53 protein-coding genes and 1 other annotated feature (2 of these 54 only partly in view) are annotated in these 57671 nt (G+C 40.7%); of the genes, 3 read left to right on the top strand and 50 right to left on the bottom strand.

Annotated elements, in window-relative coordinates; all coding sequences use genetic code 11:
- From smc to V514_RS0102865, 12 genes are all read right to left on the bottom strand, one after another.
- On the bottom strand, nt 1-898 hold the beginning of the coding sequence (smc, locus tag V514_RS0102920; RefSeq protein ID WP_029498206.1) for a chromosome segregation protein SMC. 2657 nt of this gene lie to the left of the window's left edge; 898 of the gene's 3555 nt are visible here — the first part of the coding sequence; the start codon lies at nt 896-898; its stop codon lies off the left edge, out of view.
- Nucleotides 899-965: 67 nt separating this feature from the next.
- On the bottom strand, nt 966-1739 hold the full coding sequence (gene rnc / locus V514_RS0102915; protein WP_029498205.1) for a ribonuclease III: 774 nt from the start codon (nt 1737-1739) through the stop codon (nt 966-968).
- Between the two features lie 162 nt (nt 1740-1901).
- Complete coding sequence (locus V514_RS0102910; RefSeq protein ID WP_029498204.1) at nt 1902-2138, bottom strand: acyl carrier protein; 237 nt, start codon at nt 2136-2138, stop codon at nt 1902-1904.
- Nucleotides 2139-2234: 96 nt separating this feature from the next.
- Nucleotides 2235-2969 carry a 3-oxoacyl-[acyl-carrier-protein] reductase gene (gene fabG, locus V514_RS0102905; RefSeq protein WP_029498203.1) on the bottom strand — a complete coding sequence of 245 codons (735 nt, stop codon included), beginning with the start codon at nt 2967-2969 and terminating at the stop codon, nt 2235-2237.
- Nucleotides 2962-3909 (bottom strand): ACP S-malonyltransferase, encoded by a 948-nt coding sequence (gene fabD / locus V514_RS0102900; RefSeq protein WP_029498202.1) that lies wholly within the window; start codon nt 3907-3909, stop codon nt 2962-2964. The genes fabG and fabD overlap by 8 nt, the downstream gene beginning before the upstream one ends.
- Nucleotide 3910: 1 nt before the next feature.
- The gene (gene plsX / locus V514_RS0102895) at nt 3911-4897 is read right to left on the bottom strand and encodes a phosphate acyltransferase PlsX (protein WP_029498200.1); all 987 of its coding nucleotides are present in this window, start codon (nt 4895-4897) and stop codon (nt 3911-3913) included.
- A gap of 1 nt (nt 4898) precedes the next feature.
- Nucleotides 4899-5468 (bottom strand): transcription factor FapR, encoded by a 570-nt coding sequence (gene fapR, locus V514_RS0102890; RefSeq protein ID WP_029498199.1) that lies wholly within the window; start codon nt 5466-5468, stop codon nt 4899-4901.
- 98 nt (nt 5469-5566) lie between these two features.
- Nucleotides 5567-7615 (bottom strand): ATP-dependent DNA helicase RecG, encoded by a 2049-nt coding sequence (gene recG / locus V514_RS0102885; protein ID WP_029498198.1) that lies wholly within the window; start codon nt 7613-7615, stop codon nt 5567-5569.
- Nucleotides 7605-8504 (bottom strand): L-serine ammonia-lyase, iron-sulfur-dependent, subunit alpha, encoded by a 900-nt coding sequence (gene sdaAA, locus V514_RS0102880; RefSeq protein WP_029498197.1) that lies wholly within the window; start codon nt 8502-8504, stop codon nt 7605-7607. Before sdaAA ends, recG begins: the two co-directional genes overlap by 11 nt.
- 11 nt (nt 8505-8515) lie before the next feature.
- Entirely contained in the window at nt 8516-9184 is a 669-nt protein-coding gene (gene sdaAB, locus V514_RS0102875) for an L-serine ammonia-lyase, iron-sulfur-dependent subunit beta (protein WP_029498196.1), read from the bottom strand.
- 253 nt (nt 9185-9437) lie between these two features.
- The gene (locus tag V514_RS0102870) at nt 9438-11081 is read right to left on the bottom strand and encodes a DAK2 domain-containing protein (protein WP_029498195.1); all 1644 of its coding nucleotides are present in this window, start codon (nt 11079-11081) and stop codon (nt 9438-9440) included.
- Nucleotides 11082-11098: 17 nt separating this feature from the next.
- Entirely contained in the window at nt 11099-11473 is a 375-nt protein-coding gene (locus V514_RS0102865) for an Asp23/Gls24 family envelope stress response protein (RefSeq protein WP_029498194.1), read from the bottom strand.
- Nucleotides 11474-11708: 235 nt separating this feature from the next.
- Between V514_RS0102865 and rpmB the strand changes: the two genes are divergently transcribed.
- On the top strand, nt 11709-11897 hold the full coding sequence (gene rpmB / locus V514_RS0102860) for a 50S ribosomal protein L28 (RefSeq protein WP_029498193.1): 189 nt from the start codon (nt 11709-11711) through the stop codon (nt 11895-11897).
- A gap of 97 nt (nt 11898-11994) precedes the next feature.
- Here the strand turns inward: rpmB and V514_RS0102855 are convergent, their stop codons facing one another.
- The 14 genes from V514_RS0102855 to V514_RS0102790 form a co-directional block, all read right to left on the bottom strand.
- Nucleotides 11995-12645 (bottom strand): thiamine diphosphokinase, encoded by a 651-nt coding sequence (locus V514_RS0102855; protein ID WP_029498192.1) that lies wholly within the window; start codon nt 12643-12645, stop codon nt 11995-11997.
- Nucleotides 12645-13307 carry a ribulose-phosphate 3-epimerase gene (rpe, locus tag V514_RS0102850; RefSeq protein ID WP_029498191.1) on the bottom strand — a complete coding sequence of 221 codons (663 nt, stop codon included), beginning with the start codon at nt 13305-13307 and terminating at the stop codon, nt 12645-12647. Before rpe ends, V514_RS0102855 begins: the two co-directional genes overlap by 1 nt.
- Nucleotides 13308-13311: 4 nt before the next feature.
- Nucleotides 13312-14193, bottom strand: coding sequence for a ribosome small subunit-dependent GTPase A (gene rsgA, locus V514_RS0102845; RefSeq protein WP_029498189.1), 882 nt, complete (start codon nt 14191-14193; stop codon nt 13312-13314).
- Between the two features lie 10 nt (nt 14194-14203).
- On the bottom strand, nt 14204-16201 hold the full coding sequence (gene pknB / locus V514_RS0102840; protein ID WP_029498188.1) for a Stk1 family PASTA domain-containing Ser/Thr kinase: 1998 nt from the start codon (nt 16199-16201) through the stop codon (nt 14204-14206).
- Nucleotides 16202-16204: 3 nt separating this feature from the next.
- Entirely contained in the window at nt 16205-16942 is a 738-nt protein-coding gene (locus V514_RS0102835) for a Stp1/IreP family PP2C-type Ser/Thr phosphatase (RefSeq protein WP_029498187.1), read from the bottom strand.
- A gap of 21 nt (nt 16943-16963) precedes the next feature.
- On the bottom strand, nt 16964-18076 hold the full coding sequence (rlmN, locus tag V514_RS0102830) for a 23S rRNA (adenine(2503)-C(2))-methyltransferase RlmN (RefSeq protein ID WP_029498185.1): 1113 nt from the start codon (nt 18074-18076) through the stop codon (nt 16964-16966).
- A 59-nt stretch (nt 18077-18135) separates the two neighbouring features.
- Nucleotides 18136-19494, bottom strand: coding sequence for a 16S rRNA (cytosine(967)-C(5))-methyltransferase RsmB (gene rsmB, locus V514_RS0102825; protein ID WP_029498184.1), 1359 nt, complete (start codon nt 19492-19494; stop codon nt 18136-18138).
- The gene (gene fmt / locus V514_RS0102820; RefSeq protein ID WP_029498182.1) at nt 19491-20432 is read right to left on the bottom strand and encodes a methionyl-tRNA formyltransferase; all 942 of its coding nucleotides are present in this window, start codon (nt 20430-20432) and stop codon (nt 19491-19493) included. The genes rsmB and fmt overlap by 4 nt, the downstream gene beginning before the upstream one ends.
- Nucleotides 20432-20941, bottom strand: a complete 510-nt coding sequence (gene def / locus V514_RS0102815) for a peptide deformylase (protein WP_029498181.1) — start codon at nt 20939-20941, stop codon at nt 20432-20434. Before def ends, fmt begins: the two co-directional genes overlap by 1 nt.
- A gap of 13 nt (nt 20942-20954) precedes the next feature.
- Nucleotides 20955-23363: a primosomal protein N' gene (priA, locus tag V514_RS0102810; protein ID WP_029498180.1), complete on the bottom strand. Its 2409-nt coding sequence runs from the start codon at nt 23361-23363 to the stop codon at nt 20955-20957.
- Nucleotides 23360-24562: a bifunctional phosphopantothenoylcysteine decarboxylase/phosphopantothenate--cysteine ligase CoaBC gene (gene coaBC / locus V514_RS0102805; RefSeq protein ID WP_029498179.1), complete on the bottom strand. Its 1203-nt coding sequence runs from the start codon at nt 24560-24562 to the stop codon at nt 23360-23362. The genes priA and coaBC overlap by 4 nt, the downstream gene beginning before the upstream one ends.
- Nucleotides 24563-24654: 92 nt before the next feature.
- Nucleotides 24655-24879, bottom strand: coding sequence for a DNA-directed RNA polymerase subunit omega (gene rpoZ / locus V514_RS0102800; RefSeq protein ID WP_029498178.1), 225 nt, complete (start codon nt 24877-24879; stop codon nt 24655-24657).
- 3 nt (nt 24880-24882) lie between these two features.
- A complete protein-coding gene (gene gmk, locus V514_RS0102795) occupies nt 24883-25503 on the bottom strand; it encodes a guanylate kinase (protein ID WP_029498177.1) in 621 nt (206 codons plus the stop codon).
- Nucleotides 25504-25553: 50 nt separating this feature from the next.
- Complete coding sequence (locus tag V514_RS0102790) at nt 25554-26429, bottom strand: YicC/YloC family endoribonuclease (protein ID WP_029498176.1); 876 nt, start codon at nt 26427-26429, stop codon at nt 25554-25556.
- 159 nt (nt 26430-26588) lie between these two features.
- Here V514_RS0102790 and V514_RS0102785 point away from each other — a divergent pair, with 159 nt between their 5' ends.
- Together V514_RS0102785 and V514_RS0102775 are read left to right on the top strand one after the other, a co-directional pair.
- Nucleotides 26589-28274 carry an Rqc2 family fibronectin-binding protein gene (locus tag V514_RS0102785; RefSeq protein WP_029498174.1) on the top strand — a complete coding sequence of 562 codons (1686 nt, stop codon included), beginning with the start codon at nt 26589-26591 and terminating at the stop codon, nt 28272-28274.
- 336 nt (nt 28275-28610) lie between these two features.
- Nucleotides 28611-30611, top strand: coding sequence for a methyl-accepting chemotaxis protein (locus tag V514_RS0102775; protein ID WP_029498173.1), 2001 nt, complete (start codon nt 28611-28613; stop codon nt 30609-30611).
- 309 nt (nt 30612-30920) lie between these two features.
- Here V514_RS0102775 and pyrE read toward each other — a convergent pair whose 3' ends face one another.
- From pyrE to V514_RS0102655, 24 genes are all read right to left on the bottom strand, one after another.
- Entirely contained in the window at nt 30921-31553 is a 633-nt protein-coding gene (gene pyrE / locus V514_RS0102770) for an orotate phosphoribosyltransferase (RefSeq protein ID WP_029498172.1), read from the bottom strand.
- Nucleotides 31554-31555: 2 nt separating this feature from the next.
- Complete coding sequence (gene pyrF, locus V514_RS0102765) at nt 31556-32263, bottom strand: orotidine-5'-phosphate decarboxylase (protein ID WP_029498171.1); 708 nt, start codon at nt 32261-32263, stop codon at nt 31556-31558.
- Nucleotides 32264-32265: 2 nt separating this feature from the next.
- On the bottom strand, nt 32266-33174 hold the full coding sequence (locus V514_RS0102760) for a dihydroorotate dehydrogenase (protein WP_029498170.1): 909 nt from the start codon (nt 33172-33174) through the stop codon (nt 32266-32268).
- A complete protein-coding gene (locus V514_RS0102755; protein ID WP_029498169.1) occupies nt 33171-33938 on the bottom strand; it encodes a dihydroorotate dehydrogenase electron transfer subunit in 768 nt (255 codons plus the stop codon). The genes V514_RS0102760 and V514_RS0102755 overlap by 4 nt, the downstream gene beginning before the upstream one ends.
- Complete coding sequence (carB, locus tag V514_RS0102750; RefSeq protein ID WP_029498168.1) at nt 33938-37141, bottom strand: carbamoyl-phosphate synthase large subunit; 3204 nt, start codon at nt 37139-37141, stop codon at nt 33938-33940. The genes V514_RS0102755 and carB overlap by 1 nt, the downstream gene beginning before the upstream one ends.
- A complete protein-coding gene (locus V514_RS0102745) occupies nt 37134-38237 on the bottom strand; it encodes a carbamoyl phosphate synthase small subunit (protein ID WP_029498167.1) in 1104 nt (367 codons plus the stop codon). The genes carB and V514_RS0102745 overlap by 8 nt, the downstream gene beginning before the upstream one ends.
- Entirely contained in the window at nt 38237-39514 is a 1278-nt protein-coding gene (locus V514_RS0102740) for a dihydroorotase (protein ID WP_029498166.1), read from the bottom strand. Before V514_RS0102740 ends, V514_RS0102745 begins: the two co-directional genes overlap by 1 nt.
- Nucleotides 39514-40395 (bottom strand): aspartate carbamoyltransferase catalytic subunit, encoded by an 882-nt coding sequence (locus V514_RS0102735; RefSeq protein ID WP_029498165.1) that lies wholly within the window; start codon nt 40393-40395, stop codon nt 39514-39516. The genes V514_RS0102740 and V514_RS0102735 overlap by 1 nt, the downstream gene beginning before the upstream one ends.
- Nucleotides 40396-40571: 176 nt before the next feature.
- Nucleotides 40572-41936: a uracil-xanthine permease family protein gene (locus V514_RS0102730; protein WP_029498164.1), complete on the bottom strand. Its 1365-nt coding sequence runs from the start codon at nt 41934-41936 to the stop codon at nt 40572-40574.
- A gap of 28 nt (nt 41937-41964) precedes the next feature.
- The gene (gene pyrR, locus V514_RS0102725) at nt 41965-42504 is read right to left on the bottom strand and encodes a bifunctional pyr operon transcriptional regulator/uracil phosphoribosyltransferase PyrR (RefSeq protein ID WP_029498163.1); all 540 of its coding nucleotides are present in this window, start codon (nt 42502-42504) and stop codon (nt 41965-41967) included.
- Between the two features lie 226 nt (nt 42505-42730).
- Nucleotides 42731-43648 carry an RluA family pseudouridine synthase gene (locus tag V514_RS0102720; protein WP_029498162.1) on the bottom strand — a complete coding sequence of 306 codons (918 nt, stop codon included), beginning with the start codon at nt 43646-43648 and terminating at the stop codon, nt 42731-42733.
- Between the two features lie 4 nt (nt 43649-43652).
- Nucleotides 43653-44129, bottom strand: coding sequence for a signal peptidase II (gene lspA, locus V514_RS0102715; RefSeq protein ID WP_029498161.1), 477 nt, complete (start codon nt 44127-44129; stop codon nt 43653-43655).
- A gap of 139 nt (nt 44130-44268) precedes the next feature.
- A complete protein-coding gene (gene ileS, locus V514_RS0102710) occupies nt 44269-47049 on the bottom strand; it encodes an isoleucine--tRNA ligase (protein WP_029498160.1) in 2781 nt (926 codons plus the stop codon).
- Nucleotides 47050-47097: 48 nt separating this feature from the next.
- Nucleotides 47098-47317, bottom strand: a binding site (T-box leader).
- 46 nt (nt 47318-47363) lie between these two features.
- A complete protein-coding gene (locus V514_RS0102705; RefSeq protein ID WP_029498159.1) occupies nt 47364-47885 on the bottom strand; it encodes a DivIVA domain-containing protein in 522 nt (173 codons plus the stop codon).
- An 89-nt stretch (nt 47886-47974) separates the two neighbouring features.
- The gene (locus V514_RS0102700) at nt 47975-48766 is read right to left on the bottom strand and encodes a YlmH family RNA-binding protein (protein ID WP_029498158.1); all 792 of its coding nucleotides are present in this window, start codon (nt 48764-48766) and stop codon (nt 47975-47977) included.
- A 90-nt stretch (nt 48767-48856) separates the two neighbouring features.
- On the bottom strand, nt 48857-49108 hold the full coding sequence (locus V514_RS0102695; RefSeq protein WP_035944190.1) for a YggT family protein: 252 nt from the start codon (nt 49106-49108) through the stop codon (nt 48857-48859).
- Between the two features lie 28 nt (nt 49109-49136).
- Nucleotides 49137-49697, bottom strand: a complete 561-nt coding sequence (locus V514_RS0102690) for a cell division protein SepF (RefSeq protein ID WP_029498156.1) — start codon at nt 49695-49697, stop codon at nt 49137-49139.
- Between the two features lie 16 nt (nt 49698-49713).
- Nucleotides 49714-50391 carry a YggS family pyridoxal phosphate-dependent enzyme gene (locus tag V514_RS0102685; protein WP_029498155.1) on the bottom strand — a complete coding sequence of 226 codons (678 nt, stop codon included), beginning with the start codon at nt 50389-50391 and terminating at the stop codon, nt 49714-49716.
- Between the two features lie 233 nt (nt 50392-50624).
- Complete coding sequence (gene ftsZ / locus V514_RS0102680) at nt 50625-51803, bottom strand: cell division protein FtsZ (RefSeq protein WP_029498154.1); 1179 nt, start codon at nt 51801-51803, stop codon at nt 50625-50627.
- Nucleotides 51804-51852: 49 nt separating this feature from the next.
- Complete coding sequence (gene ftsA / locus V514_RS0102675) at nt 51853-53178, bottom strand: cell division protein FtsA (protein ID WP_029498153.1); 1326 nt, start codon at nt 53176-53178, stop codon at nt 51853-51855.
- A 207-nt stretch (nt 53179-53385) separates the two neighbouring features.
- The gene (locus tag V514_RS0102670) at nt 53386-54180 is read right to left on the bottom strand and encodes a cell division protein FtsQ/DivIB (protein ID WP_029498152.1); all 795 of its coding nucleotides are present in this window, start codon (nt 54178-54180) and stop codon (nt 53386-53388) included.
- Between the two features lie 23 nt (nt 54181-54203).
- Complete coding sequence (gene murD / locus V514_RS0102665; RefSeq protein ID WP_029498151.1) at nt 54204-55559, bottom strand: UDP-N-acetylmuramoyl-L-alanine--D-glutamate ligase; 1356 nt, start codon at nt 55557-55559, stop codon at nt 54204-54206.
- Between the two features lies 1 nt (nt 55560).
- Nucleotides 55561-56535, bottom strand: a complete 975-nt coding sequence (gene mraY / locus V514_RS0102660) for a phospho-N-acetylmuramoyl-pentapeptide-transferase (RefSeq protein ID WP_029498150.1) — start codon at nt 56533-56535, stop codon at nt 55561-55563.
- 219 nt (nt 56536-56754) lie between these two features.
- Nucleotides 56755-57671: the 3' end of a penicillin-binding protein gene (locus V514_RS0102655; RefSeq protein ID WP_029498149.1), read on the bottom strand. 1288 nt of this gene lie beyond the right edge of the window; only the last 917 of its 2205 coding nucleotides appear in the window; its start codon lies beyond the right edge, outside the window; it ends in the stop codon at nt 56755-56757.

Below are 57671 nucleotides of genomic sequence, written 5' to 3'. Positions count from 1 at the left end.
AACGTTCTACATCTGTACTAACATCTACAAGTTCTGCTTGTTCTAAATCTAATGTCGTATCGATTATTTGAAGTACTTCACGATGCTTTAATTGCTCCTTTTGAAGCGCATCAATTTGCTGTTGCTGTGCATTTTCTTGTTCAGAAAGAGTACTTTTTTGCACAGCTAGTTGCTTAAACGAAGCTTCTAATGTTTCGATATCATGAATTAAAACGGCAATATCAATACCACGCAATTCTCTTGTCATCTCTACATAATCCTCTGCAGTAGACGCTTGGATACGCAGTGGCTCAATACGTTCATCTAATTCATGTAAAATGTCGAGCACACGATTTAAATTATCATCTGTTTCAAATAGTTTATGCTCGGCTTTTTTACGACGCTTTTTATATTTTAAAACGCCAGCTGCTTCTTCAAAAATGGCACGGCGGTCGTCTGGCTTACTATTTAAGATTTCATCGACACGACCTTGCGAAATAATCGAAAAAGCTTCTTTCCCTAATCCTGAATCTAAAAATAAATCCGTAATATCTTTCAAGCGACAGCTTTGTTTATTTAATAAATACTCGCTTTCGCCCGAACGATAGACACGACGAGAAACGCTCACCTCATTATAAGAAAGTGGCAAGCGTTCATCTTCGTTATCTAGGATGAGCGTTACTTCTGCAAAGTTAAGCGGTTTGCGTGAGTCACTACCCGCAAAAATGACATCTTCCATTTTTGCACCGCGCAATGATTTCGCTGATTGTTCGCCAAGAACCCATCGAATGGCGTCAATGACGTTACTTTTACCACTACCATTTGGTCCGACCACTGCCGTTACACCTGGCACAAAATCGATCCCGATACGATCAGCAAAAGATTTGAAACCAATCACTTCAAGCCGTTTAAGAAACAAAATAATACCCCCTACTAATCTTTTGCCTCATTAGTTCATGCTGCACTACTGTGCGATACGTTGTTTGCTATTCGGCTTCAATATTGTTATTTTTTTGCATTTGTTGCTTTTTAAACGCAACCATCGCAGTTTGAGCAGCTCTTTGTTCAGCTTCTTTTTTCGATTTACCATTTCCAATACCTAGTTCAGTGCCATTTAACATGACTTGTGAAATGAAAGTTCGGTTATGGGCTGGACCATTTTCTTTAATAATAGTGTATTGAAGCGCACCTGAGTTTGCTTGTTGCACCATTTCTTGTAATTGACTTTTAAAGTCCATTACATGTGAAAACATACCGAGCTCTACTTTTGGAAAGACTACTTTTTCCAAGAAGCCAACAACTGTTTCTAAACCTTGGTCTAAATATAAAGCACCTACAAATGCTTCGAAGCAATCCGCAAGTAACGCTGGACGTTCACGACCGCCTGTAATTTCTTCCCCTTTACCTAGTAACACGAATTGTCCAAAATTCAGTTCGTTTGCAAAAATAACAAGTGATGGCTCGCAAACGATTGCTGCACGAAGTTTTGTCAACTCGCCCTCTGTCATTTTAGGGAATTTCAGGAATAAAAACTTAGAAACAGTTAGCTCTAACACTGCATCGCCCAAAAATTCAAGACGTTCATTGTCTTCATATTGCTTACGGCGATGTTCGTTTACGTAAGATGAGTGTGTAAACGCATTGTATAATAAATTCTTATTACCAAAGTGTAAGCCTAAAATATTTTGTAATTTTTCAAATTTGGTACGAGCCTGTTCAGGAATTGCACCATTTTTTTGTGATAGTTCTTCGATTTTCATCGTTCATCAACCTTCTTAGTTTACTAAATTAGTACTCTTTGATAGTGTACCTTTTTCTTTCGCAATGTGCAAAACATTAAAAAATATTGTCACAAAAACATAACTTCCCTTGTAGCAAGCTACAAGGGAAGTTTAAGTATTTATTCAAAACAGCTTATGTGATTAAGCTTGTGCTTTCTCGATGAATGTCACTGCATCACCAACTGTTTGGATTTTTTCAGCGTCTTCATCTTCGATTTGCATATCGAATTCTTCTTCAAACTCCATTACTAATTCAACAACATCTAATGAATCAGCACCTAAATCTTCACGGAATGAAGCTTCTGGTTTTACTTCGCTTTCATCAACACCTAAACGGTCAACGACAACTTTGCTTACACGTTCTAAAACTGTAGCCACAAAAATACACCTCCTCTCAACGACTAACTGGTAGGACCAGTTTATGATTTCTAGCATAGTATATCATTTTTTATCCATGAATAAAAACAATATTTATTACATGACCATACCGCCATCTACATGAAGAACTTGTCCTGTCATGTAGCGACTCGCATCACTCGCTAAGAACGATACAACATCGGCAATATCTTCTGGCTGTCCTAGTTTTGCTAACGGAATTTGTGCTTCCATACCTGCTTTCGCTTCTTCTGGCATCGCATCTGTCATTTCTGTTTCAATAAATCCTGGTGCTACTGCATTAACTAAAATATTACGTGCTGCTAATTCTTTCGCAGATGTTTTTGTTAAACCAATAACACCTGCTTTAGAAGCCGTATAATTTGCCTGGCCTGCGTTGCCGACAATACCAACCACAGAAGCTAAGTTAATAATACGACCGGCGCGTTGCTTCATCATTGGGCGCGCAACAGCTTTCGTACATAAGAACACCGATTTTAAATTTGTGTCAATAACAGCATCCCAATCATCTTCCTTTAGACGCATCAACAAATTATCACGCGTAATTCCAGCGTTGTTAACTAGTACATCAATTGTGCCAAAGGTTTCGAGTGTCGTGTCAATCAATTTTTTTACATCATCAGCATCTGCAACGTTTGCTTGCACAACAAATGCTTCAACATTTAAAGCTTTTATTTCTGCTGCGACAGATTCTGCACGCTCTTGAGAACCACTATAATTTACAACGATGTTATAACCATCTTGTGCTAATTTCAACGCAATGGCGCGGCCAATCCCACGTGAAGCACCTGTAACAATTGCTGTTTTAGTCATGTGACCACTCCTTTGCTTGTTCTAAAATATCTTGTAAGGATGCTTCATCATAAATACAGTAAGTTGTTGCTTTACGATCTACTTTTTTCACTAAGCCACTTAATACTTTTCCTGGACCACATTCAATAAATGTATCCACACCATGTGCTAATAGCTCACGAATTGACTCTTCAAAACGAACTGGTGAATACAGTTGCTCTACTAACAACGTTTCGATTTCTGAAGGTTGTATCACAGGTTTTGCTGTTACATTCGCAATAACCGGAATATTTGCTTCATGTAATTCAATCTCATCTAACTCTGCTTTCAAGCGCTCAGCAGCTGGCTTCATTAATGCAGAGTGGAATGGTCCACTAACATTTAACGGTAATGCACGGCGAGCACCTGCTTCTTTTGCACGTTCACATGCAACTTCTACAGCATGTTTTGTACCAGAAATAACAATTTGACCAGGACAATTTAAGTTTGCCATTTGGACAACTTCGCCAAGCTCGGTAGAAACTTCTTCCGTTACCGCACCTAATTGTTCAGAATCCAACGCTAAAATAGCTGCCATCGTTCCTTCACCAGCTGGCACTGCTTCATTCATTAACACACCACGTTTATGAACGATTTGCACAGCATCTTCAAAACGTAGCACACCTGAAGCGACTAATGCGGCATATTCACCTAGGCTATGCCCGATTGTGAAATCTGCTTTGATACCTGCATCTGTTAAGTGTTTCGCCACTAATACACCTGTTGTTAATAAAGCAGGTTGTGCGTTGTATGTAAGTGTTAATTGATCTTCCGGTCCTTCTAACATTAATGTCGATAAATCGTAGTGTACAAGTTCATCTGCATCTTTATAAAAAGATGCGTAATCTCCTGTTAATAATTCTGCACCCATCCCTACTTTTTGAGAACCTTGTCCCGGGAAAAGAAAAGCGATTTTTGTCATGTTAATTCTCCTTTGAAATCGTAGAATCAATCGTTGCACAAACATCATGTTTCGCCATTTTTCGTGCTTGGCGAATTGCACTATAAAACCCCTGTGCATCCGATGAACCATGTGCTTTAATAACCGGCGCTTTTAAACCGAATAAGACCGCACCACCATACTCTTTATAATCCATTTTATTTTTAATGGTTTTTAAGCTTGGCTTCATCAATACTGCGGCTACTTTCGTTTTTGTTGATGACATAAAGCCCTCTTTTAATAACGAGAACAATGACCCAACAGCCCCCTCGATTGTTTTTAATACCATGTTACCTGTAAAACCATCTGTTACGACTACATCTGCTGCATGATTTAATAATTCGCGCGCTTCAACATTACCGATGAAATTAATTGGTGCTTCTTTTAATAAATCAAATGCGTGCTTTGTTAAGTCGTTCCCTTTTTTATCTTCTGTACCAATATTTAACAAACCTACAGTAGGGTTTTTCACTCCACGAACTTGTTGTGCATAAATACTGCCCATAATCGCATATTGTACAAGGTTCTCTGGCTTCGCCTCTGAATTTGCTCCCAAATCTAACATATCAAAACCAGCATCATCCAATGTCGGTAATGTTGTCGATAATGCGGGACGGTCAATGCCATCAATACGACGGACGATAAATAAACCGGCTGCCATTAATGCACCTGTATTACCAGCTGAGACACAAGCATCTACTTCGCAATCTGCTACAGCCTGCGCTGCGCGAACCATTGATGCATCTTTTTTACGGCGAACCGAACGAACCGGTTCATCTGTTCCTTCAATAACCTCTGTACAATGGACAACTTCTAAACGATTATGTTCGTTTAAAAAAGGAGCCATTTTTGCTTCATCGCCATATAACACGATTTCTAAGTCTGAAAAATCTTCAAGTGCTTTATAAACACCTTCGATAATTTCTTTTGGCGCGTTGTCGCCACCCATACCATCAATTGCAAATTTCATTTTATTCACCTTTACCTTTCGTACGGTACATTTCAAAGTCGCCCGTAAACACTGTCGTACCATTTACCGTTGATGTAACATTTACAAATGTGCGATTTTTATCATCGCGGCTTGTTACAGTTGCTTTTGCAATAACACGATCTCCTGCGTATACAGGACGCGTAAATGATAAGTCCGATTTAACAGTTAACGCCAAATCATCATCAATCACCGCAACGGCCAATGAATTTGCTTGTGCAAACAAATGGTGTCCCCGTGCGATGCCATTGCGTTGGAAAACATGGTCCTCCGTCACATCAAAAATAGACAATGCTCGTTCATCTAGCTCAATATCAATAATTTCACCGATGATTTCATCAAGAGGTAAGGTTTTTACTTCATTTTCAAAGTTATGTGCTGCTACGTCTTTAATGCGTTCGCGTAACTCCGGGATAGATAATTCCATACGATCTAATCGAATCGTTTGTACGCTGACATTAAACTTCGTTGCCAGTTGATCATCCGTAATAAAAGGATTATCTTCTATTGTTTGCTTTAACAATTTTTGTCGTTCTTTTTTCGAATACTTCATTGTTTCAATATGCCGCTCCCTTTGTATTAGCACTTGGTACTAATATCAGTATATAAATATAAAAAGGAGAATGCAAGTATAATTTGCACTCTCCGCGTCTAATCGATGCGTTCACCTGTCATAACACCAGATTTTTCAAGCGCGTCACGCAATGGCTTATATGATGCATGTTGCCAAAATTTATCGCTATACACAAGTTTATTCGCATCGCGCCGTGCTGTTTCTAACGCGCGGTAATCATGGACTAAATCGGCCATCTTAAATTGTGGTACACCACTTTGCTTACGACCAAAGAAATCACCTGGACCACGTAATTCTAAATCTTTTTCAGCTAATCTAAATCCATCATTTGTTTCGGTCATCGAGATCATGCGCTCTTTCCCTTCATCACTTTTAGGATCAGCTACTAGCATGCAGTAAGATTGATGCTCTCCACGCCCAACACGCCCGCGCAATTGATGTAACTGCGCCAAACCAAATCGTTCAGCATCATAAATCACCATAAACGTTGCATTTGGTACGTTGACACCTACCTCGACGACAGTCGTTGACACGAGCACATTGAGCGCACCATCGCTAAATGAACGCATAACTGCATCTTTTTCATCGGCTACTAAACGACCATGCATAAGCCCAACTGTAAATTTATCAGCAAAAATCATCTGTAGCTGCGCATGTAATTCAACCGCATTTTGAACATCTATTTTATCGGATTCTTCGATTAATGGGCAAATAACATATGCTTGACGTCCTGCTACTAATTCTTGTTCCATTTGTTGCAACACAGCATTAAATTGCTCAGCTTTGATCCAATGCGTTTCAATTACTTTTCGCCCTGCTGGCATTTCATCAATAATTGAAACATCCATTTCACCGAATGCTGTAATCGACAATGTTCGTGGAATTGGTGTTGCCGTCATAAATAATTGGTCGGGATTTTCACCTTTATCACGTAGCACTCGGCGCTGATTGACACCAAAGCGATGCTGTTCATCCGTAATGACTAGCCCTAATTTATGAAATTCCACATCTGGCTGAATCAGTGCATGTGTACCAATTAATACATCAATTTCCCCAGAAGCTAAATCTGCTAATAGTTCACGGCGCGCTTTAGTTTTTGTAGAGCCTGATAACAATTCTACGCGCACATCAAATGGCTCTAGCCAACTACGTAAATTTTCTAAATGTTGCTCAGCTAAAATTTCTGTCGGCGCCATTAACGCCCCCTGGAAACCGGCTGTTACAACTGCATAAAGTCCACTTGCTGCAACGACTGTTTTTCCCGAACCAACATCGCCTTGTAACAAACGATTCATGCGCTGCTTTGTTAGCAAGTCCTTACAAATTTCATTAACTACGCGTTTTTGCGCCCCGGTTAAATCATATGGTAGGGCCGCAAAAAAGGTGCGTAATTTTTCAACATCATAATGAATGGCAAGTCCGGCCTCGTCTTCACGGCGAACTTTGCGTAACGCTTGCATTTTCAGTTGAAAGACGAGTAGCTCTTCATAAACAAAACGTCTGCGTGCCTGCTTTGCATGTATCGCATTTTGTGGGAAATGAACGCCTTCTAACGCTTCATAAATCCCTAATAGCTTATATTGAATACGCAGTTCTTCTGGTAAAATTTCAGGAATCTCTCGTGCTACTTCATCCAAAGCTTGCCGCATAAAGCTACGATATTTCTTTTGTGTTAATTTACCTTTTAAACTGTAGACAGGTTCAAAATCTGCCTGGGCTTCTTTCGGCCCAAAATGGACTTGTGAGCCGCTAATTTGCTGGCGACCTTGGTCCCATTTACCGGTTACTGTAATAACAGCGCCCGGTTCTAATTTATTTTTTAAATATGCTTGATTGAAAAAAGATACGCGAATTAAATGATTCCCTACGAGCATTTTAAACTGTAGGCGCGAGCGACCTTTGCCGCTAAACATGACATTCGGCACACTTTCTACGCGACCTTCCACTGTGACGCGCTCATTATGTGGTGTTTGAGATAAATCTTTTAAGCGAAAATCTTCATGACGAAACGGAAATGTCATAATCAATTCTTCTATTGTATAGACACCCATTTGCTCTAAATTTTCTGCCGCTGTTTTTCCAACACCTTTGAGCTCGGTTACAGGGCTTTCTAAATCAATTACCACTGTTCGCTACAGCTCCTCCAAAAATACGTTTTTCTAACCATCGACCTGTTGGTGTAGCAGCCAACCCGCCTTGTGCCGTTTCGCGTAATGCAGATGGCATCGTTTGACCGATGCGATACATGGCATCGATGACCTCATCGGTTGGAATACGACTTTCCACACCTGCTAACGCCATATCAGCTGCAACCATTGCGTTTGCAGCACCCATGGCATTTCGTTTAACACAAGGTACCTCCACTAAACCTGCAACAGGGTCACACACTAAGCCTAGCATATTTTTCAATGAAATGGAGAAAGCATGTGCAGATTGTTGCGGTGTCCCTCCAGCCATTTCAACGATTGAAGCGGCGGCCATTGCAGCAGCAGAACCTACCTCAGCTTGACAACCTCCTGCAGCACCTGAAATTGAAGCATTATTCGCAACAACAAAACCAAATGCGCCTGCTGTAAATAAGAAGCGCACCATTTGCTCACGTGTTGGATTTAATTTGTTTTTTACGGCGAATAGTACGCCTGGTACAACACCAGCAGAACCAGCTGTTGGTGTCGCACAAATCATTCCCATCGCGGCATTTACTTCATTTGTTGCTACAGCTTTACTAACTGCATCCAATAAAAAGTCTCCACTTAATCCTTTACCAGATTGGATATATTTTTGTAAGAGTACGGCATCGCCACCAGTTAATCCCGTCACTGATGTAACACCTTGTAAGCCGCGTTCTATCGCTTGCTCCATGACTTCGAGATTGCGTTCCATTTGGGCAAAAATTTCCTCACGTGTTCGTTCAGTCATACCCATTTCTTGTTCAATCATAATTTCTGACATTAATTTTTGTTCATTTTCTGCGCGCTCGACTAATTCACGAACGTTACGAAATAACACTTCCATCTTAATTCCTCCTAGCTATTTTTAATGCGTGATACTTGCGTAATATTCGGTAATCGTTCTAGTTCATGTAAAACATCTTGTTGTAAATTTTGATCTACTTCAATAACCATTAAAGCCATCGTACCGCGTTCTTTACGCGACACTTCCATATGGCCAATATTAATTTGATGGCTAGCTAAACAAACAGATACATGTGCGACTACACCAGCGCGGTCATTATGGACAACAAGAATTGCTGGCATACCACCAGACATGCGCAAGCGAAAACCATTTAATTCTGTAATTTCAATAGAACCGCCACCAATTGAAATCCCGCACATCGACATTTCATTGCCTTCTTCATCACCTAAAATAATTCGTGCTGTATTGGGATGCTCAGAAGCGCCTGTCTCCGGAATAAATTCAAATGATAAACCTGCTTTCTCTGCTTCTTCAAAAGCTGTTTTAATACGCTCATCATACGTTTCATAATCTAATAAGCCACCGATGATAGCAACGTCCGTACCGTGGCCTTTATAGGTTTCTGCAAACGAACCATATAAATGGATTTTTGCCCATGTAGGTTGCTTGCCAAATAAATCTCGTGCAACGCGACCAATTCGCGCTGCGCCTGCTGTATGGGACGAAGACGGCCCAATCATAACAGGGCCGATAATGTCGAAAACGGATGAAAATTTCATTCGTAGTCCCCCTTTAGAATTAAGTAATTGTAGTATCATTTTATCCTATTCACGTCATAAACCCAAGATTTATGCAATTGCTAGGAGTTACATTTTGTTTATTTGTCCGACTAAATAAGACATTGTCAAAAAAATTATGTGTATGTCCGGCTATACATTAAACATATGCGTTTTTAGAGTATACATTCCTCAGAAATTTTTTCACAAAAAAAGAACCACGCACATAGCGAGGCTCTTTTTTATCACACAACGATTATTCAACTGCAATGATATATGGGTATAGTGGTTGCTTACCATTGTGAACTTCCACTTCAACATCTTCATAATTTGCTTCAATGAAACCTGTTAATTGAGCTAATTGTTGTTGTGTTGTATTTTGACCATAAAGAATTGTTACGATTTCTGAATCTTCATCAATCGCTTTTTTCACTGCTTCTTCCGCAGCTTCCTCTAATGTTTTAACAGAAGCGACGATTTTCCCATCAACCATTGCCATGAAATCATCTTTATGAATTTCAACACCATCGATTGATGTATCACGTACTGCTGTTGTAATTTGTGCAGTCGCAACGCCGGCAAATGCACGCGTCATTACCTCAGCATTTTCTTCCACTGATGCTTCAGGGTTGAATGATAAAATAGCACTCATACCTTGAGGAATTGTTTTTGTTGGGACAACAGCTGCTGGAATATCTAATAATTCAACCGCTTGCTCTGCTGCCATCACGATATTTTTATTGTTTGGTAAAATTAATACTTTCTCAGCGCCCACTTCTTTGATGGCATTAACGATATCTTCTGTAGATGGATTCATTGTTTGACCACCTTCAATCACGTATGATGCTCCAACGCTTTCAAGTAATTCTTTTACACCTTCACCTAATGCTACTGTAACAATTGCATAAGGTGTTTTCTTCACTTCTTTTGCTGTTGCAGGTTTTTCGTCGCCTACGATAGCCGTATGTTGTAAACGCATGTTATCTACTTTAATTTTTACAAGGCTACCATATTGATGACCGTATGAAATGACGTCCCCCGGTGTTTCAGAGTGAACATGGATTTTTACGACTTCATCATCTGCAATGACTAATAATGAATCACCGAATTGACTCATTTCTTCGCGGAATTTCTCTTCGTTGAATGGACGTTTATCTTCCTCGAAGCGTACCATGAACTCTGTGCAATAGCCGTAAACGATTGCTGATGTATCCATAAAGTCTTGTACACGATGGTGTTCAGCATTTACTAAATCATCTAAAGACGACTCAATTCTTGCTGGTAGTGCTTCACCTTTTAAGCTGGCAACAAAACCTTCATATACGAATACAAGGCCTTGACCGCCACTATCAACAACGCCTACTTCTTTTAGTACAGGTAATAGATCCGGTGTTTTATCTAACGCCACTTTAGCCGCTTTTAACACTTCTTCCATTAACACGATAATATCGTCTTCTGTTGCAGCTAGTTCTACCGCTTTTTCAGCTGCTAAACGTGCAACAGTTAAAATCGTACCTTCTGCTGGTTTCATAACAGCTTTATACGCTGTTTGAACACCATAGTCAAATGCTTGTGCAAATGTTTTTGTTGTTAATGTTGCTTCTTTTTCAACCGCTTTACCAAATCCGCGGAAAAGTTGTGACAGGATAACTCCTGAATTTCCGCGCGCTCCCATTAATAAACCTTTAGATAATGCTTGTGACACTGCACCGATGTTTTCAGTGACATTATTTGCTACTTCTTTAGCACCCGATGTCATCGAAAGATTCATATTCGTACCTGTATCACCATCTGGTACTGGGAATACATTTAGTGAATCTACGTAATCTGCGTTTTGAGATAAATGATGTGCTCCAAGTTGCACCATTTCCGCAAATTTAATGCCGTCTAATGACTTCATTGATTTAGTTCCTCCTCTTAATCGTTCGCTACACGAACACCTTGCACATAAACGTTAACTGAATTAACAGCCATACCTAATGTTGTATCAAGTGTGTATTTTACTTTTGATTGGACTTGATAAGCTACTTCTGAAATTTTTGTACCATAGCTAACGATTACATACATATCAATATGTAAATTTTTATTTTCACCTTCGCTGTCTTGGCGTACTAATACACCACGCGCAAAGTTTTCTTTGCGTAAAATATCTGTTAATCCATCACGAACTTGATGTTTGCTTGCCATGCCGACAATACCATAGCATTCAATTGCAGCGCCTCCTGCGATTTGTGCTACAACATCATTTGCAATATCAATATGACCGAATTCATTTGTAAGTTCTACTGACATGATATGGCCCCCTGTCTAAAATTAACTTCACTTTATTGTACTATACAAAATCTTATTATAAAAGAATCCGCTGTATTCGTCCATTTTTGCACAAAACATAGTGTAAAGGTTTTTTTCTTGAAAGTCTAGGATTTAGTTATTGCAATGTGCCAATCTGTGTGTTAAATTATTATAGTATGTGAAATATCGAAGTGAAACACACTCTTTCAACTTCTTAAATGAGGAGGAAATTAATATGCCAAAACAATGCGTAATTACTGGACGTAAAGCTCGTTCTGGTAACAACCGTTCACACGCTATGAACGCTTCTAAACGTACTTGGGGTGCAAACTTACAAAAAGTTCGTATCTTAGTAAACGGCAAACCTAAACGTGTTTGGGTTTCTGCTCGCGCACTTAAATCAGGTAAAATTGAACGCGTATAATTTTTAGCGCTGTTAAAACATCTTGCTTCTTGCAAGGTGTTTTTTTCTATGACAAAGGCAGGGATTGCGATTAATCGCAATCCCTGCCTTTGTCGTTTTAATCATTGCTTCGAATCATCAATAGCGCGCCTTCTGAAAAGCTTACCGTCGCATCCTCGCTTATTACCTCATTACTTGTAAAACGCGTTGTGCCCATCTGTACGAGCTCTGAATGTGTTTCATATGCCACACCACGTAATGTCACATCTGGCACCTCGCGTCCAAATGCAAAAAATGATACATATTGGTATCGTTGGTCATATGGTAAGCGCGTTGTACCAGGCAAAACAAACCGCAATTCATTCGTTTTATTCATCAGACGAATTGAACAAAACGGCGCGCTTTTTTGTAAGCGATATACTAAATGTAAATTAGATTCATAATGATCTAATCGACCACCTGTCGCACCGGTCACTGTAATTTTTTGTGGGTGCATCTCAAGCGCCCGAATAATCGCTAACTCGGTATCTGTTTCATCTTTTTCTGGTGCATGGCGCTCAATCATAGCTACGTTGCGCACTACTCGTTGCCATTCTTCATCTGTCAATGAATCAAAATCGCCTACTGCCATTGCCGGCTTAATACCCTTGTCTAACAAATAGATTGCCCCGTGGTCCGCTCCAATAAAAGTGGCATCATCAAAAGAAAGGAGGACGTCGCGCTCTGCGACCTCCTCCTCTGGACCCCCTGCACAAATAATAACGTGCATTAAAGCGCTGCTTCTCCAGCTTCTTTAATCGCGTTTAATGCAGCAGTGCGGTCTTCTTTCCCGAAGATAGCTGAACCTGCAACGAAAATTGTTGCGCCTGCTTCTGCACAAGGTACAATTGTTTCGGCGTTGACGCCACCGTCGATTTCAATCGCTACATCTAAGTTTTTCTCTTTAATAATATCTGATAATTCTTTAATTTTTGGTACAACAGAATGAATGAATTTTTGGCCACCAAAACCAGGATTCACAGTCATAAATAATACCATATCAATCTCTTCTAAAATATGCTTAATCGTTTCGATTGGTGTATGTGGATTTAACACAACACCTGGTTTTACACCATATGAACGAATTAATTGAATCGTACGATGTAAATGACGACATGCTTCAACATGAACGGTAATATATGCTGCGCCTGCTTTCGCAAACTGTTCAATGTATTGATCTGGATTTTCAATCATTAAATGAACGTCTAAAGGTAAATCTGTATGTGGACGAATCGCATCCATAGCGATTGAGCCAAATGAAATGTTTGGCACGAAATGGCCATCCATAACATCAACGTGAATTAAATCCGCGCCTGCTTTTTCAACATCTTTTACTTCTTCAACAAGCTTACCAAAATCGGCTGCTAGAATTGATGGTGCAATTTTAATCATAATATTAGTACCTCGGCTTTCTATCTGTTATTTCTTGTAGGAATTGTAAATAGTGATCATAACGATATTGTTGTAGATCACCAGCTTCAAGCGCTGCCTTGACAGCGCATTTTGGCTCTTTCACGTGCAGACAACCACGGAATTTGCAGTTTTCTGAGAGGCGAGTTAAATCTGGGAAACAATACGTTAATTCCTCTTTTTCTATTGTATCAAAATCGAATGAACTAAAACCAGGTGTATCGGCAATTAATCCATCGGCTACTTCAATTAATTCAACATGGCGCGTCGTATGTTTTCCTCGGCCAAGCGCATCGGAAATAACACCCGTTTTTAAATTTAACTGTGGCATCAACGTATTGAGTAATGTTGATTTTCCAACACCAGATTGACCAGCGAGCACCGATGTCTTTCCTGTTAATAATGGTGTTAGCTTTTCTAAAATAGACGTATCATCTTTAAATGTTTCAATGACCGTATAGCCAATCGCCTCATAGTCCGCAACATATTGTGCCATTTCCTCACGCTTATCAGCTGGTAGCAAATCAATTTTCGTTAAACAAATAAGCGGCTGAATACGGAATGATTCTAAGACGACTAAAAAGCGATCTAATAAAATCGTATTGAAATCCGGCTCTACGACAGAGAACACAAGAATTGCTTGATCTACATTGGCAATTGGTGGGCGAACAAGTTCATTTTTACGTTCGGCAATTTTCATTAATGTACCGTCATTATCCCCTTCAACCTCATATTCTACAAAGTCTCCAACAAGTGGTGTAATGCCGCGTTTTCGGAACACCCCTCGCCCTCTCGTTTGAATGTTTTCATCACCATCTTGTACATAATAAAAGCCACTTAATGCTTTTCGAATTTGGCCTGTCGCCATAAACTGCCCCCTATAAATCATCGTAGAGGATCGTTTCATCATAAATCGTTTCACCATCGCGCGTAATTCGATAAATGCCTTCTTCGCCCTCTTCAATGACTAATTTTAATCGTTTTGTTGTCGTTTCAGTAATCGAGAATGTCTGATACACATCATCGACTGTATGATCTTTATCTTGAATATAAATATCGATTTTTTGTGGTGTACGTTCCGGTTGTTGCATATCTTGTTCTTCATCAACTGGTTCTTCTACTGCTGTATCATCGTATGGAATTTCAATTGTACGAATTAATGTTTTGGATGTTTTTTCAGCAGGGCCTTTTGAAATAACAATGGTCACATCACTCCCCGCACTTAATTGCGTACCTGCCGCTGGTGACTGTGACAAGACATAACCTTTTTCAAATGTTTCAGAATGCTCTTCATCCGTAATGCGAATATTAACACCCGTCTCCGCAGCATAAGCTTGCAGTTGCTCTTTTGAATACCCAAGTAAATTCGTTAATGCAAATGTTTCAATTCCCTTACTTACCGTTAACGTAACGGTCGTTTCATCTGGGACAACGGATTTTCCTGCTGTTGGTTTTTGACTTAAAATTTCATCGACTTCTTTTGTTGAATACTTTCGTTTCACTTTGACATCAAAGCCTTGTTGCTCAAGTAATTGCTGTACTTGGTCAACATCACGCGACACATAATCATCAAGCGTTACATGGCGCTTACCATTAGAAATCACTAAATCCACTTCGGTATTTTTATCTACTTTCTTTCCTGCTGCTGGCGTCGTGACAATGACATTGCCATCTGCAACTGTATCGGACGATTGCGTTTTTCGCTCACCGATTGTTAATCCTGCATTTTGAATTTCAGTTAAAGCTTTTTCAAGTGAAATATCCGTAACATCAGGTACTTCGACTTGCTGCGGTTTAAATAATTGTGGGAATAAAATTAGCGTAGCTAAAAATAAAATCATCGCAATTCCTAAAACGCCTAATGTGATGAGCCACTTATTGCGCTTTTTGTTCTTTGGTGGTTCATCGACAGGCTTTGGCGTAGGCACCTGTTCTACTTCCATGACACGCGTTACTTCATTATCGATAGGAGCTGGCTTAAAGTCACGTATAACCGGCAATGCTTTTGTTTTATCCATATCTTCCAGTACAACGAACTTCACCTCGTTACTACGTACATCATCAAGCACTGTTTCTAAGTCTTCACGCATTGCTTCAACAGAGTCATAACGATATTTTGGATCTTTCGCTGTTGCTTTTAACACGACATTTTCTAAGCTTTGTGGAATCGATGGCACGACTTTTCGTACAGATGGTGTCTCAGCTTGTAAATGTTTCAACGCAATCGATACGGCTGATTCACCTGAAAACGGCAGTTGCCCTGTTAACAGTTCATAAAGTACAATCCCAAGCGCATACATATCTGATTTAACTGTCGCAATACCGCCACGCGCTTGCTCTGGCGATAAATAGTGTACCGTTCCTAAAACGGAATTCGTTTTTGTAAACGATGTCGCAGATAAGGCCATTGCAATACCAAAGTCCGTAATTTTCACATGACCATGTTCATCCATCAAAATATTTTGTGGCTTAATGTCACGATGAATAATTTGATTTTGATGGGCATGAGCAATCGCTGACGTTAACTGTAGCATAATCGTTACCGCGCGCTTTGGTGATACAGGGGCATGCTGTTGAATGTATTGCTTTAATGTTTGCCCCTTCACATGCTCCATCACAAGATAATGCATATCCGTTTCTTCACCTACATCGTAAATTGATACGATGTTTGGGTGCGTTAAACTTGTCGCAGATGATGCTTCACGCTGAAAACGGCGGTGCAATTCATCTTCATCAGTAAAGTTATAACGTAAAATTTTGATGGCTACATCGCGATCTAAAATAGCATCATGCGCTAAATAAACATTGGACATTCCGCCGCCGCCGATAAGTTCTAGGATTTTATAGCGACCGCCAATACTTTTACCAATAAGCATGCGCTACGCCTCCTCTCGGTCGGCTTCAAGTAAAATGAACGAAATATTATCTTCGCCCCCGTACTGATTTGCCAACTCAATCAATGTTCGACCCTTTTGTTGAAGAGTCGCTTCTGCCACAATAACGCTATGTAATTCAGATGGTGTAATCTTATTGCTAAGACCATCTGAACAAATTAATAGATAGGAATAAGGCAACAATTGGACCTGATAGTAGTCTGGTTCAATTGTTGCCTCGGTGCCTAAAGATTTAATAATGTAGTTTTTTTGTGGATGCGTTTGCGCTTCTTCTTCACTAATTTGGCCGGTTTCAACAAGCACATTCACATAGGAATGGTCTCGTGTGATTTGTTCAATCTGATGCTCCGTAATAAAATAGGCGCGGCTATCGCCAACATGACAAATTGATGCTTTTTGCTGGTCGATTAGCGCCGCAATAATCGTTGTCCCCATACCTCTGCACGCTTCATGCGTCAGCGAATAGTGATAGATTTCTTTGTTGACGCGTTTAACCGTTTTTTCAAGCCATTGCTGTTTGGCGTCTGCATGAAGGCCCGGTGCGGATTCAAATGCCTTCTGAAATCCATCGACGGCCATTGTACTTGCGACATCGCCAGCATTGTGACCGCCCATGCCATCAGCGACAACAGCTAATTGCAGCTTATCATGTGTTAAGACCATTGCCCTGTCCTCATTTACTGCACGCTTTTTACCAATATCACTTTCAACCGTAAACTTCAAGGCACTTCACCTCTTTAACAATTAGTGTGCTGTTTCCTCTTCACGTTCTTGTGCGCGTAATTGGCCACAAGCAGCCGCAATATCCGAACCTTGCTCACGACGGATTGTCACGTTAATACCGCGATCTTTTAATGTGCGCTCAAATGCGAAAATACTGCTACGTGATGTACGAATGTAGTCACGTTCTGGCACATAGTTAATCGGAATTAAATTAACATGACATTTAATATCTTTAATTAAATCTGCTAACTCATTGGCAACTTCTGTAGAATCATTTTGTCCTGACATTAAGCCATATTCAAAACTTACACGACGACCGGTTTTTTCTGTATAGTATTTAACCGCATCAAGCAATTCATTTAATTTATAAGCTTTTGCGATTGGCATTAATTTTTGGCGCGCTTCTTGGTTTGGCGCATGTAATGATACCGCAAAGTTGATTTGTAATTCTTCATCGGCAAATTTATAAATTTTTGGTACGATACCCGATGTTGATACAGTAATGTGACGCGCACCAATATTTAATGATTGCTTATGGTTAATAATGCGTAAAAATTGCATCATGTTGTCATAGTTATCAAATGGTTCACCAATCCCCATAATAACAACGCTTGATACACGCTCTTCAACTTCGTCTAATTGACGTTGTACATTGACAACTTGTTCGACAATTTCACCTGCTAATAAATGACGTTTTAAACCGCCTAATGTTGAGGCACAGAATGTACAGCCGATACGGCACCCTACTTGTGTTGTTACACAAATTGAGTTGCCGTAATCATGACGCATTAATACTGTTTCGATTGAATAGCCATCTTGAAGTTGGAATAAAAATTTAATCGTACCATCTTTTGATTCTTGTTTCACAAGTGTTGATAACGTACTTAATGCAAAGCTCGCCGCTAATTTATCACGCAAGCTTTTTGATAAGTTACTCATTTCTTCAAATGAAGCAACACGTTTGACATATAACCAATCAAAAATTTGTTTGGCGCGGAATAATTTTTCACCGTTATCTTTTAGCCACTGCTCCAAATCTTCTGGTAGCAACGAATAAATCGATTGTTGTAAGACCGGTTTTTCTTTTTTGACACGTTTTTTTTCAGTTACTGGTTTTAAAATTTCTTGTTCCACGTTGGAATCTCCTTATTACTGTGGCTTAGAGGCTTGCGCCTGTTCAGCACTTAGTTATTTCACTTATCTTGTTTCACGAATGCTGCGACAAAGAAACCGTCGCTATTAAAGTCTTGAGGGAACACTTGCATCATACCGCTGTCGTGTAATCCTTGCGCAGCTTCCGGTGCATTTGAGACAGGCGCTAATGTCATATCTGGATGTTTTGCTAAAAACGCCTCAACTGTTCCATTGTTCTCCATTTTATCAATTGTACACGTACTGTAAACCATTTTGCCTTGAGGTTTTAATAATTCGTATGCAGAATCTAATAAATCAAGCTGAATCGCATGTAACGAAGCGAAGTCTGATTCTGATTTTGTATATTTAATATCCGGTTTACGGCGAATAACACCTAAACCGCTACAAGGAGCATCGACTAAAATGCGATCAAATGATTGCTTTTCAAATTGTTGTTGCGCTTTACGGCCATCTAATAATTGAGGTTTAATAATCGATAAACCGAGACGGTCCGCATTTTCTTGGATTAATTTGATTTTATGTTTGTGAAGGTCTGTCGCAATTAATTCGCCTTCATTGTTCATTTTTTCAGCGATATGCGTCGTTTTCCCGCCAGGGGCTGCACACATATCATAAACGCGCATACCAGGTTTTACATCTAACGCGTACGCTGGCAACATTGAACTCTCATCTTGAATCGTAATGATACCATCGGCAAACGCTTGTGAGCGAGCTGGTTGACCTTCAAGTACATGCAAGCATTCTGGCATATTTTCGCTACGACGCACCGAGAATTTTTCATCCCATAGCGCTTCTAAGCCTCCGCGCGTATCTGCTTTTGTGGCATTGACACGTACGGTTTGAAGCGGTGGTAAATTGTTTTCAATTAACATATCTTCCGTTGCTTCGATACCAAAACCATCAATATAACGGCGTACAAGCCATTCTGGATGGCTTGTTTCTACTGAGATACGCACTGCTGGGTCTTTAATATCCGTTGTCTCACGTAAGCCTTCACGTAAAATCGAACGTAAAATGCCGTTGACTGTCGCACTAACGCCTCGATGACGCGCACGATGTTTTGCAATTTCAACTGCTTCGTTCACTGCAGCATGTTCAGGGATTTTATCTAAATATGCAATTTGATACAGTGCTAGGCGTAATAACCAGCGCACCCATGTATCTAATTTCCCGCGTACATACGGTTCTAAATAATAATCCAATGTTAATTTGTATTGTAGCGTACCGTATGTTAATTCTGTTAATAGACCACGGTCTTTCGCTGAAATATTATATTTTTCAATTGTTTGGTGAAGCAATAAGTTACTGTATGCTTGCTTTTCATCGACTGCTAGTAAAATCGTTAAGGCTGCATCACGTACATTGCCGTCCCAAATAGGGGCTTTCTTTTTACTCATTCAAATCGTTCCCCAATCGTTAATTTTGAGCCTACACCATTTAAGTAGTTCACTGCTGGCATGGCTTTTTTTCCTGCTGGTTGAAGCTCTAACACATCAACTGCTGTTTCATTCCCACAAGCAACCGTAAAGAATTTTTTTGCTTTCGCAATGACTGTTCCCGGTGCTTCGTTTGTTGTTTCTGCTGATTCGCGCACAGCCCATATTTTGACGTTGTCGCCGTCTAATGTTGTATAGGCTACTGGCCAAGAATTTAAGCCACGTACTTGATTGAATACCGTACGCGCTGGTTTTGACCAATCAATGCGTTCTTGTTCACGTGAAATATTATGTGCAAACGTCACGAACGCTTCATCTTGCGGTGTACGGTCATTTGTACCTGCAATAATCGCTGGTAATGTTTCTTTTAATAAATCGCGGCCGATAATGCTTAATTCATCAAATAATTGACCTGTCGTGTGGTGATCTTCGATAGCCATAGCACGTTGTGAAATAATATCACCGGCATCGAGTTTTTCAGCCATATACATAATTGTAACACCTGTTTCGGCTTCGCCATCTAACACAGATTGGTGAATTGGTGCACCACCACGATATTTAGGTAATAATGAGGCGTGAACATTGATACAGCCTAATTTTGGTGTGTCTAACAAGTCTTTTGGTAAAATTTGACCGAATGCTGCCGTAACAACTAAATCAGGATTTAACGCGATAATTTGTTGTAATTCTTCAGAACCACGTAACTTTTCTGGTTGAATAACCGGTAGCCCTAACTTCACTGCGGCAGCTTTCACAGGCGGTGGTGTTAACACGCGTTTGCGCCCTACTGGACGATCTGGCTGCGTTACAACGGCTAACACGTCATAGCCTTCGTCAACAAGCATTTGCAGAACAGGCACTGAAAAATCGGGTGTACCCATAAATACGATTGATGTCATTATTCTTCCTCCCCAAACATGTCAGCCATTTCTTCAGGTGTATACATTTTTGATGCTTTTGTTGTGAATAATACGCCGTGTAAATGATCAATCTCATGTTGGATAACGCGTGCATCATAACCAATTGCTTCTAATTTGTACGTTTTACCGAAGCGGTCTTCAAACTCAACGCGGACACCATTGGCACGTTCTACATCACCAAATTGTTCTGGAATACTTAAACAACCTTCCAAATCAACATTCGTATCTGTTGAATATTCAACGATTTCTGGGTTGATTAATTCTAACACTTCTTCTTCCGCTTCTTCAGCGTCAATATTCATTAAGACAATCACCGCTTGCAGTGATTCGTTTACTTGTGGTGCTGCGATACCAACGCCTTCACTTTCAACCATTGTGTCATACATATCATCTAGTAATTTGTGCAGCGTCGTATCAAATTTTGTGACAGGTTTTGCTGTTGCTAACAAGATGTCAGCAGGTTCTGTTACTACGTTTAAAATAGCCATAAAATCCTCTTTTCTATATAGACGACGGATCTAAATCGACGGATAATTGTACACCGTCTTTTATCCAATCCGTGCGATACATTCTAATTAATTGTTTCAATGCCTCAGTCAAATTAGGCTCTATTTTGTATTTTATCAAACATTGGTAACGATATCTATTTTGGATTCTGCTAATTGATGCCGGTGTCGGTCCAATTAAACCAACTTGTGGCGATAAATTGGCTTGAATAAAACGCATCGCTTGCTGCGCATAGTCGGATGCTTTCATCGCATCTTCATGACTAATTTGCACGAGAACGACAAAAAAGTATGGCGGATAGCTAAAGCGATGACGCATTTTCATCTCTCGCGCATAAAATGGCTCATAGTCTTGTGCCTTCGCGAGTTCAATTGCATAATGCTCCGGTGTATACGTTTGAATAACGACTTGCCCTGGTAACTCATGACGCCCTGCTCGGCCACTCACTTGTGTTAAGAGCTGAAATGTACGCTCAGCTGCACGAAAATCTGGTAAATTTAGCGTCGTATCAGCGCTCATGACACCGACTAGCGTAATGTTTGGAAAATCAAGTCCTTTGGCAATCATTTGCGTGCCAAGTAAAATATCCGCTTCGCCGCGACCAAATGACGCTAAAATACGTTCATGTGCACCTTTTTGCCGCGTCGTATCAATATCCATACGTAGTACGCGCGCCTCCGGAAAGACTTTATGCAGTTCTTCTTCAATTTTTTGAGTTCCTGTACCAAAAAAGCGAATGTGCTCACTTTGACAACTTGGACATGCTGTTGGCATCGCTTCCTCGTAACCACAATAATGGCAGCGCAATGAATGCGATGTTTTATGATATGTTAATGAAATATCACAATTTTTACATTGCACGACCGTCCCGCAATCACGACATAACACAAACGAAGAAAATCCTCGACGATTTAAAAATAACACCATTTGTTCCTTGCGCTCAAGACGTTCACGAATACCTTCTGCTAACGCCGTTGAAAACATCGAGCGATTCCCTTTATGTAACTCATCGCGCATATCGACAATTTCTACGGTTGGCAATGCTTGATTTTTGGCACGCTCGGTTAATTTTAATAACGTATAACGTCCCTTTTGCGCGCGGGCAGAAGATTCGAGTGCGGGTGTTGCACTCCCTAAAATTACAGGGCAATTATAAAATTGACTACGCCAAATCGCAGCGTCTCGCGCATGATAACGCGGCGTATCTTCTTGTTTGTATGTCGATTCATGTTCTTCGTCCAAAATGATAAGACCAATATTTGTAAACGGCGCAAAAATAGCTGAGCGTGCGCCAACGACAACGCTCACTTCACCGCGCTGTACTTTCCGCCACTCATCGTATTTTTCACCCATCGATAACGCGCTATGCATAACGGCAACAGCATCGCCAAAACGCGCGCGAAATCGTTCGGTCATTTGTGGTGTTAATGAAATTTCAGGTACGAGTACAATCGACTGCTTTCCTTCATCCATAACATGTTGAATCGCTTGTAAATAGACTTCCGTTTTCCCGCTACCAGTCACGCCTTGCAGTAAAAATGTTTCGGCCCGCTTCGCATCATATGCGGCGTTAATTGCCGTTAAGGCATACTGTTGCTCATCGTTTAGCACCAATGCTGTTGTTGCTGCTACATCTTTTGAAAACGGGTCGCGATACGTTTCTTCATCGGCAAATGATGCAGCCCCGCGTTCAACTACCGCTTTTAATACCGCATCGGAGACATCTAGTAGCTTTAATAACTCTGTCGGTAAAAATTCTTCCCCAGCATGTTCGGACATCCACTGTACAACATGGAGCTGCTTTTTCGCACGTGCACCCATTGTTTCAGCTAGTTGCTGCAAAAAAAACTTATCGTCATGCACTTTAATTTTGCGTATGGTTTTTGCTGTCCCTTGTTGTTTCACAGCGGTAATGATTTCTACTTGTCCATTGTTTATTGCATGCTTTAGCGGCGTTAATAAATCTTCTTTTTCAAAGAGTTTATAGGCGGATTGCTGGCGTTTGCCAAAAACGGCTTGCAAGCGCTCATCAAGCTCTATTACAGGTACATTTAATCGCACCTTTTTTTCGTACTTTGCACGCAACGCATTCGGTAGCATGACTTGTAGCGCATCAATTTCATAACACAATGTTTTTTGTGTCATCCATTTAGCCATTTCAAGCATTTCAGCCGTTAAGACGGGTATTAAATCAAGCAACTCCGCAATATTTTTTAGCTTTCCTGCTGGGACATCTGTCGTCTCGCTAAAGCCCACGATAAAGCCGAGGACATTGCGCCGGCCAAAAGGGACTTTGACGCGACTACCGGCCTCGACTAAATGAGCGATAGATGCTGGAATACCGTAATCAAATGGACGGTCAACAGGATATGCTGACACATCGACAATCACTTTTGCAATCATTTTGCAACACCTGATTGTGCGATAATTGTTTCAAGTAATTGTGTTGCTAACGCACGCTTTGCTGTTGATGGGAATTGTTGAGCAAAGTCATGACCATACAATGTCACCGTATTGCTGTCAGCACCAAAGCCACGGTCCGTTTTTGACACATCATTAGCAATAATGTAATCGGCATTTTTGCGTTGCAATTTTCCGAGCGCATATGTTTCGATATCATTTGTTTCTGCTGCAAAGCCAACTAATAATTGATGCGATTTTTGTGCGCCAAGCGTCGCTAAAATATCCGGCGTACGCTCTAACTCAATTTGAGCGTCACCTTGCTGTTTTTTCACTTTTTGCGGTGCTGCATATTTCGGACGATAATCAGCAACAGCAGCCGCTTTAATGACGATATCTGCGTCAGCATAACGCATCATAATTGCCTCGAGCATCTCTTGTGCGCTTTCCACTGCAATAACGGTCATTCCATTAGGGTCTGCTAATGATACAGGCCCATGCACAAGCGTCACATCAGCTCCTAAATCGCGCGCCGCTTCAGCCATCGCATAGCCCATTTTACCGCTTGAAAAGTTTGATAAATAGCGCACCGGATCAATGCGTTCAAGCGTTGGTCCTGCAGATACGATAACCTTTTTTCCTGTTAACGGTAGTTGTTTAGGTTCGAAAAACTTACTAACAAGTGCCGTAATTTTTTCAGGCTCTTCTAGGCGTCCTTTACCAACATAGCCACATGCTAAATAACCAGCAGAGGGTTCAATAAAGCGAATCCCGTCTGCATATAAGCGGTCAATATTGCGTAGCACTGCTGGATGGTCGTACATATGAACATTCATCGCTGGCGCTATCCATACAGGTGCAGTTGTCGCTAGTAACGTTGTTGTCACCATATCATCGGCTATGCCATTTGCTAACTTGCCGATGACATTCGCTGTTGCTGGCGCTACGAGGACTAAATCTGCCCAGCCTGCTAAATCAATATGCGCAATAACATGTGAATCTTTTTCATCGAACGTATCATAAAAAACATCATTTTTAGACATCACTTGAAAGCTTAACGGATTGACAAATTGGCGTGCTGACTCAGTCATAATGACTTTTACTTGGGCACCAGCTTGCGTTAATTTACTAACGAGCGCAATGGCTTTATAAACAGCGATACCACCCGAAACACATAGTAGAATTTTTTTATTTACGAGCATGTTGATTCCTCCTCAATAAAATAGAAAGCTCCCAAGAATCATACCTGGGAGCTTCTTCGATTCTCATCGAGTAATTGTTGTTGATGGCGAAATTAAACTTCGTCTTCGTATACTTTTGATTCGTCTTGTTTTTCTTTTGTTAAAATGCCTGCAGCTACTTCTTCAAGTGCTTTCCCAACATTTTTCACTGATTTATATTCGCTTAAAAGTTCAGGAGAACCTTCTTGCATATTGCGCGCGCGTTTTGCAGCAAGGCTCACTAGAGAATATTTTGAATCAATTTTTGTTTTTAATACGTCAACTGATGGATAAATCATCGGTTATTTTTCCCCTTTCAACATAGCCAAATATTGTTTTTCTACACGTTCACGACGGCAGTGTTCAGCTAAGATAATAGCATTAATGCGCTCACAGGCAAGCTCAACTTCATCATTTTCGACTACATAATCGTAAAGATTCATCATTTCAAGCTCTTCGTTTGCAGCAGCAATACGATTTTGAATAACTTCTTGTGATTCTGTACCGCGACCAACTAAGCGGTCTTGCAGTTCAGAAAGACTCGGTGGCGCAAGGAAGATAAATAAAGCATGAGGTGCTTTTTCACGAATTTGTGTTGCACCTTGCACTTCGATTTCTAAGAAAACGTCGCGACCAGCATCTAAAGTTTCATTAACATAGTCAATTGGCGTGCCATAGTAGTTGCCTACATATTCCGCATACTCTAGTAATTTGCCTTGTTCAATTAATGCTTCAAAATCTTCTCGTTCTTTAAAGAAGTAATCTACTCCATTAACTTCGCCTTCGCGTGGTTTACGCGTCGTCATTGAGATTGAGTATTCATAGTTCGTATCTGGTTGTGAGAATAATTCTTTTCGTACAGTACCTTTACCGACACCAGACGGACCAGATAGGACAATTAATAATCCACGTTCTTTTATCATTTGTTCTCCCTCATCGTTCCAAATTAATTATTTTACATTTTTTTTAGTGATTATTCAATATTTTGAACTTGTTCTCGCATTTTTTCAAGAACTGATTTCATTTGTACCACTGCTACAAATGCTTCTGATGATTGATTTTTTGAACCAATCGTATTTGTTTCACGATGAATTTCTTGCAAAAGAAAATCGAGCTTTCGCCCAATTGAACTATCTTCTACTAGTGTTTCATCTAATTGTTTTAGGTGACTATTTAAACGATCTAGCTCTTCAGCGATATCGATTTTTTCCGCAAACACCGCTACTTCGGTTAAGATGCGTTCATCAACAATTGCACTATCAGTCACTTCTTTGATTCGTAATAAAAGCTTTTCGCGATACTTCACAACGGCATCACCTGATACAGCGCGAATACATTCAATTTGCTCGACAAGCTCCTGCTTAAAACCGCACATGACTTCATGTAATACAATACCTTCTCGTTCACGCATCGCAATTAAATTATCTAATGCCTCTGAAACTGCATCATTGACCGCTTCAATAACCTCTTCATGCGGCAACTGTGCAGCTTCTACTGTTAAAGCACCCTCTAGCTTTAGCAACTCGGACATATCCCATTGTTCTTTTAATGGAACAACGGCTGCTAACTCTTTTCGCGCTGCTTTATAGGCATTAACAAGCGGCCAATTAATGACCATCCTTTGCTCATGCTGTTGATTTTCATTCACAAAGACAGAAACATCTACTTTCCCTCGTGATAACCGCGCTTGTAACATTTTTTTTGCTGCAAGTTCGGCTTCCATCCACTCTTTTGGAAAGCGGCTAGAAATTTCTAAAAAACGATGATTGACCGAGCGAATCTCTACCGTTAATTGGAAATGTTCCGTCTGTGTGACACCCCTACCAAATCCAGTCATGCTACGAACCAAGGTCAGTCACATCCTTCTTTGCATAATAGTATAAGTATAGCATAGCAACGAATATTTTTGCTTGTCGATTTTAAAAAATCAACTAATCGTTAAAAAGACACAGCGTCCATAAGAAATGGTAAAATAAAAGGACGTTAAAAATGAAAGAGGTTTTTGATTATGGCATATGATGGCTTATTTACCGTCGCAATGACAAAAGAGCTACAACAGTTTGTCACAGGACGTATTGCACGCATCCACCAACCAAACGCACAAGAAATTGTATTCACCGTCCGCGCAAATGGACGTAACGATAAATTACTATTTTCGATTCATCCATCTTACGCACGTGTTCATGTTACAGAGCAAACAATTGAAAATCCACCAGAACCACCGATGTTTTGTACGCTTTTGCGCAAGCATATCGAAGGTGGCTTTATCGAATCGATTGAACAATTAGGTTCTGATCGCATTATCGTGTTAACAATTACGGCAACAAATGAAATCGGTGACCCAACAACACGTAAATTATATGCAGAAATTATGGGCCGCCACAGTAATTTAATTCTCGTTGAAGAACAAGGGAAAATTGTTGATAGCTTAAAGCATTTACCACCTAGCGTAAATAGCTATCGTACTGTTCTTCCAGGATTTGAATACATTGAGCCTCCTAAACAAGATAAAGAAAATCCGTTAACGATTTCACTAAATGAACTCGATGATTTCTTCGGCATGCCGCGCGAGCCACAAGAAATCGTCGAAGAATTTATCGGCTTTAGTCCTCTTCACGCAAAAGAATTTGTCCATCGCACAACAACGACAAATACACCGATGGCGGATGCATTTCAACCATTCATGCAACAATTTAAAGATGGTGGCAATGCACCTACTTATATTGAAGTCGGCAACAAAGTATTTTTTTCACCGATTGCTCTCACGCATGTCGATGCGCAGCAAATCGTCTATCCTACGCTTAGCGCATTGCTTGACCGTACGTTTTTTGCGCGCGCCGAACGCGACCGCGTCAAACAGCAAGCAGGTGACTTAGAACGTTGGATTCATAGTGAGTTAAACAAACTAAAATTAAAATTAAAAAAATTAGACAAAGATTTAAAACGTGCACAAACGCTCGACCAATACCAATTGTATGGCGAATTGTTAATGGCCAATCTGTATAACTTTGAAAAAGGGCCGTCGGAAGTGACCGTTACAAACTACTATACAAATGAACCCGTTACGATTCCGATTAGCGTACGCAAAACACCGATTGAAAATGCGAAAAGCTACTACGCCAAATATAATAAATACAAAAATGCGCTTATCATGGTACAAGAGCAAATCGATAAAACAAATGATGACATTGCGTACTTTGAAATAATTATGCAGCAAGTTGAACAAGCCTCTCCTGCTGATATCGAAGAAATTCGCGAAGAGTTAGCAGACCAAGGCTATATGAAGCTGAAAAAATCAAAACGTCGTAAGAAGTCAACGCGACCTCAACCTGAAGAATACATTTCTTCTACAGGAACGCGCATTTCTGTCGGGAAAAACAATAAACAAAATGATTATTTAACGTTTAAAATTGCCCGTAAAAATGAAATTTGGATGCACACAAAAGATATTCCTGGCTCGCATGTTGTCATTCACGAAGAAACGCCTGATGAACCAACAATGCGCGAGGCAGCTAACCTTGCCGCATACTTTAGTAAGGCGCGCGCCTCAACTTCTGTACCAGTTGACTACACGCAAGCTCGCCATGTGAAAAAACCGAGTGGTGCAAAGCCGGGCTTTGTAAACTACTTTGAGCAAAAAACGATTTTTATCGACCCTGATGAAGATCAAATTATGAAATTAGAACATCGCTAAAAAACACCGATGACTTGTTCGCCCAAGTCATCGGTGTTTTTATTAGACAAAGAAATGATGTGATGTCTCCCTTTTCTATGCAAAAAATCATCACCACCTTCAATTGTAATTTTTCCCCAAAACACTATCACAAAACATATAATATAATTTTCGTATCCTCCCCATTTATGACTATCGAATCACCATTAATATTCGCATTTTCAAAAAAAGGGATAAAACGTTTCAAAAAATTCATACTTTCACAATAAAGTGGTATTTTTTACTTAATTTTTATACTATTAAATGGTTTTTTGTATTATTATAAACCTATATTCCATATATCAAGGAGGTTCTTACATGTTTAAAACAGTACGCGCAAAAATCATGGCACCTATTACGTTAATTGTCGTATTGATTATTGCTATTTTTTCACTTTTTATTTATACGATGACAAACAACTCCATTAAACAAAACGGTGAGGCGCTCGTTCAATCCGTATCATTAGGATTAAATAATGCCTTAACGGCACGTGACGTTGCTGAAAATATTATGGAGCGTGAAATGATTGGGCAATCGGTCATGGCATCTTATATTATTAATCAAGGTGGTACATATGAAGAGCTAAAAAAAATTGCCGAGCGCGGTGACATTGACGAAATTTGGAGTACCGATGATAAAGGCAATACGACCGAAACGTCGGTTGCGCAAAAAATTGATTTTAATTTTGGTGCTGATCCAAACGGACAAGCCGTAGAATATATGTCATTGTTAGAGGGCGACACAACACAAATTGTACAGCCTGCTCAAATTCGTGACGTCGATGGCGAATTTTTTAAGTTTGTCGGCGTTTCAAGCTGGGACCCCGCAACACCACAAATCATTCAAATTGCGCGTAATGGCGAAAAACTATTAACGTTAGAACAACAAATCGGTAGCGAATACTATATGAAACAGCTACAAAAGCAACTCGGTGATACAGTGTTATATGCTGCAATTGTTAATGCAGACGGTAAAAAAATTACCGCTACGTCTAACCACTCATTAACAGATGCAGGCTTTGACGTAGCTGCAATTAAACAAGAAATCAGCTCAAAAAAAGGGCATTATGATGGCAAACGTGTATCCCAATTTACGAAGAAACTAAATAATGGTCACTATCTGGTACTAGCGATTGATGCCTCTGTTTTAACGAATATTTTAGTGAGCACAATTATCGCGGCGATTGTTTCTATTATATTTATTGCAGCGATGTCTGCCTTAACGATTACACGACAAATCAAACGTATTTTACATATTCGCAATTCATTAGAAGATATTAGTGACGGGGATGCGGATTTGACGAAGCGCATTGAGTTGCATTCACGCGATGAAATTGGGCAACTTGTGACCGCCTTCAACGCGATGATGGACAATTTACAACACATTATGGGCGATTTAAAATCACAAGCTGGCGCGATTAATGATGCGACAACTGCAATCGATGAACGCACGGATTTTTCATTAACTGCAACGGAGCAAATCAAAGCACAAAGTATTGAAATTGCACAGGCTGCACGCATTCAATTTGAAAGCACAGAAGATAGTACACATGCGATGGAAGATTTAGCGCGCAGCATTCAAAATATTTCAGACGCCATTACGGATATTTTAATGAAATCAAATCGCACTGAAGGAGAAGCTAGTGAAGGGGTCGCTATCGTTCAAGAATTTATGGCACAGCTATACGAAATCGATAACTCAACAAAGGCAGCCGTTGAAAAAACATCGCAACTTGTTGGATTAAGCGACCGTATTGGCGAATTTATTAATATCATTACCGATATTGCAGACCAAACAAATTTATTAGCGCTAAACGCGTCGATTGAAGCAGCACGTGCTGGGGACGCTGGAAAAGGCTTTGCAGTCGTAGCCGAGGAAGTACGCAAACTCGCCGAGCAAACAAAAAAATCGGCTGATGAAATTGTCGCGGTTGTTGAAAATGTACAAACAAATACAAAAGAGGTCGCACAAGCAATCAATAGCACATCTGCTGTTGTAACAACAGGACAGCAGATTGCATCGAAGGCACAGCTTTCGTTCCAAACAATAGCAGCTGGTATTGAAAGTATTGGCGATGACATTGAAACGGTGTCATCATCATCAGAGGCGATGTCTGCTAACACCGAAGAAATTACAGCTTCTGTTGAACATATTCAGCAATTAGCACGACAATCTGTTGAAAATGTCAACAAGATGGTTTCTGCGTCCGAACAGCAAGCAGACTTTATGCATGATATGGATGATACCGTATCTTCATTACAAGAAATATCATCAAGCTTACATGGTACGACAAGTAAATATCGCATTCAAGAAACGTAATCATTGGACAAAAAACAGGAATCGCGCACGATTCCTGTTTTTTTGTATGTCTTTTCAAGTGATTTCTACAACTTTTAAAAAGTAGGCTATTTTAGCGTCACAAACTTTAGCAAACAACTCTTTTTTCTCTCATAATGTAAAAATCATCTGTTTTTCCTCTTCATTTTCAGCCAAAGCGCATTATTGTTCTTCTGCTGAAAATGCTATAGTCGTTGTATTCACACTCAAACATCCTACGATGACCACTTCATTTTATCACAACAAAAAAAGAGAAATCGCACACTTGTGCAATTTCTCTTTTAGCGACAATTATTTTAAATTACCTGCTTTTAAATCTTCATACCAGCCAAGTAAACCTGGAATATCAGCTTCTTCAATGGCACCTGTTTCTTTTGCTGCTTCAATTAATGCTTCGAAATTGGATAGGCTATAATAAGGAACACCCGCTTTTTCAAAGTTTTCTAATGCAGCTGGTAATAGGTATGAGTACACAGATACCACACCTAATACGTCAGCACCTTCACGATTTAATGCTTCTACTGCGTTGATTGAAGAACCACCTGTTGAGACGATATCTTCAATGACAACTGTTTTAGCACCCGCTTGGAATTTCCCTTCCGTTTGTTTACCGCGACCATGATCTTTCGGTTTTGAACGAACATAAACCATCGCTAAATCTAAAATATCCGCTACCCATGCAGCATGTGGAATACCTGCTGTTGCCGTACCAGCTACAAGCTCAGTACCTGGGAACTTTTCTTCGATTAAGTCTGCTAAACCTTGTGCGATAACTTTACGTACTTTTGGAAATGATATTGTTAGACGTGTATCGCAATAAATTGGTGATTTAATACCTGATGCCCATGTGAATAAATCATTTGGACTTAACTCTACTGCTCCTACTTCTAACATACCTTTTGCTACATCGTGTTGAATTGCCATATTTAATTGCCCTCCCATAATTGTGCTACCGTATGATACGCTTCTACCGGCTGTTCTGCTTTTGTAATCGCGCGGCCAACGACGATTTGTGTTGAGCCTTCCTCGCGCGCTACTTGTGGTGTTGCAACACGTTTTTGATCGTGTGTTGCGCCGCCTGCTAAACGGATGCCAGGTGTTACTTTTAAAAATTCTTTGCCGCACGCTTCTTCAATCATGTTTGCCTCAAGAACCGAGCAAACTACACCGTCTAATCCAGCTTCTTTTGTTAGCTTCGCATAATGAACGACCGATTGTTGAATCGCTCCAGGGATTTGTTGCTCATTGTTCATTTGCGCCTCAGAAGTGGACGTTAATTGCGTCACAGCGATTAACGCTGGACGCTCCTTACCTTCTGGCGTTCCTTCGATTAAACCTTCTAGCGCCGCTTTCATCATCACAGACCCACCTGCTGCGTGAACATTCACTAAATCAATATCTAGTTTTGCTAAGCCTTTCATTGCTGATTTTACCGTATTTGGAATATCATGCAGTTTTAAATCTAAGAAAATGTCGTGACCCATTTCTTTAATGTCACGAATAATTGACGGGCCATTTTGTAAATAAAGCTCCATGCCCACCTTTACAAATAGTGGCTCATCAAATTGTGATAAAAAGGTTGTTACATCTTCAGGTGTTGGAAAATCTAGTGCAATAATTGGCTTTGTGTTCATCGTTAGCGATGGCTCCTTCCGATTAAATCTTGAACGCTGTCAACGCCAAGCTCTTGTAATTTTTGTGGTAATGCTTCGATAAGATTTGGGCAAACAAATGGTTCTACAAAGTTTGCTGTCCCAACTGCTACTGCGGAAGCACCAGCAGATAGGAAATCGATCACATCATCGACATTTGCAATGCCACCCATCCCGATAATCGGAATGTTGACGGCTTTATAAACTTCATACACCATGCGAATGGCTACTGGTTTAATACCAGGACCTGATAGACCGCCTGTACCGTTTGCAATAACCGGTTTTCCTGTACGTTGATCTAGACGCATACCAACTAATGTGTTAATCATTGTAATGGCATCTGCACCACCGCGCTCTACTGCTTTCGCCATATCGACGATACTCGTAACATTCGGTGATAACTTAACGTAAACAGGTACGCTTGACGCCTCTTTTACAGCGCGTACTAACGCCTCTGCAACGTCTGGGTCTGTACCAAATTGGATACCACCGCATTTAACGTTTGGACAAGAAATGTTTAGCTCTAACGCATAAACATTTGGTGCCTTACTAATTTCGCGTGCTACTTCAACGTAATCTGCTGTTTCAGAACCAGCGACATTCGCAATAATTGGCACATCGTATTTCTCAAGCCATGGTAGCTCATGCGCAAGCACATGCTCTAAGCCTGGATTTTGCAAACCGATTGCATTCAGCATACCGGCAGCTGTTTCTGCAACGCGCGGCGTTGGATTTCCTCGGCGTTGCTCTGCAGTTGTTGCTTTAATCATAATTGCACCTAACTTTGATAGATCATAAAGCTGGGCATATTCTTGGCCGAAGCCGAAGCAGCCTGATGCTGGCATAATTGGGTTTTTTAATGTTACTCCTGGTAATGCTACTTCTAAACTCACAGTGCTACGACTCCTTTCGCGAATACAGGGCCATCTGAACATACTTTTTTATAGCCGCCATCGGTCGTATCGCATACGCAAGCGTAGCAAGCACCGATTCCACAGCCCATACGTTCTTCAAATGATAGGAAACCTTTTTTATCTGGGAACGCTTGATCAACTGCTCGTAACATCGGTGTTGGACCGCATGTATAAAACGTATTAAACGCTGGATTTTTTTCATTGATTAACGTCGTAACGAAACCTTGATGACCACTTGAACCATCCTCTGTTACGATGTATGTTTCACCTAATTTATTAAATTCTTCTTCATAGAAGACATCTTTAGCTCCGCGGAAACCTAACACATGAATCGTTTTCACACCGCGTTCATTTAAGCGCTTTGATAGCTCATATAGTGGTGGGACACCGATCCCGCCACCTACTAATAGCGCGGTTTCTCCTGGTTGTGTTTCCTCAACTGGGAAACCATGACCTAGTGGACCTAGTACATCGACAACGTCTCCCACTTGTTTTTTAGAAAGAACGTCCGTACCACGTCCGCCAGCACGATAAAGCATCGTAAATTGCTTGTTGTCGTGATCGATATTCGCAATCGAAATCGGACGGCGTAAGCTAGGTTCATAACTATCCGCAACGCGTAAGTGTACGAATTGTCCTGGTTGTTGCATTTGGTCTGTAAGCTGGCCTTCTAGCGTAATCTCGAAAATACTATCCGCGACTTGCTGTTGACGCACTACTTTCATTTTTTCTTGTTGGATCATTAGATGCGCACCTCTACTTGAGCTTTTGGCATTGGCATTGCTGTAAATGTCATTGATTCGATTACTTTTAAGATTGCATCTGCAGTATCAAGTGAAGTTAAGCACGCTACACCATTTTCTACCGCTTCACGACGGATACGGAAACCGTCACGCGCTGGTTGTTGACCTTTTGTAAGTGTATTGATGATTAATTGTGCTTCACCTTTTTGAATGACATCAAGTAATGTTGGACCATTTGAGCCGATTTTATCAACGATTGTCGTTTGAATACCTGCTTCTTTTAACGCTTTCGCTGTACCTGGTGTTGCGAAGATTGAATAGCCGATTTCTACAAAGCGTTTTGCAAGCGCTGTTGCTTCTTCTTTATCTTTGTCTGCTACGGTCATTAATACTGAACCATGATCTTCAATTTTTGTACCTGCTGCTACGAAACCTTTGTAAAGAGCTTTTTCAAGCGTTGTATCTTTACCCATTACTTCACCAGTTGATTTCATTTCAGGTCCTAATGTTGTATCGACACGACGTAATTTCGCAAAGCTGAATACTGGTACTTTAACGAAGACACCTTCTTGAATTGGCGCTAAGCCTGTTGGGTAGCCTTGTTCAATAATTGATGTACCTAAAATTGCTTTTGTTGCGACATTCGCCATTGGAATGTTTGTGATTTTACTTAAGAATGGTACTGTACGTGATGCACGTGGGTTTACTTCAATCACATATACTTCATCGTTTGAGATAACATATTGGATGTTCATTAACCCTTTAATCCCAAGTCCTAATGCTAGGCGAGTTGTGTAATCAACTAATGTGTCGATATGTTTTTGTGATAAGTTTTGTGTCGGATAGACTGCGATTGAGTCACCTGAGTGAACCCCTGCGCGTTCGATATGTTCCATAATCCCTGGGATACATACGTTTGTACCGTCACAAATGGCATCTACTTCGATTTCTTTACCTGTTAAGTAACGGTCGATTAATACTGGGTGTTCTGGTGATGCTTCTACCGCTGTTGCCATGTAATGTTTGATTTCATCTGTGCTGTAAACAATTTGCATTGCGCGTCCACCAAGTACGTATGAAGGACGTACAAGCACTGGGTAGCCGATTGATTCAGCAATTTTCACTGCATCTTCTGTGTTTGTTGCTGTTTTACCTAGTGGTTGCGGAATATCTAGCTCGTGAAGTGCTTCTTCGAAACGGTCACGAGATTCTGCACGGTCGATTGAGTCTAGTGATGTACCTAGAATTTTTACGCCGCGTGCTTCTAATTTATCTGCTAAGTTGATTGCTGTTTGACCACCGAATTGTACAACAACGCCTTTTGGTTGCTCTAAGTCGATGATGTGCATAACGTCTTCGATTGTTAATGGTTCGAAGTATAATTTATCAGAGATTGAGAAGTCAGTTGAAACGGTTTCTGGGTTTGAGTTGATGATGATTGCTTCATAACCTGCTTCTTGAATCGCCCATACTGAGTGTACTGTGGCATAGTCAAATTCGACACCTTGACCGATACGGATTGGACCAGAACCTAGTACGATAACTGATTCGCGGTCTGTTTTAATTGATTCGTTTTCATCTGCATACGTGCCATAGAAATATGGTGTTTCTGATTCGAATTCTGCTGCACATGTATCAACCATTTTGTACACCGGGATAATGCCATGCTCTTTACGGAAATCGTATACAGCACTTGCTTCCATACCCCAAAGTTTGCCGATTGTTTCATCTGCGAAACCAATTTTCTTCGCATGGCGTAGTACGTCAACATCTTTAACGTTTTCTTTTAATGTTGTTTCGTAATCGATGATGTTTTTGAATTTATTTAAGAAGAATAAGTCAATTTTTGACCATTCATGAATTTCTTCGATTGTTACGCCGCGACGTAATGCTTCACCTAAGAAGAATAAACGTTCATCGCCTGCTTTTGTAACACGTTTTTTGATCCATTCATCTGTTAAATCTTCTGCGTGTTTCATTTCGATATGTTTGTGACCTGTTTCTAATGAACGCACTGCTTTAAGCATAGCTTCTTCGAAATTACGGCCGATTGCCATGACTTCACCCGTTGCTTTCATTTGTGTACCAAGGTTACGTTTTGCACCTTCGAATTTATCAAATGGCCAGCGTGGGATTTTTGCTACGATGTAATCAAGTGCTGGTTCGAAGCAAGCATATGTTTTACCTGTTACTGGGTTAATCATTTCATCTAATGTTAAGCCGACAGCGATTTTTGCTGCAAGTTTCGCGATTGGGTAACCCGTTGCTTTAGAAGCAAGTGCTGATGAACGTGATACACGTGGGTTTACTTCGATAATGTAGTAGTTAAAGCTATCTGGGTCAAGCGCTAATTGTACGTTACAGCCACCTTCAATACCTAGGGCGCGGATAATTTTTAATGATACGTTACGTAACATATGATATTCGCGGTCAGATAATGTTTGTGATGGTGCTACAACGATTGAGTCACCTGTGTGAATGCCGACTGGGTCAACATTTTCCATGTTACATACAACGATGGCATTGTCTTTTGAGTCACGCATTACTTCGTATTCAATCTCTTTGTAACCAGCAATTGATTTTTCAACTAAACATTGTGTTACTGGAGAATATTTTAAACCTGATGCAACGATTTCGTGAAGATCTTGGTCATTTTCACAAATACCACCGCCTGTACCACCTAATGTGAAGGCTGGACGTACGATAATTGGGTAACCAATTTTCTTAACAAATTCCTCTGCTTCTTCTACTGTGTGTACGATTTCTGATTCCGGTGTTGGTACATCTAGCTCGTACATTAAATTACGGAATAAATCACGGTCTTCCGCTTGGTTGATGGCATCTAATTTTGTACCTAAAATTTCTACGTTTAGCTCATCTAAGATACCTGAGTTGTGTAATTCAATCGCCATGTTTAGACCTGTTTGACCACCTAGTGTTGGTAGGATTGCATCTGGGCGTTCTTTACGGATGATGCGTGATACGAACTCAAGGCTGATTGGCTCAATGTATACTTTGTCAGCGATTTGTGTATCTGTCATAATCGTCGCTGGGTTTGAGTTAATAAGAATAACGCGGTAACCTTCCTCTTTAAGTGAAAGGCAGGCTTGTGTACCTGCGTAGTCGAATTCTGCGGCTTGACCGATGATGATTGGACCAGAACCGATTACTAAAATGGATTTAATATCTTGGCGTTTAGGCATGTTGTTGTTGCTCCTCTCTAGTATTGTTATTCATTAACTCGATAAATTGATCGAACAGGTGGTTTGAATCTTCTGGGCCTGGTGATGCTTCTGGGTGATATTGTACGGTGAATGCTGGCGCTGTTGTGTGGCGTAAACCTTCACAAGTGCTGTCATTTAACGCAACATGTGTGACTTCTAGATCTGTTGCTGCTAATGAGTCCATATCGACTGCGTAACCGTGGTTTTGAGAAGTTAATTCTGTACGACCTGTACTTAAGTCTTTCACTGGGTGGTTCGCACCGCGGTGACCAAATTTTAATTTAAATGTTTGTGCGCCACTTGCTAGAGCGAATAATTGGTGCCCTAGGCAAATACCGAATAGTGGCACTTTACCGATCAAGTTTTTAATCGTTTCAATTGCTTCTGGCACATCTAGTGGATCTCCAGGTCCGTTTGATAGCATAATGCCGTCTGGATGATAAGCTAATACTTCTTCTGCTGTTGTGTTGTAAGGTACAACGACTACATCGCAGTCACGGTTATTTAATTCGCGTAAAATACCATGTTTCATACCGAAGTCCATTAATACAACGCGGTTGCCACGTCCTGGAGATGGGTATGCGCTTTTTGTTGAAACTTGTTCTACTTGGTTTGTTGGGAATGTTGTGCCTTGTAAGCGCGCAACAACTTCGTCTACATTCACATCTTCATTTACTGCTGTTAAGTAACCTTTAACAGAACCTTCATTACGGATTAGGCGTGTTAATTTACGTGTATCAATACCTTCAATCCCTGGAATGTCTTTCATTTTCAAGTACTCATCCACTGTACCTTCATTACGGAAGTTTGATGGTGTTTTTGCTAATTCGTGTACGACGAAACCTTTAATTGCTGGTGAAATCGTTTCAAAGTCATCACGGTTAATTCCGTAGTTCCCGATTAGCGGGTATGTCATCGTTACAATTTGGCCGCAGAATGATGGATCTGATAATGTTTCTTGGTAACCTGTCATTCCTGTTGTGAATACAACTTCACCGTCAGAACCTTTTTCACTACCGAATGCTTGTCCTTCAAATACTTCCCCTGTTTCTAAAATGAGTTTTCTTGTTGTCATTATGCTTCCTCCCAAACGATTTCGCCGTTGTAGATTGTTTTTTGTGGCCAGCCATAAGCTTTCCAGCCATTGAATGGTGTGTTTTTACCTTTTGATTCAAAATTTTCAATATCTACTGCTTGTTCATGTTCTAAGTCAATTAGCACGATGTCTGCAGATTCGCCAACATTTAATGTACCGTATGGTAATTTGAACAGTTGTGCAGGTTTTACAGTCATCCAGTCAATCAATTGACGCAACGTCCATTTTTCTGTTTTTACGAATTTCGTATACAGTAATGGGAATGCTGTTTCAAAGCCTACGATGCCGAATGGTGCGCCAACCATACCGCAGCATTTTTCATCATGCGTGTGTGGTGCATGGTCTGTTGCGATACAGTCGATTGTGCCATCAAGTAAACCTTCATGTAATGCTTCCCAGTCATCTTTCGCACGAAGCGGCGGATTCATTTTCCAGTTTGCATCATCTGATGGGATGTCCATTTCTTCTAAAATTAAGTGGTGTGGACAAACTTCAGCAGTTACATTGATGCCGGCTTTTTTTGCATCGCGTACAGCGCGTACCGATTCTTTCGTTGATACGTGGCATACGTGATAATGTGCGCCTGCTGCTTCTGCAAGTAGTACATCGCGAGCGATTTGTACTGATTCACAAATTGATGGAATACCTGGTAAACCTAGCTCATGATTACGCGTACCTTCGTGCATAACACCATCATAGATTAATGAGTTATCTTCACAGTGAGCAACGACTGTAACGCCAAGTTCTGCAGCATCTTTCATTTGTTCGTACATTGTTGAAGCTAATTGAACACCGACACCGTCATCTGAGAAAGCAACTGCGCCGTTATCTTTTAAGTCTTTAATGCTTGTACGAGCGTCACCTGATTGTGCGACTGTTAACGAGCCATATGGTAACACGCGAACTTTAGCGCTGTTCTCAATTAAGCTGTTGATTAATTGTAAGTTTTCAACTGAATCTGGCACAGGTTTTGTATTTGGCATGGCACAAATTGTTGTGAAACCGCCTTTTGCAGCAGAAGCTGTACCTGTTTCGATTGTTTCTTTATGCTCAAAGCCTGGCTCGCGAAGGTGCACGTGGACGTCAACAAAACCTGGTGAGGCGATGCAGCCTTTCCCATCGATTGTTTCGTCTGCTGTTTGTGTTACGGTTGCCGCAACTTCTGCGATATTACCATCATTGTCGATTAAAATTTCACCTGCTGATAACTTGCCTGCTTCATCTACTAATTGGATGTTTGTGATTAATTTTGACATTATTTTCTCCCCTTTAAGATCGTTTCTACGATAGCCATGCGAACGAATACGCCGTTGCGTACTTGCTCGAAGATTCGCGAGCGGTCACACTCAACAAGATCGGAGTCAATTTCAACTCCGCGATTCACTGGTGCCGGGTGCATGATGATGGCGCCATCTTTCATTTGCTGTTCACGTTCCTTCGTTAATCCGAATTGTGCGTGATATCCTTCTGTTGTAAAACCTTCATATGCTGCATCGCGTTCGTGTTGAACACGTAGTAGCATCACAACATCACTTGTATGTAGTAACTCATCCCAATCGTGATGCGCTTCGCTGTACTCGCCTTGCCATTCTTTCGGGCAAACAAAGTTAACATTTGCTCCTAATCGACGCAGAGCCGAAGCATTTGACTTGGCAACGCGGCTATGCGATACATCTCCCACGATTGTAACATTTAATCCTTCAAATTTGCCGAACTCTTTGAAAATTGTGAATAAATCGAGTAGACATTGTGACGGATGTTGACCAGCGCCATCACCTGCATTAATCACAGAGACGTTGATACCGTCTAGTAATTCCTCGTAGTAGGCGTCATCTTTATGACGAATGACTACTGCGTCCATGCCGATCATCTCTAACGTTTTCACTGTATCGTACAGTGTTTCACCTTTTAATGTACTTGAGAAACCTGCTTCGAACGGAATGACTGTTGCACCAATTTTGCGCTCGGCCGTTTCAAAGCTTGTTTTCGTACGTGTGCTTGGTTCAAAAAATAGGTTTGCGACTAAGTAGTCTGAATCTAGTTGTGTTGGCTCGCCTGCTTCAAACGCTGCGGCTCTTGTTAAAATCGCGTGGATTTCTTCGTTAGATACTTCTTCAATTGACAGTAAATTTTTCATCATATAGCCTCCGAATTTATTCTCGCTCACAGGCAAGATTTTAATAAAAAAGCCTCCTTAGTTATTTTAAGGAGGCGGAGGAAGGATATTACAATAGACTTGTGCTAATGCGCCCATCCCTACTGTAATAATAACCCTTCTGTGCCTCTCTGGGCAGCCCTTAAAAGGTAATGCTGTTATTTATTTAATTGTTGTTCTCGTTGTTCGTCTGCTAGTAGCTCAAGGTCTGGTTGAGCTTTACCAGGTAAGATGATGTTTAGTAGGACACCAACGATTGCCGCAAGTGCCATACCTTCGATAGCAAAGTCATTTCCTTCAATACCGAAAGCGTTTTGCCATAAGAGCTTGCCGCCGCCGATACCTAAGATTAAAATAACAGATGCGATCACAAGGTTACGTTTATGGTCAAAATCAATGTTGTTTTCAACTAACATGCGTAACCCGCTTGATGCGATAATACCGAATAGTAAGATAGATACGCCACCAAGTACTGGTGAAGGAATCGTGCTTACTAAAGCCATTAGCTTACCTGAGAATGATAGTAGTACGGCGAATACTGCTGCACCACCGATAACCCATACACTGAAGACACGTGTTAATACAAGGACGCCGATGTTTTCACCGTACGTTGTTTTTGGTGGGCCACCGATTAGTGATGAAATTAATGTACCGAAGCCATCACCTAGTAGTGAACGGTGTAGCCCTGGACTTTTAATAAAGTTGCGCTTCACAACTTTTCCAAGGACGAGCTGATGACCGATATGCTCTGAAATGGTGACGATGACGATTGGCACCATTGCGAGTAACAATGTTGAGGTGACGTTAAATTCGTAATCGATACCTGGAAGCAAGAAATCTGGTACCGCAATCCATGCTGCTTCTGTTACTGCTGTAAAGTCGATGAAGCTTGTGCCGGCGATTTGGTCTGAAATTAGCGCTGCAATGTAACCGACGATCAAGCCGATTAAAATAGGCATCGTGCTCATCACGCCTTTTACGAAGTTGTTAATAATAATCGCTGCTGCTAGTGTAATAAGTGCAATAATGAAGTACGATACGTGGTACACTTTCGTCGTCCCATCTGCTAATGTTTCATTCATTGACATATCAACTGCTGTACCGGCTAATGCTAAACCGATAACCATAATCACGGGTGCAACGACGATTGGTGGTAAGATGCGTAAAATCCATTTGTAGCCCGTTTTCCAAATTAGAAGCGAGACGATGCCGTAGACAATACCGACCGCCATCGCGCCGATCATTGCTCCACCAGGGCCGCCAGCTGCTTTTGTTGCAACGAGCATTGGGGCGATAAACGCGAATGATGACCCTAAATATGCTGGCACTTGAAAGCGCGTTATTAATAGGAAGAATAATGTTGCCACACCACTTGTTAGTAAGGCGATGGCTGGTGATAGTTCGGTCAACGTTGGCACTAAAATAGTGGAACCAAGCATTGCGAACATATGTTGTAAACTTAATGTAATTAATTGACTGCCAGTTGGCTTGTCATTGATATCTAGTACAGTTTGATTTGACATATCTTTCAACTTCCTTCTAAGCTTTTACCTATTCGTAGATTGCTACTAAGTCTTCGTCGTCCACTTCTACCATGTGCACAACTACTCGTTCGTGGCTTGCCGTCGGGATGTTTTTCCCAACGAAGTCAGCGCGGATTGGTAATTCGCGATGACCTCGGTCAACTAACACCGCTAGTTGAATTTGTGACGGACGTCCAATGTCCATAACCGCATCCATTGCTGCGCGAACTGTACGACCTGTGTACAGTACATCATCGACTAATACGACTGTTTGATTTGTTAGGTCGTATGTAATATCAACTTGTTGCACTGTCGCTTCACCGTTCAACGTTTTTGTCGAAAGGTCATCGCGGTAAAGGGAGATGTCTAACTCTCCTGAGCGAATTTCCTTTTTCTCAATCGTGTTGATTTTTTGTGATAGGCGCTTGGCTAAATACGCACCGCGCGTTTTAATTCCTACTAAGATAACATTATCAATGCCTTCGTTGCGTTCGATAATTTCATGTGCGATACGCGTTAGCGCTCTGTTCATCGCTGCTTCGTCTAAAATGTCGGCCTTCTTTGTCAACTGGAACTGCCTCCTTTCAATAAAAAAACCTCTTGAGCGTAATGCCCAAGAGGTTGTATAGGTACACTGATAGATATGTCAAATAAACTGCATAACTCGACGCAGTAATCCCACATTCTTCGCATCCCTTCTCAGCCTCTCTGGACTGTCTTTAAAAGGTGAATATTAAGATTTTCACTGACATAAGTATAGACCTTTATGACTTAAAGTGTCAACAGTCTATTGCTTATTTTTCGTATTCGCTACCTAAACGAGCTAATAATGCCTCAAAATCAGCAGGGATTGGCGTCGAAAACTCTAAATACTCATTTGTACGAGGGTGGACAAAGCCTAATACACCTGCATGTAATGCTTGCCCACCGATATCCATTGTTTTCTTTGGTCCGTATTTTGGATCACCAACTAATGGATACCCGATATAGTTCATATGCACGCGGATTTGGTGTGTACGACCTGTTTCAAGGCGGCATTCAATCACTGTGTAATCAACGCCAAAACGTCCTGTTACGTGGAAATGCGTTACGGCATGTTTCCCATTATCAACAACGGCTTGTTTTTGACGATTTTTTTGGTCGCGGCCGATTGGTGCATCGATGGTTCCTTTATCATGCGGAATATGGCCATGTACAAGCGCTGTATAACGGCGTGTCACTGTTTTATCGACAAGTTGTTGAACAAGACTTTCATGTGCCATATCATTTTTTGCCACCATTAATAGACCAGATGTATCTTTATCAATACGATGTACGATACCTGGGCGCATGACACCATTGATGCCTGATAAATCCGTGCAATGATGCATCAAGCCGTTTACAAGCGTTCCTGTAGCGTGACCTGGTGCTGGGTGAACGACCATACCCTTTGGTTTGTTGACAACGAGAACATCCTCATCTTCATAAATGATTTCTAAATTTAAATCTTCAGCCAGAATTTCAAGTGGTTCTGCTTCTGGCTCATCAACTGTGATGATGTCATTTTCTTTTACTTTATATGTTTTTTTCACTTTTTCTCCGTTTACTAATAAATGCCCTTCATCAACGAAGTTTTGAACTTGTGTGCGAGACCACTTGTCCTGCATTGATGCAAGTGCTTTATCAATGCGGTTTTTCGCGCTATCTGCTTGTACTGTAAATGTTTCAGTCATAAAATTATTTCTTCACCTTTCCTTGTTTTCCTTCAAAAAATAATACATAAATCATCATTAAAATGACACCGAATGTTAGTGCCATATCGGCAATATTAAAGATTGGGAAATCGTAGTCGATTACTGGAATCCAAAAGCTCGCAAAGTCTACTACTTCGCCGGTAGTGATACGGTCGATGAAGTTCCCAATTGCGCCGCCTAGAAGCAGCATGAGGCTCGTCGCAAATAGCGGCTTACCTTTTCCTTCTTTGTGAAAGTAATAAATGATTGCGATAACCACAACCACTGTAACGATTGTAAATAAACCGATTCTTCCTTGCATCATCCCCCATGCTGCGCCTTGGTTGCGATGTGAGTAGAGTGAAAAAATAGGGTCCCAAACGACAATTTCTTGGCCCTCTGTCATATTTTTCACAACACCCCATTTTGTCAGCTGGTCAACAATAATGACAAAGAGTGCAATTAAATAATATTTATACACGTGACGTTTCCTCCGTTTTCCATGAATCTAACCTATTTTACCACACATCGATACGAGAACAAATTGAACGATATACGAATTTCTACTACAAAAAAAGGAACCGCCTAGTAGCGATTCCTTTCATCAGAGTTTTTTTAATTTATTTCACTTCTAAATCAACGTCAGCAAAATTTTCTTCAACAACTGTTGCACAACGCTCGCAAAGATCTGCGTGTTTGTCATTGTGACCTACTGTTGCATCGATTGTCCAACAACGAGCACATTTTTCGCCACTCGCTTTAACAACAGCGACTGCAACGGTTTCTGTTTTCACACATTCATCTGTTGCGTTTGCAAGGTCATCTAACACAAATTCAGAAACAATCATCATTTGCGCAAAATCAATTGCTTCATCTGCAAGTATCGCTTTTGTTGCAGCATCGGCATAGACCGTTGCAGTTGCTTCTAATGATTTACCGATTACTTTCGCTGTACGTGCTTCTTCTAATGATTTTAAAACAACGTCACGTACGTTCATGATTGTTGCCCATTTTTCAGTTAAAGCGGCAAAGTTTTCTTTTTCAACAGCATCTGGCATATCTGTTAATTGTACAGAATCCTCTGTTGTCCAAGCCATGTATTCCCACATTTCATCAGATGTATGAGGAATGATTGGAGCAAGAAGTTTTACTAACGCATTTAACGTATCATACATAACAGATTGCATTGCACGACGTGCGTGACTATTTGGCGCTTCTACGTAGACTACATCTTTGGCGATATCTAAGTAGAATGAGCTTAATTCTGTGGCGATGAAGTTGTTTACTGCTTTGTAAACTGTTGCGAATTCATAGTTGTCATATGCTGTGCGCACTGTTTTGATTAATTTTTGAAGTTCCATGTACATGTATTGGTCGACTTCACGTAATTCTTCATACGCTACATAGTCTGTTTCTGCATTGAAATCAGCTAAGTTCCCATGAACGAATTTTAGTGTGTTACGAACTTTACGGTATACTTCTGACACTTGTTTTAACATATCCATTGAGATACGCACGTCTGCAGTGTAATCTACTGACGCTACCCACATGCGTAGAATATCTGCTCCGTATTGTTGCATGATTTTTGCTGGCGCGATAATGTTCCCAAGTGATTTCGACATTTTACGGCCATCGCCATCCAATACGAAACCATGTGATAATAAGCCCTTATATGGTGCAAAGCCATTAACCGCTACAGATGTGATTAATGATGAGTTGAACCAACCACGATATTGGTCAGAGCCTTCTAAATAAAGGTCTGCAGGATAACTCATGCCACGTTCAGCTAAGACACCTTGGTGAGATGAGCCTGAGTCAAACCATACGTCCATGATGTCGTTTTCTTTTGAAAATTCGCCATTTGGAGAGCCTTCATGTGTGAAGCCTTCAGGCAGTAATTCTTTTGCTGTTTTTTGGAACCAAATATTTGAACCATGTTCGCGGAATAGCTCTTGTACGTGTGCGATTGTTTCTTCTGTAATGATTTCTTCACCATTTTCAGCGTAGAATACTGGGATTGGCACGCCCCATGCACGTTGACGAGAAATACACCAGTCACCGCGATCGCGAATCATATTGAATAGACGTGTTTCACCCCATTCAGGTGTGAAGTTCGTATCGCGAATCGCTTGTAATAACGCTGGACGGAATGATTCGATTGATGCAAACCATTGTGGTGTCGCACGGAAGATAACCGGTTTTTTCGTACGCCAGTCATGTGGGTACGAGTGCTCAAAGAATGTTAGGCTTAGTAAAGCACCAAGTTCTTCTAATTTTTCACAGATTGGTTTGTTTGCTTTGTCATAAAATTGACCTGCAAATTCGCCAGCATCTTCAGTTAAAACACCGCGATTGTCAACAACTGACAAGATGTCTAAACCATAACGTTTACCAATTTGATAGTCATCTTCACCATGGCCAGGAGCTGTGTGAACGCAGCCTGTACCTGCTTCAAGTGTTACATGGTCACCAAGCATTACAAGTGATGTGCGGTCAAATAATGGGTGTTTCGCTGTGATGTTTTCTAAGTCTGCACCGCTGATTTCGCGGTCGATTTGTACATCTTCCCAACCGATTTTTTCTGCTACAGTATTTAATAACTCTTTTGCGACAACAAATTTACGACCATTTGCGTTTACAACGACATACATAAATTCAGGGTTTACAGAAATCCCTAAGTTCGCTGGTAATGTCCACGGCGTTGTTGTCCAAATAACGATTGCTTCTTCATTGTTTAACACACCTTTACCATCTTCTACGTTAAATGCTACATAGATAGATGGTGATTTGATATCTTTATATTCGATTTCAGCTTCTGCTAATGCAGATTCAGATGATGGAGACCAATAAACTGGTTTTAAACCTTTATAGATATAGCCTTTTTTCGCCATATCGCCAAATACGCCGATTTGACGAGCTTCAAACTCTGGACGTAATGAGATGTACGGGTTTTCCCAATCACCGCGAACGCCAACACGTTTAAATTGTTCACGTTGGCTAGCTACTTGTTCTAATGCATAGTCTTTACAAAGTTCGCGGAATTCTGCGATCGACATTTTCTTGCGATCATGTCCTTTGTTTGTTAACGCTTGTTCGATTGGTAAACCGTGTGTATCCCAGCCTGGCACGTATGGTACGTGGTAGCCCGTCATTGAACGGTGGCGGTTAATCATATCTTTTAATACTTTGTTTAATGCGTGACCCATGTGGATGTCGCCGTTTGCATACGGAGGGCCATCGTGTAGTACGAACGGTGTACGGTCTTTTGTACGTTCAAGTACTTTCGCATTGATATCCATTGCTGCCCATTTCTCTTGCATTTTTGGTTCCATATTCGGTAAATTTCCGCGCATTGGGAAATCTGTTTTCGGCATTAATAATGTTTTTTTGTATTCAGCCATTCGTAATTCCTCCTCTAAATTAATCCATAAAAAAACTCCTCATCCCAAACAAGGGACGAGGAGAAGTTAACTCGCGGTACCACCCTAATTGCATAGTTAGACTATGCCACTTAAGAACACCTTAACGCGGTGGCAACGAGATGGCTTACTAAAGTTCAGCGACCTAGCTCAAGAGTGATATTCGGCCTTAGCTGTTTGTTCGAGCTTTCACCATCCTCGAATCGCTATACTGCAGTCTAAAGCGTACTGTCTCTGTCAGTGCTTTTCATTCATATGTTGCAATTATAGAAAATTGCGCCCGTAACGTCAAGCTGTTATTCTTCGTCTGGAAGTTCAATCGCTTCAACATGGTCTACATCGGGCACGTTAATTTCATATTCCATTAAGTGATCCCAATCTTCCGAGTCGATTAAATCAAGCTGTGCTTCTACAATCATTTTGAAACGATTGCGGAATACTTTTGAATGCTTTTTCAGCTCTTCAATTTCAAGCGCCACGGTACGCGCTTTTGCTAATGCTTCATTGACGATACGATCCGCATTTTTTTCTGCTTCTTTCACGATCAATTTCGCTTCTTTTTGTGAATTGCGACGGACTTCTTCTGCCGCCTCTTGTGCGACAATAATTGATTTTTGCAATGTATCCTCTAAAGAATTGTAATGTCCTAGTTGGTCATGCGCAGATGCAAGACGGGCCTCTAGCTCACTTTTTTCTTTTAACACAAGATCCATATCTTTCATTACTTGTTCCATAAATTCATTAACCTGATCTTCATTATATCCGCGGAATGAACGGTCAAATTCTTTATTATGTATATCAAGTGGTGATAACGGCATACTATCTCTCCTTTTATCTACAAGTTCAACTTACTTGTCATTATACAGTTCTTTTGTGAGAACTTCATCCGTAAAGCCGAAAAAAACGCTTATTTCCGTTCCATTTTACCAATTTTCAAACGTAGCTTCTCTTTCTTTGTGCGACCTTCTATCGATGCAATAAATAAGCGCCCCACACCACGAATCGACACTAAATCTGCTTCATGTAACTCAAAAGATGGTTGTTCGCGCACTGCATAATTGACTTTTACTTTACCCGATTCAATATAGAGTACCGCTTTTTGACGCGAAATCGCTGGGTAGCTAGACGCAATCACCGTATCAAGACGCAATGACGATGACGTAATGACCGATTCTTGCCATTTTTCTTCGGCTTGCAGCAACGACGACGTAGCCGCTACTTCTTGTACGTTCACTTTACTCTTGGCAATCGACGTTAAATTCGCACGTACATAATCGGCTACTTCTGCGGCGACAACAAACTGCACAACATCATGTCCCACTCTTATATCCCCGAATTTCGCACGTTCTAACCCTAAGCTCAGCAACGCCCCTAATACATCGGGATGTTTTAGCTGCACAAATTTTGATGGATAGCGCGCGCACAATAATGTCAATTGGAACTCATCGATTGTTGGCTCGACATAGGACGGATACAATAGCGCACGTTTACGCTCCGCATCCTCTACAAAGCCGCCGTGAAAAGCCACTTGCACATCGCCAGTTGTCCCAATAATCGATTGCACAATCATCATTTGACGCGGATCTAAAAAGGGCGTTGTTTTCGGCGCATAAAAATCTTCCACCTGACGCTTCCATTCAATGACTTGTTCAATAAATTCTCGTTCATCTGCTCTAAAATGTTGTAATACATTGTCCATACAATCTTCCTTCCTAGCTGAAAAAAAATAAAGGCTCCTTACGCCAATGCGCGAGGAGCCCTTTATTGCTACGTTATGCTCAACTGACATTTACAACAGGTAAGCTAGCACTTGATATAAACCCATTTGGATAAAGTTTAATGCTAATAATGCAACGATTGGTGAAATATCAATCATACCAATTGGTGGAATGATTTTACGGAAAATCGATAAATACGGTTCTACGATTTTCGCTAAAATTTCACCAAATTTTGACTCTTGTAATCCCGGAAGCCAGCTCATTAAAATATAAATAATAATGGCGAATGAGTAAATTTGGAATGCCATTGCAATAATTCCCATACGTGTACTTTTCTCTCCTTAGTGATGCTTAATACTGATCTTCTTCGTAATAATATTCAGAAATCGCACCATCGATTTCCACATTGTCTGGTGTGCATAAGAAAATATCGATGCCGATTTTTTTAATTTCACCATCTAATGCGAATACTGTACCACTCAAAAAGTCAATAATACGCTTACCATTCTCTTTATCGATACGTTGTAAATTAACAACCGCAGATTTTTTATTGCGAATGCAGTCCGCAATATTTTGCGCTTCTGAATACATGCGCGGCTCAAATAAATTGACCTTCGTCGTACGATTCATACTCACAACATTATTTGCTTTTTTCTCTACTACTTGCATTTGAGCAACTTGTTGAGGCGGCATATTCGATGCAACTTGTTGTGTTTTGCGCTGTGTAGGTTGTTGTATTTTACGTGGTGTCGCCATTTGCTGCTGTGCAGGTTGATGCAATTGCTGCACTTGTTGCGGGCGCTGTTGTGGTTGTGGTTTTGCTTGTTGTTTCGGCTGCTGTTGTGCCACTTCTTCTTCAAATTCGTCATCGCGATTGTCTAAATAGAAAAAGTCTTTAAAAAAGTTTTTCATGTGCGGGATCCTCCTATCAGTCGAGTCCAACTAAAGCTGTACCAATACGAACGTAAGTAGATCCCTCTTCGACAGCGATTGCGTAGTCGTGTGACATGCCCATCGACAATTCGGTGCAAGGAGCATGCTCATATTGTTTTGCAGCAAGTGATAATTGAAGCTCTTTTAGTCCTTTAAATGTATTTCGAATGATCGTTTCATCTTCTGTATTCGGCGCCATTGTCATAAGGCCGACAATGCGAATATGTTCATATGCTTTTAGTTGCTCAATAAATGGTTCAACTTCTTGTGCCGTTAAACCATGTTTTGAATCTTCACCAGATACGTTTACTTGAACGAAGCAATTAACAGCGCTTGTTGCACGTTTATTAATCTCTTCAGCTAAGCTCAAGCGATCGAGCGAGTGAATGAAATCTACTTGCTCTAAAACTTTGCGTACTTTGCGTGTTTGTAACGAGCCAATATAGTGCCAAACTGCACCCTCGGTAATCGTTTGTTGCTTTTCAAGTAATGGCTCAGGGCGGTTTTCACCGAGATGATGAATACCAGCAGCAATCGCCTCTTGTGCGCGCTCCGTTGTCACTTGTTTTGTGACAGCAATAATCGTCACTTCTTGCGGATTACGACCTGTTTTTGCACAAGCCGCATCGATATTTTGTTGTATGCTTTGTAAATTATCAATAATTCGTGTCATGATTAACCCCAGCTTTTCAAGTTACTTGTTTATCATATTATTTTCATTTTATCAAGCACAGCCATATTAATCAATAAATTCCCATGAACCATGAAGATTTCAACAAAATTCTGTTCATACAATCGTCTATTCCCGGTCGCCATTCATCAAAAACATTAAAATTGTGTAACAAATTATCAGATTTCTAAAAAAAGAGAGCCTCCAATTGGAAGCTCTCTTACGATTAAAACATTCTAGCGATTGCGACGATTGCGGTTACGTAAGAATGTTGGAATTTCTAATTCATCTTGCTGTTGTTGCTGTTGTTGAGGTTGTTGCTGTACAGGTTGTTCATATTGATGTTGAACTGGTTGCTGTACAGGTTGTTGCGTTTGTTGTTGTGGTGCTGGACGTGTTTGTTGTTGCGCTGCTGGGCGTTGTAAGCCGCCTTGTCCTGATGGAAATGCATTATGTGTTTCAGAGAAATCTGTCGCGATTACTGTCACGATGATTTCATCTTTTAAGTTGTCGTTAATTACGGCACCAAAGATAATATTTTCATCATCATCTGGAGCTGCTGCACTTGAGATAATATCCGCTGCTTCTTGAACTTCGAATAAGCTTAAGCTTGAGCCACCAGTGATGTTTAATAACACCCCTTTAGCACCTGCAATTGACGTTTCAAGTAATGGACTTGAAATCGCTTTTTTCGCTGCTTCTTCTGCGCGTTTTTCGCCAGTCGCAATCCCGATACCCATAAGAGCTGAGCCTTTGTTTGACATAATTGTTTTTACATCGGCAAAGTCAAGGTTGATTAAACCCGGTACAGCGATTAAATCTGAGATACCTTGTACACCTTGGCGTAATACGTTATCTGCTTCGCGGAACGCTTCAAGCATTGGTGTGTTTTTATCAACGATTTCTAATAGACGGTCGTTCGGAATAACGATTAATGTATCTACTGATTCTTTCATCGTTGCAGTACCAGCTAATGCTTGTGATTGACGTTTACGGCCTTCGAATGAGAATGGGCGTGTTACAACACCTACTGTTAATGCGCCTAAATCGCGTGCGATTTGTGCGATTACTGGTGCTGCACCGGTACCTGTACCGCCACCCATACCTGCAGTGACGAATACCATATCCGCACCTTGTAATGTTTCTTCAATTTGTTCTTTGCTTTCTTCAGCAGCTTTTTTACCTACTTCAGGATTAGCACCTGCGCCTAAACCACGAGTTAGTTTATCGCCGATTTGCAATTTAATATCTGCTTGTGATGTTAATAATGCTTGTGCATCCGTATTTACAGCGATAAATTCTACACCTTGCACCCCATGTTCAATCATTCGGTTTACTGCGTTGTTACCGCCGCCACCAACACCAATAACTTTAATTACTGCTAGTGGATTTTCGTTCTGTTCGAAACCAATCATCTCTATTCCTCCTATTTCTTCGGTCACTCTCTATCGTTATGAATCGTGTTTAGTCTAAAATACCTTTGAAAATCTTTTTCACTTTATCGCTGAATTTTTCTTTTGGTTGATGATCTGTTTCTTCATAGTCATCGCGTGATGCAGGTTGTTGATACTCCACTTGTTCTTGCTGCGACATTGATTGTTGTGTGCCTAACAGCATATCTGATGGCTGAATGTCACCCTCATACTTATGATAAAACTGATTGTCAGCGTGTGCATAACGAATTAAGTTGACAGCTGATGTATATTCAGGGTCACGAACACCAATATATTGAGGTGCTGCAATACGGACGCGTGTTTGCAGACAATCGCGCGCAAGTTGTGCGATACCTTCTAGCTTCGCGACACCACCTGTTAATACGACACCACCCGGTAAGCCTGAAAGATTTTGACGATAAAATTCATCTAAAATCAATTCAAATAACTCTTCAAGACGCATGCTAATAATTTCAGAAATATAACGTTGGCTAAATTGTTCTTTCGCATCTGCCCCAATGACAGGTACGTCAAATACTTCATTATCCGATGCTTCATTGAAATAAGCATGGCCATATTCTAATTTAATTTTTTCAGCTTGCTCTGTTGATGTGCGCAGTACGAGCGATAAATCTTTCGTAATGTTTTCGCCGCCAACTGGAATAACTGATGCATGAATCAATTGATCGTCTTTAAAAACGCCGATCGTCGTTGTTTCGCCACCAATATCGATTAATGTCGTACCACGATTGCGCTCATCTTTTGTCAATGCAAATGTGCCTGCTGCTAATGGTTGCAAGTAGATTTCTTGAATGTCTAAGCCCGCTTTTTCTACGCAACGTAAAACATTGTGTAAAACAGTTTTAGACGTTGTAATCATCGTCGCATCAACTTCAAGACGAATGCCTAACATGCCGCGAGGATCCTTAATTTCCGATACGCTATCAACTGTATAAAAGCGTGGTACTAAATTAATATGCTCACGATCTGGTGAAAGAGACATCATTTGAGCTGCATCTAATACGCGGTTTACATCGTCGGACGTGATTTCACGATTCTCATCATTTTTCACGACAGCTACGACGCCTTTAGTATCTTGTAGCATCACATGAGCTGCTGGAATTCCTAAAATGACCTTATGTATAGACATACCGATCATTCGTTCAGCTTGGTCAACTGCACGCTTTATCGATTGTACTGTCGCATCAATATCGACAATGCTTCCTTTACGAATGCCCGTAGACCTTGCATTGCCCACGCCAATAATGTGTACGGCTTCGTCGCTAACTTCACCGATAATACATTTTACAGACGTAGAACCAATGTCTAATGATACATATACTTCTGGTTCACCCATTACGGCACCTCCTTATAAAATGGTCTTTTGTTACTCTATAGTTTATTGCAAATCTTTTTTATTGTCTAAAGATATTATGGGAAATATGTGTCAATGCGAAATTCGCTATACATTTTCCCTACATTTCTTATATAGAAACACTGTATATCTCGTATTATTTCATATTTTTGAACAGATTACACGCGACAGCAGAAAATATTCACAAATTCATTCTTTTTTATACTTTTTAAATGAATTGGCTACTTCCATATGATAGACACCTTTCTCGGTGCCACCTTTTTTCGCCTGCATCACCATCGCTGGGTAGTACTGCAACTTGTACGCTAAATTTTTCACATCGATGTAGACGATATTGCCGTCGTTCATATAAAGCTTCGCATACTCGCCATATTTCTTTTTGTTGTTCGGCGAAATCTCTGAAATCGAATGCAACATTTCATCGTCTAGCTGACGCAGTTGTTCAACTGCATGTTGGCGTTTCTTTTCATCGCTAAAACCCGTCATAATTGGCATATCAATTTCTGTTATTGCTTTTTCGGTCGGCAAAATAGCACCGTTTTCCAATACATATTCAAGGTGATTCGCACTGTCGCGTATATAAGCAACAGGTTGATGTTCGATAATCTTTACATGAACATCACTTGGCCATGTTCGATTAACGGTTATTTTTTTCACCGTTTTTTCTTGCGCTAAACGATGTTCGATGTCGCTATTTTTAAAACGCCACAACGATTCTCCTCGTTGCAAGCCACTTTGTTGCTCATAATACGCGGTCGTTTTTAACGTTGTATTATTCACCGTAATGTTGGTGATGTGACTAATCGGCAATTGTAAGTAAAGCAGCGCAAGCAAGCACACCGTAAGCGCGCTCATAATGATGGCAAACTTTTTCGTATGCTTGTTCATCTTTTTTGGCGGGCGCTTTTTTTTCTTCGGCTTATGTGGCGAAGTTTTCTCATTAGCGGCCTCTTGCAACTTAGAAAATTCGATGATTTTCTCCATGCGCTACTCCCTTCTTTCTTTGTTTATTGCTGTAATGCTTGTACGGCTTTAACGAAACGTTCGCCGCGTACTTCAAAGCGGCTATATTGATCCCAGCTTGCACACGCTGGAGATAATAATACAACGTCGCCTTCATTCGACATCGCATACGCTTTCTCTACAGCCTCTTCAACCCATTCTGCTCGTTCGATTGTTTCGACGCCACAAGATTTTGCAAACTCTGCAAAACGCTCTGCTGTTTCACCTGATACAACAACCGCATGGACATTGCCCATAAATTCACGTAGTTCTTCAAATGAATGGCCACGTTCTAAACCACCAGCTAATAAGACGATTGGTTGTTTAAATGCTGATAAGGCGCTGCGTGTTGCGAGCGTATTTGTCGCTTTTGAATCATTATAAAATTTACGATTGTTCAATGTTGTGACAAATTGCGTGCGGTGTTCAACGCCAGCAAATGTCGCCAGGACGTGCTCGATTGCTTGTTGTGGCGTATCGAGTAATTTTGCTGCCGCGATGGCACACATGGCATTTTCAACATTATGCTTCCCTGGTAGCGCGATAACATCACGCGCCATAAACGCTTCCCGATTCCAATAAATGTTGTCAGCATCACAGCTAATCCCTTGTTCTAGGATACGCGTTGATGAGAATGGAATTTTTTGCGCTTTTGATTGCGCCACATATGATGCTACGATTTCTTGGTCTGCATTGTATATTAAGAAATCTTCGTTGTCTTGATTACGCGTTACATTGAATTTTGCGTTCGCATATTCTTCCATCGTGCCGTGGTAATCGATATGTGCTTCAAATAAATTTGTCCAAATCGCGATGTGCGGTTTAAATTCATTTGTGCCCATTAGTTGAAACGATGATAATTCCGTTACGATGACATTGTCGCTCGCTGCTTTTTCAGCAACACCACAAGCAACCGTACCGATATTGCCAGCAATCAACGGCTTTTTATTACCTTCATTCAAAATATTAAATAACAATGTTGTGGTCGTTGTTTTCCCATTTGAACCGGTAATCCCAATCATCGGTGCTTCGCTTACTAAATAAGCTAATTCCACCTCGGTCCATACCGGAATACCACGTTCAATCGCATCTTTTACGATAATGTTTGAATACGGAATACCTGGGTTTTTGACAACGACTTCGAAGCCTTCATCAAGTAAATCTTCTGGGTGGCGTCCACAAATAACATGCATGCCTTGTTCAAGGAGACGTTTTGCATCATCGTTGTCATCAAATGGTTTTGAGTCGTTGACCGTTACAAACGCGCCTAATTTGTGTAATAATTCCGCTGCTGCCACACCACTTTTTGCTAAACCTAATACTAATACTTTTTTATGTTCGAACATTGTTATTTTTTTCATCCTATAAAACCTCCGCAACCACTGCAATCACTGCTACGATTACTCCAACTCCCCAGAATGTAAGCACAACGCGCCACTCTGACCAGCCAGATAATTCGAAGTGGTGATGAATTGGGGTCATTTTAAATACACGTTTTCCTGTTTTTTTGAATACTGCTACTTGAATCATAACAGAAGCTGTTTCTACTACGAATACAAGACCGATAATTAATAATAATAGCTCTTGATGCGTTAAAATAGATAATGTTGCTAAAGCACCACCAAGTGCTAATGAACCTGTATCACCCATAAATACTTTCGCTGGGTTTTTGTTAAATATAAGGAAACCTAATAAAGCGCCAGTTACCGCAAAAGCGAATACAGCTAAATCATATTGTTGTTGGACAAATGCAATAATCGCATACGCTAAAAATGCGACAGCACCTGTACCTGATACTAGACCATCTAAGCCATCTGTTAAGTTGACGGCATTTGAGAAACCTACCAACCAGAAAATCATAAATAATACATATACCCATCCTAAATGAATTGAGCTATCTGTAAATGGAATGTGTAGCGCGTTTGGAAAACCACCAACATTCGTAATTAAAAAATACGCGACGATTGAAATACCGATTTGTAATAATAATTTTTGAATGGATGTTAATCCTAGATTACGTTTGAAAAATACTTTCATTCCGTCATCTAAGAAACCTACCATACCAAAGCCTAAAAGTACGATTAATAACGCAACTGATTCCGCTGAAATTAAGCCCTTCCCTGCCCCGATAAGTAATGTTGTTAAAATAATTGAAATTAAAAAGATGATACCACCCATCGTAGGTGTACCCGCTTTTTTCATGTGAGATTTTGGACCTTCCTCACGAATACTTTGACCAAATTTCAAGTGATGTAATGCAGGAATTAACATCGGTGCAAGAATCACTGAAATGGCAAATGCGACGATTAACGTCAAGAAAACGATTGATGCTGACATGTTTTTATTGCTCCTTTTAAACTTTTAAATACGTTATCTATCATAGTAGTTTCGCTTTAAAATTAAAAGGTTTTTTATAGAAAAGCCTTTTACATTTCAAACACAATTATGACTAAGTGATAACATTATCGATTTTGAACAGGAAACAGGAAAAAACCGAGCGTTGGCGCGGTTTCTTTTTCCTGTGTCATCGTTGTATTGTTATAGCCGCCTAAACGACTATTTTTTGGGTGTTGTTGGTTCTTTTGGTTGCTGCAATGTAATCGTCAGCTTTGAGTTTTTATCGAGCGTTGTACCCGCTGGTAGCGATTGCTTCGTTACAAAGCCCTCCCCTTTTATCGTGAATTGTTGCCCACTAAGTGACTGATACGTCAGAACATCGCGTAACGACCAGCCTTTAAATGATGGCAGTTGAATCGTGTCGCTATCTGTTTTTAAAAATAGATGCGCACCTTCCAATACAGTTTCGTCCTTCTCAGGATATTGTGCGGCAACTTGCTTACCACCTTCACCGATAATGACCGGCTGTAGTTTTTGAGCTGCTAATTTTTGTTTCGCATCATCGACACCTAGCTCGACATAGTTACTTACCTCTACTTCATCTGCGCGCTCTACTTGTTCTGGTGCTACGTTTAAATATTTTAAACTGCGGTCCATCACAGAGTTAAACACTTCAGATGTTGGGTCGGAACCGACATACTTTTCACCTAAGTTTGGTTTTTGTACAGCGATATACATAACAAGCTGTGGGTCATCTGCTGGTGCGCTGCCGAGGAAAGAATACAAGAATTGATTTTTCCCCCATGAATAGCCGCCACCTGCTTTTGGAATTTGCGCTGTTCCCGTTTTACCGGTTACTTCATAATCTTCACTCGCAAATTTTCGTGCTGTCCCATGTTCTGCTGTCACCGTTGTTGCTAATGTATCGCGAACTTCTTTTGCTGTTTCCGCTGAAATCGGTTGTCCTTTAACAGTTGGTTCATGTTGCTCAATTGTTTTCCCGGTATTTGGATCGACAATTTTATCAATCACATATGGCTGCATCATCTTACCATCATTAGCAATGGCTGAGTATGCCTGAATCATTTGAATCGGCGTCACTGTCGAACCTTGACCATAAGACGTTGTTACGACAT

It is taken from the genome of Kurthia huakuii LAM0618, from assembly GCF_000505545.1.
Classification (GTDB): Bacteria; Bacillota; Bacilli; order Bacillales_A; family Planococcaceae; genus Kurthia; species Kurthia huakuii.
The sequence above is the reverse complement of the archived record's forward strand: the minus strand, read 5'-3'. Positions and strand labels throughout refer to the sequence as shown.

Excerpts from the sequence above, each read along its gene's own strand:
- rnc (WP_029498205.1), bottom strand. The coding sequence starts at position 1,739 with ATGAAAATCGAAGAACTATCACAAAAAAATGGTGCAATTCCTGAACAG.
- fabG (WP_029498203.1), bottom strand. The coding sequence starts at position 2,969 with ATGACTAAAACAGCAATTGTTACAGGTGCTTCACGTGGGATTGGCCGC.
- fabD (WP_029498202.1), bottom strand. The coding sequence starts at position 3,909 with ATGACAAAAATCGCTTTTCTTTTCCCGGGACAAGGTTCTCAAAAAGTA.
- plsX (WP_029498200.1), bottom strand. The coding sequence starts at position 4,897 with ATGAAATTTGCAATTGATGGTATGGGTGGCGACAACGCGCCAAAAGAA.
- fapR (WP_029498199.1), bottom strand. The coding sequence starts at position 5,468 with ATGAAGTATTCGAAAAAAGAACGACAAAAATTGTTAAAGCAAACAATA.
- sdaAA (WP_029498197.1), bottom strand. The coding sequence starts at position 8,504 with ATGGAAGTGTTATTTCGTAACGTTCGTGAATTAGTCGAGCGCGCAGAA.
- sdaAB (WP_029498196.1), bottom strand. The coding sequence starts at position 9,184 with ATGAAATTTTCATCCGTTTTCGACATTATCGGCCCTGTTATGATTGGG.
- V514_RS0102870 (WP_029498195.1), bottom strand. The coding sequence starts at position 11,081 with ATGAAGTCATTAGACGGCATTAAATTTGCGGAAATGGTGCAACTTGGA.
- V514_RS0102865 (WP_029498194.1), bottom strand. The coding sequence starts at position 11,473 with ATGTCAGTAGAACTTACAAATGAATTCGGTCATATTGATATTGCAAAT.
- rpmB (WP_029498193.1), top strand. The coding sequence starts at position 11,709 with ATGCCAAAACAATGCGTAATTACTGGACGTAAAGCTCGTTCTGGTAAC.
- V514_RS0102855 (WP_029498192.1), bottom strand. The coding sequence starts at position 12,645 with ATGCACGTTATTATTTGTGCAGGGGGTCCAGAGGAGGAGGTCGCAGAG.
- rpe (WP_029498191.1), bottom strand. The coding sequence starts at position 13,307 with ATGATTAAAATTGCACCATCAATTCTAGCAGCCGATTTTGGTAAGCTT.
- rsgA (WP_029498189.1), bottom strand. The coding sequence starts at position 14,193 with ATGGCGACAGGCCAAATTCGAAAAGCATTAAGTGGCTTTTATTATGTA.
- pknB (WP_029498188.1), bottom strand. The coding sequence starts at position 16,201 with ATGCTTATTGGTAAAAGTATTGGCGGTCGCTATAAAATCCTAGAACTT.
- rsmB (WP_029498184.1), bottom strand. The coding sequence starts at position 19,494 with ATGAGTAAAAAGAAAGCCCCTATTTGGGACGGCAATGTACGTGATGCA.
- fmt (WP_029498182.1), bottom strand. The coding sequence starts at position 20,432 with ATGACATCAATCGTATTTATGGGTACACCCGATTTTTCAGTGCCTGTT.
- def (WP_029498181.1), bottom strand. The coding sequence starts at position 20,941 with ATGGCTATTTTAAACGTAGTAACAGAACCTGCTGACATCTTGTTAGCA.
- priA (WP_029498180.1), bottom strand. The coding sequence starts at position 23,363 with ATGATTGCAAAAGTGATTGTCGATGTGTCAGCATATCCTGTTGACCGT.
- coaBC (WP_029498179.1), bottom strand. The coding sequence starts at position 24,562 with ATGCTCGTAAATAAAAAAATTCTACTATGTGTTTCGGGTGGTATCGCT.
- rpoZ (WP_029498178.1), bottom strand. The coding sequence starts at position 24,879 with ATGATTTATCCATCAGTTGACGTATTAAAAACAAAAATTGATTCAAAA.
- gmk (WP_029498177.1), bottom strand. The coding sequence starts at position 25,503 with ATGATAAAAGAACGTGGATTATTAATTGTCCTATCTGGTCCGTCTGGT.
- V514_RS0102785 (WP_029498174.1), top strand. The coding sequence starts at position 26,589 with ATGGCATATGATGGCTTATTTACCGTCGCAATGACAAAAGAGCTACAA.
- V514_RS0102775 (WP_029498173.1), top strand. The coding sequence starts at position 28,611 with ATGTTTAAAACAGTACGCGCAAAAATCATGGCACCTATTACGTTAATT.
- pyrE (WP_029498172.1), bottom strand. The coding sequence starts at position 31,553 with ATGGCAATTCAACACGATGTAGCAAAAGGTATGTTAGAAGTAGGAGCA.
- pyrF (WP_029498171.1), bottom strand. The coding sequence starts at position 32,263 with ATGAACACAAAGCCAATTATTGCACTAGATTTTCCAACACCTGAAGAT.
- V514_RS0102755 (WP_029498169.1), bottom strand. The coding sequence starts at position 33,938 with ATGATCCAACAAGAAAAAATGAAAGTAGTGCGTCAACAGCAAGTCGCG.
- carB (WP_029498168.1), bottom strand. The coding sequence starts at position 37,141 with ATGCCTAAACGCCAAGATATTAAATCCATTTTAGTAATCGGTTCTGGT.
- V514_RS0102745 (WP_029498167.1), bottom strand. The coding sequence starts at position 38,237 with ATGACAACAAGAAAACTCATTTTAGAAACAGGGGAAGTATTTGAAGGA.
- V514_RS0102740 (WP_029498166.1), bottom strand. The coding sequence starts at position 39,514 with ATGTCAAAATTAATCACAAACATCCAATTAGTAGATGAAGCAGGCAAG.
- V514_RS0102735 (WP_029498165.1), bottom strand. The coding sequence starts at position 40,395 with ATGAAAAATTTACTGTCAATTGAAGAAGTATCTAACGAAGAAATCCAC.
- V514_RS0102730 (WP_029498164.1), bottom strand. The coding sequence starts at position 41,936 with ATGTCAAATCAAACTGTACTAGATATCAATGACAAGCCAACTGGCAGT.
- V514_RS0102720 (WP_029498162.1), bottom strand. The coding sequence starts at position 43,648 with ATGACTGAAACATTTACAGTACAAGCAGATAGCGCGAAAAACCGCATT.
- ileS (WP_029498160.1), bottom strand. The coding sequence starts at position 47,049 with ATGGCTGAATACAAAAAAACATTATTAATGCCGAAAACAGATTTCCCA.
- V514_RS0102705 (WP_029498159.1), bottom strand. The coding sequence starts at position 47,885 with ATGCCGTTATCACCACTTGATATACATAATAAAGAATTTGACCGTTCA.
- V514_RS0102700 (WP_029498158.1), bottom strand. The coding sequence starts at position 48,766 with ATGGACAATGTATTACAACATTTTAGAGCAGATGAACGAGAATTTATT.
- V514_RS0102695 (WP_035944190.1), bottom strand. The coding sequence starts at position 49,108 with ATGGGAATTATTGCAATGGCATTCCAAATTTACTCATTCGCCATTATT.
- V514_RS0102690 (WP_029498156.1), bottom strand. The coding sequence starts at position 49,697 with ATGAAAAACTTTTTTAAAGACTTTTTCTATTTAGACAATCGCGATGAC.
- V514_RS0102685 (WP_029498155.1), bottom strand. The coding sequence starts at position 50,391 with ATGACACGAATTATTGATAATTTACAAAGCATACAACAAAATATCGAT.
- ftsZ (WP_029498154.1), bottom strand. The coding sequence starts at position 51,803 with ATGATTGGTTTCGAACAGAACGAAAATCCACTAGCAGTAATTAAAGTT.
- ftsA (WP_029498153.1), bottom strand. The coding sequence starts at position 53,178 with ATGGGTGAACCAGAAGTATATGTATCATTAGACATTGGTTCTACGTCT.
- V514_RS0102670 (WP_029498152.1), bottom strand. The coding sequence starts at position 54,180 with ATGGAGAAAATCATCGAATTTTCTAAGTTGCAAGAGGCCGCTAATGAG.
- murD (WP_029498151.1), bottom strand. The coding sequence starts at position 55,559 with ATGAAAAAAATAACAATGTTCGAACATAAAAAAGTATTAGTATTAGGT.
- mraY (WP_029498150.1), bottom strand. The coding sequence starts at position 56,535 with ATGTCAGCATCAATCGTTTTCTTGACGTTAATCGTCGCATTTGCCATT.